This window comes from Ketobacter sp. GenoA1 (assembly GCF_003671475.1).
Taxonomy (GTDB): domain Bacteria; phylum Pseudomonadota; class Gammaproteobacteria; order Pseudomonadales; family Ketobacteraceae; genus Ketobacter.
The window spans coordinates 807,401-865,071 of the sequence record NZ_RCHM01000042.1 but is presented as its reverse complement, the minus strand read 5'-3'; the positions used below and the strand labels follow the sequence as shown (position 1 = coordinate 865,071).

At 53.4% G+C, this 57,671-nt stretch carries 13 protein-coding genes (2 of these 13 running past the window's edge); 2 read left to right on the top strand and 11 right to left on the bottom strand.

Going from position 1 to position 57,671, the window contains the following annotated elements:
* Positions 1–70 carry the end of a serine/threonine protein kinase gene (locus tag D9N13_RS17655; RefSeq protein WP_290592738.1) on the top strand. It extends 911 nt beyond the left edge of the window, so only the last 70 of its 981 coding nucleotides appear in the window; its start codon lies off the left edge, out of view; the stop codon is at positions 68–70.
* Positions 71–75: 5 nt separating this feature from the next.
* Here the strand turns inward: D9N13_RS17655 and D9N13_RS17650 are convergent, their stop codons facing one another.
* The 5 genes from D9N13_RS17650 to D9N13_RS17630 all read right to left on the bottom strand — a co-directional run bounded on the left by D9N13_RS17650 (position 76) and on the right by D9N13_RS17630 (position 8,864).
* The gene (locus D9N13_RS17650) at positions 76–1,176 is read right to left on the bottom strand and encodes a hypothetical protein (RefSeq protein WP_290592736.1); all 1,101 of its coding nucleotides are present in this window, start codon (positions 1,174–1,176) and stop codon (positions 76–78) included.
* Between the two features lie 10 nt (positions 1,177–1,186).
* Positions 1,187–4,525 (bottom strand): efflux RND transporter permease subunit, encoded by a 3,339-nt coding sequence (locus D9N13_RS17645; RefSeq protein WP_290592734.1) that lies wholly within the window; start codon positions 4,523–4,525, stop codon positions 1,187–1,189.
* Positions 4,522–6,195: an efflux RND transporter periplasmic adaptor subunit gene (locus D9N13_RS17640; RefSeq protein WP_290592733.1), complete on the bottom strand. Its 1,674-nt coding sequence runs from the start codon at positions 6,193–6,195 to the stop codon at positions 4,522–4,524. Before D9N13_RS17640 ends, D9N13_RS17645 begins: the two co-directional genes overlap by 4 nt.
* A 224-nt stretch (positions 6,196–6,419) precedes the next feature.
* On the bottom strand, positions 6,420–7,229 hold the full coding sequence (locus tag D9N13_RS17635; RefSeq protein ID WP_290592731.1) for a thioesterase II family protein: 810 nt from the start codon (positions 7,227–7,229) through the stop codon (positions 6,420–6,422).
* A gap of 333 nt (positions 7,230–7,562) precedes the next feature.
* Positions 7,563–8,864 carry an MFS transporter gene (locus D9N13_RS17630; RefSeq protein ID WP_290592729.1) on the bottom strand — a complete coding sequence of 434 codons (1,302 nt, stop codon included), beginning with the start codon at positions 8,862–8,864 and terminating at the stop codon, positions 7,563–7,565.
* 102 nt (positions 8,865–8,966) lie between these two features.
* Between D9N13_RS17630 and D9N13_RS17625 the strand changes: the two genes are divergently transcribed.
* Entirely contained in the window at positions 8,967–10,163 is a 1,197-nt protein-coding gene (locus D9N13_RS17625) for a hypothetical protein (RefSeq protein WP_290592727.1), read from the top strand.
* Between the two features lie 7 nt (positions 10,164–10,170).
* Here the strand turns inward: D9N13_RS17625 and ectB are convergent, their stop codons facing one another.
* From ectB to D9N13_RS17595, 6 genes are all read right to left on the bottom strand, one after another.
* Positions 10,171–11,427 carry a diaminobutyrate--2-oxoglutarate transaminase gene (ectB, locus tag D9N13_RS17620; RefSeq protein WP_290592725.1) on the bottom strand — a complete coding sequence of 419 codons (1,257 nt, stop codon included), beginning with the start codon at positions 11,425–11,427 and terminating at the stop codon, positions 10,171–10,173.
* 8 nt (positions 11,428–11,435) lie between these two features.
* The gene (locus tag D9N13_RS17615; protein ID WP_290592723.1) at positions 11,436–27,920 is read right to left on the bottom strand and encodes a non-ribosomal peptide synthetase; all 16,485 of its coding nucleotides are present in this window, start codon (positions 27,918–27,920) and stop codon (positions 11,436–11,438) included.
* Positions 27,921–27,968: 48 nt separating this feature from the next.
* On the bottom strand, positions 27,969–39,098 hold the full coding sequence (locus D9N13_RS17610; RefSeq protein WP_290592721.1) for a non-ribosomal peptide synthetase: 11,130 nt from the start codon (positions 39,096–39,098) through the stop codon (positions 27,969–27,971).
* Between the two features lie 124 nt (positions 39,099–39,222).
* Positions 39,223–41,016: a diguanylate cyclase gene (locus tag D9N13_RS17605; protein ID WP_290592719.1), complete on the bottom strand. Its 1,794-nt coding sequence runs from the start codon at positions 41,014–41,016 to the stop codon at positions 39,223–39,225.
* Between the two features lie 283 nt (positions 41,017–41,299).
* On the bottom strand, positions 41,300–50,461 hold the full coding sequence (locus D9N13_RS17600) for a non-ribosomal peptide synthetase (protein ID WP_290592717.1): 9,162 nt from the start codon (positions 50,459–50,461) through the stop codon (positions 41,300–41,302).
* On the bottom strand, positions 50,458–57,671 hold the 3' portion of the coding sequence (locus D9N13_RS17595; protein WP_290592716.1) for a non-ribosomal peptide synthetase. Its footprint extends 5,338 nt past the window's final position; the window shows 7,214 of its 12,552 coding nt (coding positions 5,339–12,552); the start codon falls outside the window, past its right edge; its stop codon occupies positions 50,458–50,460. The genes D9N13_RS17600 and D9N13_RS17595 overlap by 4 nt, the downstream gene beginning before the upstream one ends.

Sequence of the window (57,671 nt, the reverse complement as noted above, 5' to 3'; positions counted from 1 at the left end):
AATGTTGGACCCGGACCCTAACCAACGCTTTCAAACTGCCAAGGAAGCCCTGGCAGCAATCAAGTCATAACCGTATTATTCGATTCTTACGCCCCGATCGAAACGGCAAGGCGTATCAGCACCATCCATGGAACACACACCACGCCCATGCAGTGCGTTCTGCTGAAAACCACCCACGTATTTGCTGCCATCCGGCCAGGTAAATACGCCTCTACCCTCACGCATTCCGTCTACAAACTCACCTGAATATTTTTCACCGCTGGGCCAGGAGAGAGTGCCTTTGCCGGAACGTTTGCCGAGTTTGAACTGTCCATCGTACACACGCCCGTCCGCAAAAGTCAGCACACCCCGCCCGTCCATCACACCGGACTTGAACTCGCCCTGGTACTGATTTCCGCTGGGCCAGGATTTTTGTCCGCGCCCATGGGGCATGTCTTCAGCAAACTGCCCTTCGTAGGTTTCCCCGCTGGGCCATTCCATCCGACCTTGCCCCTGCGCCATGTCATCCTGAAACGTACCTTCATACACCACACCGTCGCTTTGGGTTCTGGTGCCCTGCCCGGATCGAGCCCCGTCCACAAATTCGCCCTCGTAGATCTCACCATCAGGGTACAGCATTTTTCCCTGCCCACTGCGTTGGTCAGCCTGGAACTGGCCCATGTACTTTCTGCCATCGGGCCAGGTGTAAGTACCATTGCCATGCTTTAAATCGTTGCTGAATTCGCCGCGGTAGGATCGGCCATCCGCCCATTCATAGGTACCTACGCCTTCCTTCTTGCCGTTAACAAATCCACCTTCATAACGACTGCCACTGGGCCAGCGATAAACACCACGGCCGTGAAACTCCCCCTTTTTCCACTGTCCGGAATAGATATGGCCTTGAGCATCTTCAAATGTGCCCTGACCGGACATCAAACCATCTTTCCATTCTCCGTCATAGCGATCCCCGTTTGGCCAGATGTATACCCCCTGCCCATTCTTTTTACCGTCGAGAATCTGCCCTTGATAGGTGCTCCCATCTTCCAGCTTATGAATCTCTGCCGATGGCGTAGATTGCTGCTCTGCGGTACCAGCATCCACTTTCGCCAAACCGTCATCGTTATCTGAGCAGGCACCCAGCAACGCCACCAGACCGAATACACATAAGATCCACACACGGTTAACAATAGTGTTCAATAGTTTTACCTCAGGTTGACGCTTTATTATTCGCCTGAAATTCTTCATGCCCATCATCCCATCCAGCTTCCCAGCTGGCGGATAACACTTCCAGTTCAAATGGGGAGACTCTTGGTACATCCCCTTTCAATCCTTCTTTGTGCCCCAGCTCATAGGCTTCATCCAGGCCCACATGCCATTGCAGCTTTTCAGAGTCATCGTCCGCGCCCGTTTCATAGGAGCGGTCTACCTCTTCCGCTACAGAAAGTTTCTTTTTGGCACCGGAGAAAAACAGGCTCAGATCGCGAACTGACTGATTTATATCATCGAGTATGTGGTAGGTCGCCGGCACCAGCACCAGGCTGACCAGGGTGGCAAACAGCACGCCGAAGGCAATGGAAATCGCCATGGGTATTAAAAACTGCGCCTGCAAGCTGGTTTCCAGCATCAATGGTACCAGGCCGCCGAAGGTGGTGAATGAGGTGAGCATTATGGGCCTGAACCGCGATGCGCCGGCCTGCCGAATCGAATCCATCAGGGCGATACCCTTCTCTTTATTCCGGTTCATGAAATCAACCAGCACAAGGTTGTCATTCACCACAATACCGCTCACTGCAATCATTCCCACCAGAGACCAGAGCGTGACTTCCATCCCCATCACCAGATGCCCAACCAAGGCACCGATGATGCCGAAAGGTATGGCAAACATCACCATCAAGGGTTGTGCGTACGACCTGAACAGGGTTGCCATCATCACATACATGCCCAGAATTGCAATCCAATAGGCTTTGGCAAGATAGGCCTTGAATTCATCTTTTTCTTTCTGCACGCCGGAGATATCCCAGCTCATGCCCGGGAAATTCTCCGGAATGGACTCAAGATACTCACCCTTCAGTGCCATCATCACTTTTGGGGTGCTGGTGACGTTGTCATCCAGCTTGGCCCGCACCCGGATAACCCGGCGCCGGTTATGGCGGTTAATCTGCGCGGCACCCTCTCCGTACTCTATATCGGCCACCGTCAACAGGGGAACCGTTGAACCATCCCGCAGGCGGATCGACATGTTTTCCAGGTACCAGAGTGAACTGCGTTCTTCTGCCGGATAGCGCACCACAACTTTGATATCCTGCTCACCGCGCTGGATGTTCTGCACGTCTGCTCCGTGATAGGCCTGCCGCACCTGCATGGCGACATCGTCCAGGCTCAATCCCAGGTTCCTGGCCAACGGTTTCAACTCGATGAGCAGCTCTTGCTTGCCCCGTTGAAACGAATCCGTAATCTGGTAGAGACCGTTGATGGATGCCATTCTTTCCTTGAGGCCATCGGCTGCCAGTTTCAAATCGCTGAGGCTGCTGGATGACAATTCAATATCGAGCATGGATCCAGGCTGGTTCAGTGTGGCCTTGAATTGCAGCTCAACCACATCCCGAATATCCCCGACGCCGTCCTCCCAGCGCCGCGTAATTTTCTGACCGGAAAGCTTGCGGTTTTCCGAGGGAGCCATTTCCAGTACAATGCGCCCCGCCGTATCACTGGTGAAAGCGGTAAATACGTTAAGTATCTGCTCGTGACCGGTTTCATTCCTGAGTTCATCTTTCAGATTCAACGCGGCCCGCTCAACCCGTTTTATACCGTCACGCACGGCTTCCGGTGTGGTGTTTTGAGCGAAGCTGATGGTTGCACTGGCGGTATCCGCCTCAATGGTGGAGAAAAACACCACCTTTAACCAACCTGATGCCATCAGCGACAGAGCAATGATTAAAACGCCAATAAACCCAAACAACGTGGTATAGCGCCAGCGCAGGCATACTTCCAGGAACGGGCTGTAAATGCGGCTCACAAACTTTTCCAGGCCCAGGGAAAATTTGCGTTGCACTGCTCCGATCACCGGAAAGCGGTCAAACTCGTCAGAAGAGATGCCCGAAACATGGGATGGCAACACCAGCAAGGATTCAATCAGTGAAAAGATCAGGGTACAGATCACCACAATGGGAATCACCTTCATCAGTTTACCCTCGGGGCCAGGCAACATGATGAGTGGTGCAAATGCAATGATGGTGGTGATAACTGAGAAAATAACCGGCTTCTGCACTTCCTGAGCACCCAGTATCGCGCCGCGCACGCCGCCAATACCTTCACGGTGCTTGGTGAAGACATTCTCGCCAACAATGATCGCATCATCCACCACGATACCGAGCACCAGAATAAAAGCGAACAGGGAGATCATGTTCAGCGAGCCGTCAAAGTGCGGCAACAACATGAATGCCCCCATGAAGGATATCGGGATACCCAGGCTGACCCAGAATGACAACTGAGCCCGCAAAAACAGCAGCAAAATGATAAACACCAGCGCCAAGCCGCTTATGGCGTTTTCACTCAGCAAATCCATGCGGCTCTTAAAGTAGACCGAAGAATCCTGCCATACATCCAGATGAATGCCTTCGGGAATGTAGGTGGTGGGATTTTTAACGTAATCGTGCAGCTCACGGGACACATCCAGTATATTCTGGTCCCCGACCCGATACACGGACAGCGCCACTGCAGGCCGACCATTAAATTCAGACAGTGAGACACCTTCCTTGAAGCCATCCAATACCGTCGCCACATCACGCACCAGAACCTGTGCCCCGTCCGGTAAAGCCCGAATCACGATATCCTCAAAATCCTCGCCCCAATAAACCTGCCCCTTGGCTTTAACAGACACATTGCCCTGGGCGGTTTTAATGACGCCGGTGGGCAAATCCACCGAGCTTTGACGTACCGCGTTGGCCACTTCAAGGAAACTCATTCCGTAACGCTGAAGCGATGCCTCGGACACTTCTATGGCGATTTCATAGGGCCGGCTTGAAGCCAGGGAAACCTGGGAAATATTGGGCTTTGTGGTTAGGTCTTCCTGAATCTGGGCCGCCAGATTCTTCAGGCTACGTTCATCCGCGTCACCGGATATCACTATGTAAGCCACCATATTACGCACCGAAATCTCGCGTACTATAGGGCGCTCCACATCCGCCGGGAAGGTGCCTATACCGTCAACCCGTGCCTTGATTTCATTAAGAAGATGCTTACTGTCATGGCCGTAGGCGATTTCCAGAGTCAGCACGCCCAGGTGCTCGGTCGCCTTGGAGGACAAGGATTTAATGCCCTCAAGATCATAAATGGCGGACTCAATCCGATTTAATACGGATTTTTCCACATCCTCCGGTGAGGCTCCCGGATAAGGGACACTGATGGTAATCAAATCCAGTGAAATGTTGGGCAGGATTTCTTTGCGGGTATCCTGCAGGCTGATGATGCCCGCCACTACCACAAACACCATCAAAAGGTTGGCGGCTACCTTGTTTTCCGCGAACCAGGCAATAATTGCATTCATTGTACGGCTTCCACCAGAGGCTCAGGGGCACTGACAATTGAAATGGTGATCTTGCCACCCCGTGCCGGTGACGCTGCATTGCTTTGCTGGGCCGGAACGGCAGGCACCGATCGTGGCTGCTCGGGAGCGCTTTCCGGTATCGGCTCTGCGGCAGGGGGGTCCTGAGATTCCATATCCGCGGCTATTTGCGCGGCCAGGGGCGACATTTCAACCTGCTTGCCCGCTTCCTGCTCAGGCTTGATCTCCGCTTTAGGCTGCGCCTTGGGCGTGATGGCTGCCTGCAGTTTTTGCGCCTGCTGCATCAGGCCCTGAGCGCTTTCCTGGATCTGATTTTTTTGCTCATCATCCAGGCCTTCAAAGGCTTCCCGCGCCTTCTCTGCCATCTGCCTGACCCGTGGATCATTCAGATCCTTGGCTTCTATAATGGTGTTCTGGCTGGCCGCCGGCGGGGTCGAGGTTTTAGCCGCTGACCCAAAAATGTTGTCGTTCTTATCGGGCTCAACCTCATATTCATAGTTATCTTCCAATTTGGTCCGAACGGTCATGCCATCGACGGCAATGTCCATCTGACTCAATACCACACGATCACCGTTCTCCAGCCCGGAGCTGATGTAGATGCTGTCTTTTCCTTTGTAGATAATTGCAACCTCACGTTCCCGTAACTGGCTGTTTTCATCCACCACCCACAGCTGGGAACTGTTTCTCAGTGCCTTCCTGGGCACCTCGAACACTCTCTCAAAGCGACGACCATCAATAGTGGCTTCAACAAAAGAGCCTGCCACCAACTCTGGCCTGCCAGGTTGATTCGGATCCGCTGAATAGGGGTCACGAACCTGGGCAACAACATACAGGAGGCGGTTGCGCTCATCGACCCCACCCTCTGCACGCACTACTTTTCCTTTCCAGGTATAGGTACGCCCGGCAAACTTTTCGGTTAACGTCACCTCAGGAAGTGGCTGGTCCAGCGCATCCTGAAATCGCATCGGCACATCCACCAGGCTCAACTGGCGATCGGATAAAGGCAAGCGCACTTCCGCTACGTCAACGGCGTAAATGGCCCCCATTTGCTGGCCGGGCCGCACATACTGACCAATATTCAATGTTGCCAACCTGACCCTGCCATCAAACGGCGCTGTGATGGTGGTACGGTCACGCTGCAGTTTCACCGCCTCAAGCTCAGCCACCGCCGCGTCATACTGAGCCTTGGCCTGCTGGTACTGAATTTCATAATTGGCCAACCGGTTGGAACTGTTGTTCTTGACCCGGCTGCGGGCCTTGCGCTCAGCTTCTGCCTGTAACATGGCCTGATATGCCTGCGCCTTGCTGGCCTCTGCTCGTTTGATGTTGACCTCATATTCAATAGGGTCAATTTTGATGAGCATTTCGCCCTTACGGAAGAACCCACCATTGGCAAAATTGGGCGACAGCTCCAGCACCTGACCGCTCACTTCAGACATCAACTGAATTTCGGTACCTGGGGTAACCGTACCGCGGGTAAATACCGGGATGCTTTTGCTTTTTGCCTGCACTTCGGTGATGGTCACCAGCGGCGATTTGATGTTAAGGGGCTTATGCTCCACTTCCGGGCGGGATACAAACAACAAGACGGACACTGCCAATCCCACAACGATTGCCGCGATGGGCAAAATGAACTTTAATGCTTTTGTCATTTTCTAATCTTCTTGTTTAGAGCTCGCCCCGCCATCTTGCTGTGCAGCAACCATTATCGGCTGAGGGAGGAAATCTACGTGGGCGTTAGACCACAAAGTACAGCATCTTATCCGAAATAACGTTGGTTTTTAAATAGATGCGATAACTATTTACGGTACCCATTACTCTAGCAACTAACCTTCGTATCAGCTAGTTGGAACAGGAAACGGAGGGTGTTGAATTCTCAGGACGTTTTCCGGCTTGCCAGCATACCATCCGACCCGCCCAACACAGATTCAATCGCCTGGTTAACGGTATTGAGGAGCGAGTCAGTCACCTGATTGATGAAAAAATGATCTCCCGAGAACAGCTCGAGACAAAAAGGGCCTTTCGTAACTTTGCGCCACTCTTCCAGATCATCCATGGATACCTGGTTGTCTTTGACACCACCCAGGGCCATAACAGGCACATCAATGGGGTCCGAGGGTTGATACACCCAGGTCTCGATCAGTTGGAAGTCCGCTCTGAGAATGGGGCTGACCAGATCCATCAATTCCGGATTGTTCAGCGCTTCTTCAGGTGTGCCGTTAAGGCGCCGGATTTCGTCGCGAAACTCTGCTTCAGGCAGAGAATAGATTGGTTTGGTCTTCTTTGCCCGTTGCGGCGCCCTTCTACCGGATACAATCAGGCACTTGGGTTGTGGGTAGCCCAAGTCCCGCAATTTCCTGGACAACTCAAATGCCAGCTGCGCACCCATACTGTGACCAAAAAACGCATAAGGTGTCTGGGTGTACGGCTCCATCTCCGGAGCCAGTGTGGACAAAAGACTGTCCAGGTCGGTAAAGGCTTTTTCTTTGAATCGACTACCACGGCCGGGCAGCTGAACAGAGCAGACTTCCACATCCGCCGGCAAGCGCTTATGCCAGTCGCGGTAGGTTGAGGCGTTCCCACCTGCATAGGAAAAGCAAAACAGCCGAAGACGGGGCTCGGACACCGGCCGCGCCACCTGGAACCAATTACTTTTCACCGGAATACTGGATTGAGTTGCCATCATGCCCTTGAACCACCGATTTATTATTGTTTGAACTTGGTTACTAAGGTTTTATCGTCACTGCACACCATTCGAGAGTAAGCTCCTGTTGCTTGTCCCCCGGTGGTAGCGCTGCCGCCTACAGCATTGCTTGAAGACTAACCAATATTATCTGAACGATCGTTCCAAGTCCATTTGAAACCGTTTTCTGTATAGTCAGGTTGAATTAAACGCCCAAGGCGGTATGGCGTCAAACGGTTGATACGGAATTTGGGAAATGTTTACACTTTAAAAACAGCGTGTTACACAATTTACATTCCGGCTATAGAAGTGAACAACGAAATATGACTGGTCGGTCTACGTTGCCGCCCGGCTGATATTCTCATCCGGCAGCGCGGTATCGGCGGTTCTTATGGCACGAATGGACCAGGCCATCAACACAATCACAATGCTCAGAATACCGAACAGACTGATTAACAAGGCAATTCCCCGACCTTCCCCGATTCCCCATATGGGGCCAAATATATTGGCCAAAAGTGCCCCTTCTTTCATTAGGGGTTCAAATACACTCTGATACAGGAAACCGGCACTCAAAAAAGCGGCCGGCTGCGCGGCTTTCATAATTGTATTTCTCAAACTGAATGCCCGCCCGTGGAAGTGCACCGGTACCTTCCTTTGCCAAAGCGTCTGGCTGCATACGGTTGCCACTGGAGCCAACGCCATGATGACAAAGGCCCAGAACCCAATCCACACCAGGCTGGAATAAACCGGCAACAGGACCAGGATGAAAGCAATGGCAAGTGCTGCCCCCAGAATACCGTACATGCGCCGCTCCGGCCCCTTCCACCCCATCATCACGGCGCCCCCCAGCAGCGCCCCGACACCGGCAACGGACATGATCAAACCGGCTTCGCTGGGCGATGCATAGGACAACACAAGCGGGGTAATGAGTGCCTGTACAGCGGACACGTTGAACCAGATCAAGGTGAACAGATATAAACCTCCCAATACCCCGGGCTTGGATTTGAGGAATCGATAGGCCTCTTTGACCTCCTCCCAGACGGAAGTCTGAGTATCTGCAGGCTTGGCGGGCGTAGACGGCAGACTGGCCAGTAACAGGGTACCCAAACCAAAGCTGAAGCTGACGATATCAATCAGCAATATGGTGGAAATACCGATGGTATCGAGCGCCTTACCGGCCAGGAAGGGGCCGGCCAGCTGCACCAAACCCAGAACCATTCCCAACGCTGCATTGGCTTTATTAAGATCTTCGGTGGGCACCATCAGGGTGACTGTTGAGGTAAACCCTACCTGCAACATGGTGGCGAAAACTGAACCAAGGGACACGATCACGGCAATATGCCAGAACCGCAGCAAATCATAGTAATATAGGAAAGCCAGCCCCATGATGATCAGGGCGCTGCCGGCCTGCGCACCCACCAGCAGGGACTTGCGATTGAGCCGATCCACCCAGGAGCCGATAAAGGGCCCCAGCACGATACCGGGCAAAGTTGAGGCAACCAGAATCAAGGTGAATTCCATGACCGATTCGCTGGTTTGATACACCCAAACACCCAACGCAAATCCGGTGAGGGAGGAACCAAGCAAAGAAATGGACTGACCAAAAAGAATAAAATAGAAAAGCTTTAAGCCTGACATCTACTTACAGGACCGCAGTTATTATTTTAGTTAGAACCGGCATAGTACCCTATAATCCCGACATGGTATAGTTAGCTCTCTCGCAACAATAATAACGATATTATGAGTTTTTATCGGATTCCCTCACCCCTAGAATTCACGTACATTGCCGCCGATTTACCCCACTATTCCCCCTTGGTGAATCAGTTTTTTGTCATCGGCAATGGCGATATTGACAGCAACAAACTAAGGTCAGCACTGGCGCAGGCCGTTACTGCCAACCCGGGTTTCAAGGTACGCCTTAAGGGCTACTGGGGATGGCGCCGCTGGGATGACCAGGGGCTTGCACCCACCGTCGAAGACATCGATGCCCCTGACTGGGACAGTGCCAGTTCGGAAGGTGCACCACTGCTTGGCAACCCAATCGATCTGCGCCATGAATCCCCCTGCCAAATCGCCAAGATCCGCACCAGGACCGGTACCCATGTGTTATTCCGTACTCACCATGCCGTTACCGATGGCCGTGGTACTGTTCATTTAATGAATGATGTATTCAGGATCTTACGTGGTGAAGACCCGTTGGGATCCTCCTCCATGCTGACCGAATGGGATATTGCCATGCGTGAGGAGCGGCCGGACAGTACGGTGTCAGAAGATGATTGCCTGCCGGTGATCAAAGGCAGCGTCGATCCTGAGCGTACCGGTTATCAATGGTATCGATTTGACTGGAAAGGTGACAAAAACAAGTTCGCCGCAAAAATTCTGTTTGCCTGTGCGCAACTGGCACGGGCGCATTTTGGTGAGGGTAAGGTTTTATTCAGGATCCCTGCTGATTTGCGGCGCTACATGGAGAAAAACGAAGGTTTTACCGTCGCCAACTGCAGTGGTGCCATTGATCTGGAGATCAATGCCGACACCAAACTCAATGAAATCCGCTCCAGCATTGTACGCTCCATGCGTAACAAAATGGATCTGGCCCCGTTCAAGGAAAAGTATCAATACGTAAAGTGGTTGCCAAAATCCTTGTTTCGGGTGCATCCCGAATCTTTAAAACGCATGCACCGGGAACAGCGCTATCGCATGTCCGGCAGTGTCAGTTATATGGGCGACGTAGCGAATGAGATGTTTTCCTGTGACGGGTTTGAACCCTTTTCCCAGTTTGGCGTACCGATTCCTTTTGAAAACCGGCCGCTATTCGTTGCCGCCTGTTCCTACAATGACCTTACCAATATCATCATTGGTTGCCCCAGGGCGGTATGTAATCCATCTGAACTAAAACAATTTTGTCAAAAACTATCGAACACACTGGATGCTTTGTAAAAGCCCTTTACAGGGCTTTCTTCATGGCGCGCTCTATGATTTCCAGACCAATGTGAAGCTCGTCGGAACTGGCGGTCAGTGGTGGCAACAGTTTCAACACCTGCCCCTTGCGGCCAGCGTTTTCAATAATCAAGCCATCCTGAAAACACAGCGATGTAATCTGATCAATTAACCGCTCGTTGCCTAACGGGGCCAGGTCCACGCCCCAAATCATGCCCAGCCCGCGTAGCTCCATTCTGGCATCCAACCTGTCGATAATGCCGGAGAGTTCCTGTTGCAGGAGCTGGGATTTTTCTGCCACTTGAGCAGGAAGATTCAGGGACTGAAAAAGCTCGATCCCCACAGTGCCGCTGACGAACGCCAGCTGATTGCCACGAAACGTGCCGTTGTGCTCACCGGGCTGCCATACGTCCAGTTCCGGTTTCAGCAACACAACCGCCAGAGGCAATCCACAACCGCTGATGGATTTCGACAGGGTCACAATATCGGGAACAATGCCGGCCCGCTCAAAACTGAAGAAGTTTCCACTGCGCCCACAGCCCACTTGAATATCGTCAACAATCATCAGGATATCGTGCTTATCACACAGCGAACGCAGCTGCTTTAACCACGGCGTGGGGGCGACCACCACCCCACCCTCTGCCTGGACGGTTTCGAGCAACACCGCGGCCGGCTTTTCAATACCGGAGCTGGAATCCGATAACACCGCATCCAGGTAGGCGATGGTATCAATTTCCTTCATGGGCCCAAATGGGAACGGCATAAACGTGACATCCGGGAGCGCCGTACCTGCCCCTTTTCGGTTATACGAATTACCGGTGCAGGCTAATGCACCCAGAGTCATACCATGATAGCCGCCCTGGAACGCAAAAATATTGCGGCGACCTTTCACTTTACGGGCGATCTTCAACGCTGCCTCAACCGCATTGGTACCCGTTGGGCCACAAAACTGTACCCGATAATCCAGGCTTTTGGGTTGCAGTATCTGTTCCTGCAAGGCTTGCAGAAACTGCCCCTTGGCATCGGTGTACATATCCAGCCCATGCAGAATGCCATCTTCCTGCAGGTACTCAATCAATCGTTGCTTCACCAGATCCGGGTTGTGACCAAAATTCAGTGCACCGGCACCGGCAAAGAAATCCAGATAGCGCTGGCCATCCTGCGCCTCGATATAGGAGCCTTTGGCTTTGGTGAAGACGGTAGGAAATGACCGGCAATAGGAACGCACTTCGGATTCGTACTGCTGAAACACATCAACTCGCATTCAATGCCTCATACTTTATTGTTGTTATGGTTTTGTAACCGGTTAAGAATCTGTTCTGCCAGGGGTTTGGCATGCTCACCCTGCATCATGGTCTCATGGCCACCCGGCACGTCGATGGATTGCAACTGCGGCATTTGTTGGCCCCAGCTGCTACCGGAGCGGATTCCGGTAATATTATCGGCTGCCGTAAAATGATGCACGTTTGCATTCAGCTTTTCCACATCATAATGTGATGCAATCGTATGATTTTGTACGGCTACCCGGTACAGCGCCATAAACTGATCCATTGCCATTTCCGCCGGCAATACGCCCGCCTGTACACCCAGTCGGTAGATAGACTCGATATAAACTTCTGAATTTCCGTTGTTTTCAGATGCCCCAGATTGCGGAGCCAGGGCTCCGGAGTTGACTCCCAGTGCTCGACTCAGTATTTCCGCTGTGGAAGCGCCTCCTGCACGCAGGTGCTGCGGGCTGAAAGTATCCAGCATAACAATATTTTCCACCCGATGACCCATGCGTTCCAGCTGAGCTGCCACTGCTTGCGCCAAAATCCCCCCCAGGGACTGCCCCAAAAGCTGGTATGGCCCCTGTGCCTGAACCTGAAGAATACTGTCTGCGTAGAGCCGGGCTATCTCGTCCATACTCTGTGCGGGTGCACAGGAGCCATCCAGGCCCTTGGCACGAATTCCATAGACAGAGAATTGATCGCTCAGAGCACGGGCCAAATCGGCGTAACAGAGCACATCACCACCCACCGGATGAATCATGAATATCGGTGGGTGCTCCGATACCGCAATGGGCACCACCAGCCCCATTGCCTGTTCCTCACTTGCATCAATCAACAACGCCAGCTTTGCGATGGTTTGTGTGCTGAGCAGCGCAGCCACCTGAAGCTGAGTTCCGAATGCTTGATTAACCTTGGACATGATGCGAACACCCAACAAAGAATGGCCGCCCAATTCAAAGAAGTTATCGGTTACGCTGACACGCTGTACCGGCATAAGCGATTCCCAAATGTCCACAAGAGTGGACTCGGTATCGGTTCTCGGGGCGACGTAGTCGCCACAGCCGGATTGAATCACTGCGGGCCTTGGTAGTGATTTGCGGTCGATCTTGCCGGCCGGGGTTAACGGCAAGGCCTCCATCACCGTAATGGCTGCCGGTACCATGAAATCCGGCAATGATTCTCTCAGTTGTCCCCGTAGTCGTTGCGGATCCAGTTCGGGATCAGTGCCTGGTTCGTGTCCGGGCACTACGTAGGCTGCCAATGCTGCGCCACCGGGCATATCATCCCGGACAATGACAACATTCTCCCTGACACCGGGCAAGGACGACAAAGCAGCCTCCACTTCCCCCAGTTCAATGCGGAACCCCCTTACCTTCACCTGATTGTCAACCCGATCCAGATATTCAACACTGCCATCCCTAAGCCAACGCCCCAAATCGCCGGTCCGATACATCAACGCGCCCGTACCGGTTGTGAAGGGATCGGCGACAAACGACTGGGCGGTTTTTTCCGGATTGCGCCAGTAACCTTCCCCTACTCCAATACCGCCAATGCATATTTCCCCCGCGACCCCTGCAGGTACCAGGCGCAGCAACTCGTCAACAATATAGACTTTAAGGTTGGCCAACGGCTTGCCGATCGGCACCGTTTTCTGAGCAGGAGGCAACGGAGCGCTGATAGCACACTGGATAACGTCATCGGCAGCTTCCGTCGGGCCGTAGGCGTTCACCACCGGGATATGGGGATACAATGCCAACCAGTCATTAACCAGCTCCGTTGATACGGCCTCGCCAGTGGCCATCATCCAGCGCAACGATGGCAAGGCACGCTCCGCTGGGGGCAACTGCCGTACAAATTCCATGAGTAGCTGCAGTGCCACTGGAACCAGTTCCACCACATCGATCTTGTTTTCCTTAACCAGGCGGAACAGTTTTTCGGAATGCGTCACGTCATCCAACACCACTACTTTTCCACCGCGGGTGACCGGCCCCACAAACTGCCAAACAGATATATCCGATGACGATGGCGCGGTTTGCAGAAAACTGAATGCACCAGCGAACGCCAGCACTTCGCATTCAGCTTCAATATGATTGAGTGCGCCATCGTGACGAATGATGGCGCCTTTGGGTAATCCCGTTGAGCCTGAAGTGTAGATCATGTAGGCGCGGTTACGGGAGCTGATATCAAGATTGGGGTTGGCAGCAGAATATCCCTGAATAACAGGCCAATCACGATCAAGACAGACCCGGTGGACGCCATTGGCCACCGCATCAGACTTGTTCAGGAGGTGCTCCTGTGTGATCAGCACACTTACTTCGGAATTGGATATCATATACTCGATACGATCATCCGGGTATTTTGGGTCCATTGGCACATAAGCGCCTCCGGCTTTCATAATACCCAGTATACCCACCAGAAAATCACAGGAGCGATCGGCACACAGCCCAACCAGGTGATTGGACTGAACACCCTGCTCAATCAAGTAGTGCGCGATCTGATTGGCACGGCGATTCAATTCACCATAGGTGTAGGCCCGCTGGTCATCAATGATGGCCATAGCATCAGGACGCGCCTGAGCGTTGACTTCAAACTTCTGATGCAGACATGAACCAAGATCATAATGACGTTCCGTCGCATTCCAGCTCTCCAGCAAGGTCACTTTCTCGGCGGGGCTTGAGACCAGCTCAAACTGCGCCAACCGAATGTCCGGGTTCCTGAGAACCTGCTCGCTGAGGTCTTGAATCCGTTGTAGCATACCGAAGTCGGCAAACAGATGTTGATGGTAAAAAAGATTTAACTTCAGGCGGCCGGCCACTTCGGTCACTACAAACTGAACGTTGTTGGCGGGATCACTGGGCGTACCCTCCGGGCTTAGCTGTTCACCCAAAAACTCAGAACTGGCCAGGAACTGATAGAAGTTGTACATAAATCCAATTCGCCCCTTGGGTGCAAGCGCCAATTGTTTGCCGATGGAGATGAGGCGCTGATCCTTGATGGACTTCTGGAATTGACGAGCGTACTCAAGCACATCGGTAAAACGCTGCTCTGCAGACAAGACCTGCTTGGAGAACACAAACGGAATTTCCTGGATATAGCATCCCATTGCCTCCTGATGACCCTTGATACGGCCTGCCATTGTTTCCTGAATGGAAAAATCACTATCGGAGCGGCAGTATTGCTGCACCAGATAACCGAACAGGCACTTAAAGTAAAGTGATGGGGTAATTCGGTGCTGACGGCAGAAACGTTTTACCCCTGCCCAATGATCATCACTCAAATAGCCTTCACGGGTGACGAAATGATCAGGGCCGGGTACCGGTGACGGCACCGTGAAATCCAGCGGTTCAACCTGTGCCAGTTTGTTCTGCCAGAACGCCAGAACCGGGGCGGTATCCATCTTCTGCCGTTCGTCATCGACGTAATCAGAAAATGGTACCGTTGCGATCCGGGGGGTCTCCCCCCTTTGCAATTGATTGTAGGCAGTGGTCCACTGTAACCAGAGTACGTTTAGTGACGCGCCATCCAGTATGGCGTGATGTACTGCGGTTATAACCACGTTATGATCAGGGGCCAGTTTAATCACGTAATAGCGGATCAATGGTTCGTGCTCGACCGCGTAGGGCTTGTAGATCAACCCGTTGATCAACGACGCCAACGCCTGCTCTGATATAGGCTCGGCACTCTTGTCAATTACCTCAACAACAGGCTCGAGCTGCGACTGGATCACAAGATAGCCCATATCCAGGTTCGCCTTTTGCGCAGCAACAAACCTTGCCCTCAACATGGGTTGCGCCTGTACGATCTCACGCAAAGCCTGTTGCCACAGCCCAAGATCCAACGCGCGATGAATATGTATATTCCAACCATGACTGCTTTGCAGGGACGACGGGTTCACCAGATTGTCCATGAACATGTCGTATTGCATTCGGGATAAGGGTTGAACACTGTCCACCGACTCGGTATCCAGCCCCAACGCATCCACCAGTTCGCCCTCTGCAAGCACCTGAACCGCGGCAACAGGTCGGTCCAGGCTGTGAACCAATTGCCAGCAAACCCTTTCAAAGCCCACCAGCATGTTGGCAGCCGTTTCCTCATAAAAGAGATCGGTGTTGTATTCCAACGAAGCTGACAGCTGATTTCCATCCAAGGTCAGACTTAATGTCAGGTCAAACTTTGCCGATGCAGTCTGACTGCCCAGCACCTCCACTTGCATATCACCAAAAGCAGCCTGCTCGGCCAACTGCGATGCGCTAAAGCCTGCGTTATCCAAAAGCTGGAAAGCCACCTGTGCCAGAGGCGAATACGATGGGTTGCGGGCAATACCCAGGTGTTCGACAATTTTGTCCACCGGCACATCGCCATTGGCAAAGCCTTCCAGTACAGTTTGTTTGGTATCTTCCAGGGCATCTGCCAGCAACGGGTTATCCGCAAACTGCGCCCTCAGCACCAGGCTTTGAATAAAGAAACCGATAATGGGCTCCAGCTCCGGGCTGTGCCGCCCCAGGGTCGGCACACCCACCAAAATGTCATCCTTACCACTGAAGCGATGCAGGAAAATCTGCCATGCCAGTAGCGTAGCCATAAATGGGGTGACACCATGACGATCACACACTGCCCTCAATCCTTCAACCAGGGATTCCGGGAACGTGGTATTTACTGTATCGCCATTACTGGTTTGAACCTTGGGCCTGGGTTTATCCAGAGGCAGATCAAGACAAGCCGGCACGTTTTTGAACTGATCCTGCCAATACCTGAGCTGGCTGGCCAGGGTCTGATCATTCAGCCACTCTCTCTGCCACCAGGCAAAGTCCGGATACTGAATTCGAAGTTCCGGTAATGGCGAAGGCTGTTCAGCTAAAAACGCCAGATAAAGCGTCATCAGTTCCCGGAACAGGATCACCTGCGATGCGCCATCCGAAATGATGTGATGCATACACAAGAGCAGGGTTTGCTGTGCCGGCTGTGATGCGGTTTTAACCACGGAGGCTCGCATTAAAGGGGCAACATCAAGACTGATTGGCAGCGTGCTGTTGTGCTCGATCAATTGCTCCAGCTCAGCCTGTTGTTGTGCGGCATCCACCGCAGTCAGGTCCACACAGTGCAAGTTGAAGGTGACTGAGTCAGCAATCCGTTGTATGGGGGTACCATCTGCATCCGCACCAAAGCTGGCACGCAAAGATTCATGGCGGCGACAAAGCTCGTAGAACGCCTTTTCCAGTACCCGAGTATTGAGGTCACCCTTGATACGCACCGCTACCGGCATATTATTAGCACGGGTACCGGGATTCATCTGTTCGTAAAACCACAGCCTCTGCTGGCCGAACGACAGCGGTACCTGCGCCTGCACGGGACGTTTAACAATGGCCGGCCGCTCAACCTGATGGGCCGCTGTATCCATGTACTTGGTGAGCGCCCTTATGGTTGGATTCTCAAAGAGATCGCGAACCGAAACCGTGCGCTGCAACTGCCGGGACATGCGACTGACCAACTGGGTCGCCAGCAAAGACTGTCCCCCCAGGGCGAAAAAGTTATCGGTCACCCCAACAAGATCCACACCGAGCACTGAAGACCACAGCTTGGCCAGCGCCACCTCCGTTTCAGTGGATGGGGCAACAAAGTCATTCACTGCCAGCGCCTGTGGTTGCGGCAGCTGCTTTCGATCCACCTTACCGTTGGGCGTTAGCGGAAAACTTGCCAACTGCAGCCAGGATTCCGGCACCATGAAGGCGGGGACCTTTTTCTGACACTCAGGCTTCAACAAGCCCTCAAGATCGTCGATGCTGTCGTGGGTGACTACCCAGGCCACCAGCCGCTGCACCCCTTGCTCGTCCTTGACCACATCCACGAGACTGTCTTTGACGCCCGTCACGTGATTTATAACTGACTGTATTTCTCCGGCCTCGATACGATAACCGCGCAGTTTGATCTGGTGATCCTTGCGGCCCAAATATTCTATATTGCCATCCGTACGATAGCGCACGCGATCCCCGGTGCGGTAAAGATTACCACTGTTGCTGTAGGGATTGGACACAAACACAGAATGGGTTTGCCGGGGGTCATTTATATAACCTGGCCCAACACCATCACCGGCAATACACAATTCGCCAACTGCACCCGTCGGCAGAAGTTCCAGCTCATCGCCCAGGATATACAGTTGCACATTATAATTGGGTCGACCGATGGGAAGCGCCGGAGCATGGTAATCCCGCTCAACATCCACTGCATACCAGGCGGCTATATCAGCGCATTCAGTAGGCCCGTAACTGTTGATCAATTGACAGTGGGATTGCTGCAACCAACCGGCGATTCGGGGAACGTTAATGGGTTCACCACCCAAAAACAGCAGCCGCAGGGTGCGCAGGTTATTCCATTCCGCCGGCTCATCCTGGAGGGCGTAGAACGCACTGGGGGCACAATTCAGCCAGGTAACTTGTTCCTTGTTGATCAACTGATTTATCTTTTGACCATCAAACTCATTGAATTCGGGGATCACCAGGCTCGCCCCTCTGAGCAATGGAGCAAAAAGATTTTTCTGGGTAAGATCGAAACCGATTGCCGACAACAGCAATAAACGATCACTGGCCACCAGATTAAACTCATTGCTGTACCATTCCAGGAGATTGATTTCAGATCGGTGAAACGCACCCGTGCCTTTGGGGTTTCCGGTGGAACCGGATGTAAAAATAATATAAAGCAGCTGTTCAGCATCAACTTCAACTGGTTTATACACCTCACTGCTGGATTCCAGGTGCTCCAACACCTGATCCAAAACCAGAGTTTCCGTTGTATCAGGCAATACTGCCTCGAGATGCGCTTGAGTGATAACCAACTTTGACTCAGAGTTCTGCAGAATGTATTGAATTCTGTGCTTGGGATAACTGGCATCCAGCGGAACATAACAGGCACCGGCTTTGATAATGCCAATCAAAATTGACATCAGGTGCAGGTTGCGATCAACACACAAAGCCACACGATCACCACATTGCACGCCTCTGTGCTGGAGTAACGCTGCAACACCGTTGGAGTATTGATCAAGCTCAGCGTAGGTTAACGCTGCCGCGCCGCACACCACTGCGGTGCGCTCCCCATTGGCGGCCAGGGAAGCCGTTAGCGCTTTGTCCAGGGTGAGCTGACGATCGTACTCCCGATCAGTCAAATTCCATTCCACCAGTTGCTGTTCACGCTCAACCGTGGAAAGATAGTTCAACGATTTAATGGGTTCGGCCGGACGCGCAACCAACTCGCCCAATAAGCCGACATAGTGGCCGGCAAGCCGCTCTACGGTTTGCTGGGAAAACAAATCAGTGTTGTATTGCAGGGAGGCACCCAACCCGCTGGCGTCATCCCACAACGTGAGAGTGAGCTCGTACTTGCTGGAATCCACACCCGGATCAAACGGTTCAAGCTGTACCTCACCCAGATTCTCTGCTCCACCCAACGCCGCCTGTTCCGTGGGCAGGTTTTGATAAGCGAGCATCACCTGGAACAACGGCGAGCGGCTCATATCCCGGGCCGGATCCACCTCTTCAACAATCTGCTCGAAGGGCATTTCCTGATGGGCGAGCCCATCCATCAATGTGGTTTTTACCTGCTCCAGTACGGATATAAAATCCTCGTTGGACGTGAGATCAGCCCGAATCGCTAGCGTATTAACAAAAAAGCCGACAATTTTTTCCAGCTCGGCGCTCTCCCTGCCAGCAACAGGTGTACCAATACAAAAATCATTCTGCCCCGAGTACTGGCGCAGCAGGACAAAGAATCCGCTGAGCAGGGTGGCAAACAGAGAGGTATTTCGTTCGATCGCCAGCTGATGCAAAGCCTCACGAACTTCCAGTGGTATTGAAAAGCGAATGGTATTTCCATTGTAGGTTTGCACTGCTGGCCGTTGATAGTCGGTGGGCAAATTCAATGGCTCTACACCCGCCAGCGATTGCTTCCAATACCCCAGCAATTCAGATTGGCGCTTGGCGTCCAGGCGTTTTCGCTGCCATGCAGCAAAATCCGCGTATTGAACGTGCAGACGATCAAAGTAAACATCATCGTGCAGATCGATTTGAATATAGGCGTTGGCCAGATCCTGAATCAGCAGATTCATCGACCAGCCATCAGTGACGATATGGTGAATCACCACCATAAAGACAAACTCGTCATCACCTAACTGAAACAGCCGGGTGCGGAACAGGGGGCCACCGGCCAGATCAAATGGTGTCATCAGCTCGATGGCCAGCAAGCGCCTTGTTTCCGCTAGCAATGCTTTCTCATCACTCGTATCAGCGCTGCGACGCACATCAACCAACGGTAAGGACCAGTCTTGTTCAGGCAATATGGATTGATACGGGCCTTCATCGTCTTGCAGAAATACGGTGCGCAACCCCTCATGACGGTTAAACACCTTGATCAGTGCCCGTTCCAGATTCACGTGATTCAGTTTGCCTTTAATTCTAAGAATGGAAGGCACGCTGTAAGCCAGTGACCCAGGCTCAATTTTATCCAGCAGCCACAAACGCTGTTGGGCAAAAGACAGGGGGATGCGGGTATCACGGGCGATGGCCTCCAACGGCGCATCCATATCTGTCTTGTTCTGACGTAATAGTTTTGGCGCCAGAGCGGCAATAGTAGGCTCAGCCATGAGATCGCGAATGGCCAGACCAATACCCAACGTCTTGCGCACTCTGGAAGCCACCTGAGTCGCCAGCAGGGAGTGTCCCCCCAACTCAAAGAAGTTGTCATGCACGCCTACCTGGTCAAGGTGTAAAACCTCCGCCCAGATCTCAGCAAGGCTTACTTCCAGAGCATTCCGGGGCGCGACATAGGCAACTTTGCGCTCAGACCAGTCCGGTAAGGGCAGCGCCTTTCGATCAATCTTGCCATTGGCAGTGAGCTGGAATGATTCGATCACCACCCAGCTGTCAGGCAACATAAACTGGGGCAGATTGGATTGTGTAATCTGTTTCAGCTCCAGCAAAAGAGCATCATCATTCTGACTGTGACGGCCACTGGCGACCCAGGCAACCAGCTGATCTAAACCCAATGGGTTCTTGATCACATCCACCAGGGATTCCTTCACCTGTGGGTGACGATTGATGACAGACTGGATCTCACCGGCTTCCACACGATAGCCACGCAACTTGATCTGATGATCCCGGCGCCCCAAATAAACGATTGTACCGTCTTCCTGGTAACGTACTCTGTCACCGGTGCGATAGATCAGGGATCCCGGTTGATGCGGATTATCCAGAAAAGCCGCGGCCGTCATCTCAGGTTGATTCAGATACCCCGGCCCCACGCCGTCTCCACCAATACAGAGCTCACCTATCGCACCCCGGGGCAAAAGTTCCTGATGTTCACCCAACACGTACAGCTGGACGTTGTAGTTGGGGCGCCCGATGGGAACGGCTGACTTGTGCTGATCCACCACAGGATCAAGCAGATGCCAGGAAGCGATGTCGGCACACTCCGTCGGGCCGTAGCTATTGACCAGCCGACACGGGCTTTGCTCCATCCAGGCGCCAAGGCGGCTCATATTGATCGGTTCACCACCCAGGAATACATAACGCAGGGACTTAAGGCGGGGCCAATCCTCTGCATTCTCCACCAGGGGATAGAACGCACTGGGTGCGCAATTGAGCCAGGTAACTTCCTCGCTTTCAATGGTGTCGATGATACGATTCGGATCGTACTCCTGGAACTCAGGGATTACCAATCTGGCACCGGTGGCCAGGGGGGCAAACAAGTTTTTCTGAGTAAGGTCGAAACCAATGGCACTTAACAACAACACACGATCACTGGCTGCCATGTGGAACTGACCGGTGTACCAGGCGAGCAAATTGGCTTCACTGCGATGATATGCGCCGGTTCCCTTGGGCTTGCCGGTGGAGCCACTGGTGTAGATCACATAGATCAAGTCATCCTGTTGAAATGAAACACTGTTAAGCGGGCTGGTGTTCTCCATCCACTGCGGCAGATTCGACAAATCGAGGCAGATAATGGGGGTGCTCTCGGTGGCTTCTGGATCGCCCGCTGCAGTGGTTGGTAAATTCTGCTTGAGGTGAGGCAAGGTGATCAGCGTGCGAATACCGGACTGCTGACAAATGTATTGAATACGATCTGCGGGATAGCTTGCATCAATGGGCACATACACTGCACCGGCCTTGAGTATTCCCAGTATGGCGGACATTAGATGCAGATTTCGGTCGAGTACAATGCCGACAAAATCCCCGTGTTCCACACCGCTTTCTATAAATGCGTTGGCGATGGCATCCGATGCCTTACCGAGTTCACGGTAATTCAGCGTCAACGGCCCTTGGGTGACCGCAATTTCCTCCGGGGTCTTTTCGATCTGGGCAGCCAGCAGATGTTCGATACGATCCGCCCGATAGTCATGCTGGGTCTGATTCCAGGCCACCAACTGTTGCTGAATCTGCTCCTCCGACAACACCTCAATTCGGTGCAGGGGTTGCTCCGGTTGTGCGAACGCCTGTTCACAAAATCGCAGGAAGTGCTCGACAAACTGTTGGGCGGTAGCTCGTTTAAACAGGTCGGTATTATAGGTAAGCGCCCCCCCTAATCGGTCGCCTTCGGGCCACACCGTGATTGTCTGCTCAAACTTGGCCGATTCCAGTTCCAGCTCGTAGGGCTCCAGGGACAGATCACCCAATTCCTGGGCTCCCACACCACCGTCACCCAGAGGGAGATTCTGATAGGCCAGCATCACCTGAAAAACAGGTGAGCGACTCATGTCCCGTACCGGGTTCAATTCCTCTACGATCTGCTCAAATGGAACATCCTGGTGTTCGAAACAGTTCAGGCTGTTTTCCTTGATCTGTTCCAGCAAGCGGGTAAACGGCTGCCCGGGCTCAGGTGCCACCGGTACCGCCACGGTATTAACGAAGAAACCAACGATGTCCTCCAGCTCGGGGCGATCACGACCTGCAACAGGGGAGCCAATGGCAAAGGCATCCTGTCCGCTATAGCGTTGCAACAAGGCAGCATAAGATGCCATTAACACCATAAACGGTGTGGCCTGGAATCGCCCAGCCAGGTTATTGAGGTTTCGGGTTGCTTCAACAGACAAACTAAATGAAATGCTGCCACCGTTGAACGTCTGACTGGCAGGACGGGGGTAATCCAGCGGCAGCTCAAGCGCAGGAATATCCTGCAGAGCCTCGCGCCAGAACTGAATCTTCACATCCATTGTTTGCTGAAGATAATCATGCTGCCAGGCAGCAAAGTCAGCGTACTGTAATCCTGCCGGCACGGTGGGCACGCTTTGCCCTGACATTAGCTGCACATAGTTTGCCGCAAGCTGACGCACCAGTATTCCATTCGACCAGCCATCGGTGATGATATGATGCAATACCACCACTAATAAGTACTCCTGTTCGGCGCGCTGTATCACCGCTGCGCGAAACAAAGGCCCCTCATCAAGAGAAAACGGCTGAACCACCAACCCAGCGACCCGTTTACGGAGCCGGGTTTCATCCCATTCCGTGCCATCGATCCGTTCCAGATGCCATTCCCCTGAGGGAAGAAACGCCTGCCTGGGACCCAAATCGTCCTCAACAAAAATTGCGCGCATGCCTTCGTGTTGATTCACCACGGCAGAAAACGCCTGCTCCACCAACGCTATGCTGAGTGAACCTTTTACCGTTACGATACTGGGGACGTGATAGGCAGCGTTGCCGGGTTCAATCTGGTCCAATAACCACATACGTTGCTGCGCGGCCGAAAGAGGCAGCCGCGTATCACGCGGCACACTGGAAAGTGCACCAAGGGCCTGGCTCTTCTGCGCCATGTAAACCCGTTCACAAAGCTCCGCCACGCTGGGGTACAGTATCAAATCGCGAATGGGCAACTCGATATCAAACTGTTTGCGTATACGCGATACGATCTGGTTTGCCAGCAATGAGTGGCCCCCCAGATCAAAAAAGCTGTCGAGCACCCCAACCCGCTCCACCTTCAGCACCTGTTCCCAAATTGATGCAACAGCGGCCTCCACCTTATTGCGGGGCGCCACATAATCCACCACGGGGCTGCCGCTATCGGGATGGGGTAGCGCCTTGCGGTCAATTTTGCCATTGGGTGTCAGGGGCCAGGCATCCAACATGATCAGGTAGGCTGGAACCATATAGTCCGGCAGCTTTGCCCTAAGCTCCCCTTGCCAACCGCTGGGTGCGTCATTGACTGTACTCAGACCGTATCCCACCAGGGTGTCATCCTGCACCAGCACCACAGCATCCGATACACCCGCCAAGCCTTTAATCGCGCTCTCCACTTCCCCCAGCTCAATGCGCAAGCCCCGCACCTTGACCTGAAAATCCTTACGGCCGATGTACTCAATGTTACCGTCGGGACAGAATCGCCCCAAATCACCGGTACGATACACCATAGTGTCCAGCGCAGAGCTTTCTACAAAAACCTCGGCAGTCAGTTCGTCCTTGCCGATATAGCCAAGCCCGAGACCGGCGCCCGCAATGCAGATTTCACCCATGGCCCCCATAGGCACTGGCGCAAGCTCGTCATTCAAGATATACAACTGGGTATTACAGATTGGTTTACCAATGGGAATCAGTTTGTTCTCGGCGGCCAGATTCGTTAACACATAGCAGGAAACCACGTCGGTACATTCTGTTGGCCCGTAACTGTTAACGACCTGGGCCCCGGTGGCCGGGTGTTGCAACCAGTGCTGCAACGCACTCAACCGGATAGGCTCGCCTCCCAAAAACACCCAACGCAACGTCGATAGCTGCTGTGCCCGTTGGGCATCGCATTCATCCACAATGGAATACAACGCACTGGGAGCACAGTTAATGTGAGTAACATGATGTGTGTGAATTTCACTGGCAATGAGCGAGGCATCAAACTCGTCCATCTCGGGCACGACCACAGCACCGCCACACAATAACGGTGCAAACAGGTTTTTCTGAGTGAGGTCAAAACCAAAGGCACTGATAATCAGGGTTCGATCCTGGTCAGTAAACTCACACAGTTGGGTATACCAACGCTGCAAATTTACTTCACCACTGTGGGTAACCAACGCACCTTTGGGTTGGCCGGTGGAGCCGGAAGTGTAGATGGCATAGATGGGATCCTGGGGTGTCAATTCCAGCTTCGGCAACGGCTTGGTGGCAGAATCAATCCCCTCATTCACCGAATCCAACGTGACCGTATCCAGCTTTATGATGGTTTCGGGAAACCTGTGAACGTTCTGCGCCAGGCAGGATTCGGTAATCAACAAACGCGCACCGGAATCAGCCAATATATAATCGACGCGCTCTTGCGGATAAGATGCTTCAATTGGAATATAAACGGCACCCAACTGAATGATGGACAGAACCGAGATAACCGACCAATGTGACCGCCCCAGGTACACACCGACTCTGTCCCCCTGCTGTACGCCACTCTCCAATAACGTATTGGCCAGAATGCGAGAGATTGATTCCAGCTCAGCGTAGGTAAACTGAGTAGTACCGTGGATTAGCGCCACATTGGCTGCATAATCCCGGAAAGACTGCTGCAGCCAAGGCACGATGCTGTGGTATTCGAGATCGGCGTGATTCTGGTTCCAAAGATTCAGAGTGCGCCGCTCATCGCCTAGGTCATAACGCAGTTTGCACAGTGGCAGCGATTCATTTGTCACCAGCTGTTGGGCGATAAACTCCATTCGCGGCAGAAAATCCAGTGGCACAAATACCGAACCATCAAACCACAACTCGAAATCAAGGGTGGTACCGTAATCCTTAACAAACACCTGCACGGTGTTATCCACATGAGAGGAGAAAGTATCCGGAAGCGAGGTTGAGCCATCGATGGTAACCGGTTCAAGAAAATTAAAATAATTATACTGGAAGCTGAGGGTACCTGCGGGAAACAGCTGGTTAAGCTGGGCCAGCGAAAGATAGGTATGATCTTTGATCTCACGTCGATAACGACGCTGCTGACCGTAGAAATCTGCCGCACAATGCTCCCCTGTCAACAGATCAATCGGGATGATATAGGGAACCTGCTGGTAGAATACACCGATGGCCCCCTTCTCATTGGCCGAGCGCCCGGACTGGATGTCCCAGAGCACGAAGTCACCTTCAGGCCGGCAATAACTTTTGATCATCAACGCTGCAATCAAACGATAGACAATACTGGGGTGGGTTTTCTGCTTACGGCAATAAGATTGAATATTCTGTAACAGTGTGGCTCCAACCGAATGCCGTAAAATCTGATACTCAGATTGCTGCGGCCACGCCGGAGGCATGGAGAAACCCAGCGGCAGAACATCTGCCGCCTTGCCGTGCCAGAATGCCACTGCGGAGGGCGCATCAACCTGCTGGTGGTGATCGGCAATATAGTGGGGAAACGCATCCGTGAAGTCGGGGCATTCGGTAGCCGCGAGCAAGGCTTCATAACATTGAATAATCTTGCGCAACATGGCCATCCCGGAGATACCATCCAGGATAATATGGTGACAGGACAACAGCAACCAGCTGTTATCACCACTGGTCAGCAATTGGAAACGAATCAGCTCCTCGGCAAAGATATCATGGGTTCGGTAGCACCATTTATCAAAATGGCGCTCAACAAACTGCTGGGCATCTGCACGCTCACCAATATCGATTTCTTCCAACTCAACTGAATAGCCGGTTCTGAATACCTGATACGCAGCATCTGCCCATGGCAAATCACAGCGCACAAAGCGGGCGCTTAGAGCCGCATGGGAACCAATAACGTGATTGATCGAGGTCTGCAGTAGCTTGTGATCTACCCGTTTATGGATGGCATAGTTAAATCCAACGGCGTACTGGCGGGTATCAGGTCGCAGCTCAATATCCTGGACGAACGCCATCTGGGTCGTGGTCAAACGGGCCAGTTGTTCGTTTTCCAACACGCCTAATTGCTGCGCCAGTTCCACCAGAGGATCCAAGGGCACATTGGCAATGCGCGCTTGCGGCTGGGCGAGCATGCTGTTCAGGGCTGCGATCAAATGGCGCATCAAGCGGGCAATCGTAGACTCATCGAATAAGTCGGTGTTGTACTCTACGTAGCCACTAAGGTCGGACTCGTTTTGAGCCATACTGACGATCATGTCAAACTTGGAATCCGCTTCCTCTAACTTCAACGGTTCCATGGTCAGTTGGGTCATCCTGGCAAACACATCCAGCATCTGTGCTTCATCACCGGCGCTGTTCACCGAACCGGAAAAGTTCTGCAACTGGAAGCCCACCTGGGCTAATGGTGGATAACTGGGATTGCGCGGCACATCAAGGTGATCAATGATCAGCTGTGCCGGTGTTTCCTGATGCGAAAGCACATCCATTAGCCGCTGTTTAACCGCATCAAGATGACTTTTCCAGGTAAGTTTTTCGTCTACACTGGCCCGCACCAGAACACCATTGACAAAGAAACCGATCAACGATTCAACTTCTTTATAGTGCCTCCCGGCAGTTGGCATACCAATGCAAAAATCCGTCTGCTTCGCATGACGTGCCAATACCATCTGCAACGCGGCCATCAGCCCCATGAACACAGTGTAATTGTTCGCCTGGGTATACTCGATGACTGCCTGCGCCGTAGCGGCCGGTATGGAGAAATGGTATTTGGCGCCCCGTGTAGTTTGGATCAATGGCCGGGGCCGGTCGGTAGGCAGTGCCAACAACGACGGCACGTCCTTAAGCTGGCCTTTCCAGAAGCGGATCTCCTGTTCCAGCTTTTCACCTACCAACTGGTTGCGCTGCCAGGCCGCAAAATCCGCATACTGAATCGTAAGCGGCGCCAGCATGGAAGGTGCACCCTGAACATAAGACGCATACAGCATGGCAATCTCCCGAACCAACAGGTTCTGGGACAGACCATCTGAAATAATATGATGCAGACAAACGATTAAGAGTTCATGGGGCTCGATTGCACCGGATACTTTGACCAGGTCAAAGCGATACAACGGACCTGAAGCAAGATCAAATGGCTGCATGGCATGACGATCAACCGCCGCTTTAACACAAGCCAGGTAGTCAGCGCCTGCTTCGATTGTCAGGTCATGGACAGGTAAGCCATAGGATGTGGGTTCCCGAAAGCACGCAATGGGGTTCCCTTCATCTGTTTCCTCTACGTACAAACGCAGTGCTTCATGGCGCTCCAGCACCATACCGATGGCTCGCTCCAGTAAAGGCACATCCAATCCGCCGAAAAATTTGAACGCCATTGGCAAATTGTAAGCAATACTGCCCGGGTTCATGCGATCCAGTGTCCACAGCGCTTCCTGAGTATAAGAAAGCGGCAATGCCTGATCACGACTGACCGTTGGAATGACAGTAGCGCCCGCAGAAGGCGTGGCAGCCTCACGCAGAAACTCAATAATATCCTGTTTCGCTTCGCTGAGCTGTTGCTTGATCTCAGGCGTGACGGCACCCTTGGGTGCCTTTATTTTCAGCTTGTCATCCACAAGAGAAATCTGGATATTGGCCTTGCGCAGGCTGGACAACAGATCAAGCACATTCATAGGGCGAAGCAATTCCTGTAAAAGGTCATTCTGAATTATTATTAGAGGTTATATTTCGAGTTCTTCAAAATCGTCACCGGTATCCTCTTCCTGAGTCTCGGCATCTCGAATCCACAGAGCATTTTCGACATAGCTGGCCATGCCTTCAATGGTTGCGATTTCAAGCAGGCGGCGCATGGAAAATTCAATCTGGTAGCGCTCCTTCACTCTGGATACGATCTGCACCGCCAGCAGTGAATGGCCCCCTACATCGAAAAAGTTATCTGCAACGCTGATCTGATCTATCTTGAGCACCGCCTGCCAGATATCAGCAATTTCCTGCTCGAATTCGTTACGCGGCGCCACGTATTCCCGGGCCACCCAGTATCCGGTAGGATCCGGCAGCCGATGACGATCCACTTTACCATTGCGATTCAGCGGCACACGCTCAATGGGGATAAAGAGTGCCGGTATCATGTACTCAGGCAACTTTTGGCGCAGGGCAACCCGCAACGGGTTGGCAGCATCCTCTGCGGACGATGCAACATAGGCTATGAGACAATCATCGCCCCGTGGATCCTTGCCACCCACAACCACCGCACCGGCACCACCGCCAAGCGCATTGACGATAGCTGACTCCACTTCTTCCGGCTCGACACGGAAGCCGCGAATTTTCAATTGAGTATCAATGCGACCCAGGAACTCCACCACACCGTCAACCCGATATCGGCCTTTATCTCCGGTGAAATAAAGACGATCCTGTTCATCGTGTGACAACCGGTTAAGGGAGAACGACTCTGATTCCGCGGGGTTGTGTCCCGCACCCAGATAACCCAGGCTCAGATAGGGGGTCCTTACTACAATTTCGCCCACCTGGCCCGGTGCACACAAACTGCCATCCCGACTCAAAACCAGCAGTTCCACACCCTCGATACCCGTGCCCACCGGTACATACTCCGGTTCTTCCTCCAGCACCACAGGCACCTCGTAAACTCCCATTATCTGGGGGGTTTCGGTAGCACCATAGCAACCCAGTAACCTGCAGTTCGGTGCCAGATCACGCAATGCGCCGGCAAGGTCGCGGCTCAAGCGGTCACCGCCGATTGCCATCAAGCGGAGCTGATCCAGCGTCTGTTCCTTGGCTACGGTGTCCAGGATCAGGCGGGCCATGGACGGTGTGATGTGGCAGATGGATACGTCATTGGTCTGGAACCAGGTCAACAGGGATTCCGGATTCAGCATCCAGTCTGCGTCCGGAATGGCGATCCGTGCCCCCACCGACAACGGCACAAAGATATCCCGTAGCAGCGGATCGTGCGCCAACCCGGACAGCATACTCACACAATCCTGCTGACCGATGTCATAGCGGGTGATGTACCAGTCAACAAAGTGCGCCAGTGGCTTAATATTGGACCTAATACCTTTGGGCACCCCGGTGGAGCCCGAGGTAAAGGCAAGGTAGGCCAGGTTGTCGGACGAATGGGACTCAGTGAATACAGCTCCGGTTTGCTGCTGGCTTATGGTGGTCAACGATACAAGTTCCACGCCAAACGCCGCTTGTAGCTGCCCACGGTTATCCTCCTGCCCGGCTGCGTCCAGGATGAACAGGGGTTGCGCCTGCTGTACCAGAGTTTGCAACCGCTCCAACGGATAACCAGAATCCAGAATATTGAACACGGCACCGCAACGCAGAATACCCAACAAGGCAACCACCAACTCTGAGCTTCGGGTGGCCAGAACCGACACCACTGTTTCTGCGCCTGCGCCTTTTTGCTGCAATGCAGCCGCCAACTGGCGTGATTGCTGTTCCAGCTCCCGGTAACTCAGCTGATTGGATTGACTCACCAGTGCCACCGCATCCGGCTGGGCTGCGGCCATCTGCAGAAAACGCTGCACCGGGCTGACATACTGTTGCTCAGGTACCAGCCGGGTAAGATCAGGCATCCATTGCGGTAGCGGCGAAGCCAACAGCTTCAAATCAGCAACGCTGGTTTCAGTCTCTACCACCATTTTGCTCAGCAGGCATTTGAAACCATCAAGGAAAGTCTGCGCGGTATCCGCCCGATACAAATCACAGTTGTACACCAGCACCAGATCCAGGCTGCCGTCCGGTTCCTCGCTGACATACAGGTTAAAATCGTATTTGGCGTGACTGTGATTATCTTCCTGCAGCAGAGGCTCGATATTCAACGGTGAATCGCCATCGGTCTGCGGCGGCAAATTCAATAAATTGAGAAACACCTGAAAGAAAGGGGTACGGGAGGAATCCCGTGGCGGCCGTAATTCCTGCACCAACTTTTCAAATGGTAACGCCTGATGGGCGTAAGCCCCCAAGGTGACTTCACGCACCTGCCGCAGCAGTTCACGCACCGATTGGGATGGTTGCAACTCGGTGGACAACACCACAGTGTTAATGAAGAAACCTACCAGCTGCTCCATTTCCACGGAATCGCGTCCGGCAATGGGTGTACCAATATTGATACGCTCCTGACCGGTATAGTTATGCAATAAAAGCTGATAGGCCGCCACCAGCACCATAAACAGGGTTGCGCCTTCTTCCTGGGCCAGATCGGTAATTTGCCCCACCACCTGGGGTGATATCCGGGCCCGCACCACAGCGCCATGGGAGGTCATGACGGCTGGCCGCGGATAATCCGTCTGCAACTGCAGCACCTGCCCATCGTTATCCAGGCGATCACGCCAGTACTGAATATGTTGATCCAGCACCTCACCGGACAACCATTTCCGCTGCCAGGCAGCGACGTCAACGTACTGAATGGCAAGCTCGGGTAAGCGGGCTTCACGCTGTTCCACAATTGCCTGATAAAGTTCCATCAACTCGGCGGTCATCACGTTCAAAGACCAGCCATCGGAGATAATGTGATGCATGGCGCCGATGAAGGCATGCTCAGGCTTTCCATCAGCCGCGGTCAGTTTGACCAGAATGCCCCGCAACAGCGGATCGGATTGCAGGTTGAAACCGGTGTCCAGTTGCTCGCGAATCAGTGACTGCAGGGCGTCATCCTGGCTCACTCTGTCCAGTGCGGACAGATCTTTCTCCTGCATCGCCCACACCCGCGCCTCGTTGATGATCGCTACCGGTTCGCCATTGATAGTGCTGAAATTGGTTCGCAATGTTTCATGGCGCTCAACAATGCGCTGGAAACTTTGCTTGAAGGCTTCCACATCCAGCTCCCCTTTCACCCGTAGGGCAACCGGCATGTTGTAAGCGGCCGTACCGGGATCAAGTTGATCCAACAACCACAGTTGCTGCTGCACATAGGAAAGCGGCAGATCACCACCTCGGGCCACCGGCTCAACCGGTGGCAGAGCATGGGCAGCCCCGGCTCTGGCAAGTTCAATCTGCACGGCAATATTGCGAATGGTGGGCGCCTCAAACAAAGCCCGCAATGGAATGTTCACCTCAAATTCCCGCCGCAATCGGGACATGACCTGGGTTGCCAGTAAGGACTGGCCCCCTACAGAGAAGAAATCATCCACCACGGAGAGATCGTTCCGTTTCAGGATAGCCTGCCAGACCGACAACACTTTGCGCTCGGTTTCAGTAGCCGGTTCAACAATGACACGATCCTCTTCCGCCCCATAAACCGGGATGGGAAGCTGATTCCTGGCGATTTTGCCATTGGGTGTCAGCGGCATCGCGTCCAGCAAAACCACTGCGGCCGGAATCATAAACTCCGGCAACCGGGGTTGCAGATAAGTGCGAAACTGACTTTGCGTGTAATCCAAGTCGGTCACCACATAGGCGACCAATACTTTCTGGCCCGGGGTGTCCTCGCGAACGATGACGCAGCTGGCGCTGACACCGTCCATTTGTCGCAACAACATTTCTATCTCACCGGGCTCAATGCGAAAGCCGCGAATTTTCACCTGGGTGTCAATGCGGCCGAGATACTCCACCTCGCCATTACTCAGATAGCGGGCCAGATCCCCGGTTCGATACAAAGTGGAACCCTCTTCCACGAACGGATTGGCGACGAACTTATCCCGGGTTTGCTCAGGCTCGTTAAAATATCCGGGGCCAACGCTTTCGCCGCCGATACAAAGCTCACCGGGGACACCCTCCGGCACCAGGCGTAACCGCTCATCAACAATATATAATTTCACATTGTCGATGGCAGCACCGATGGGAAGAGACCCTGACTTATACTTATCCTGAGGTTTGACTACATGACAGGTGGCGATATCAGCACATTCAGTGGGCCCATAACTGTTGACCAACTGCCCGCTGCCATGCTCAAGCCAGCCCGACACCCGGTCAAAATCGATCGGCTCACCACCCAGGAACACCCAACGCAGACTCTGCAGCTGAGTAAAACGCTGCCCCTCGTGCTGACACTCTTCCAACAATGGATAGAATGCGTTGGGGGCGCAATTAATCCAAGACACCTTGTGCTGTTGCACATCGGCAAGCAGTTCCTGGGGATCGTATTGATGACTGCGGGGCAGCACCAACGCAGCACCACTGACCAGGGGGGCAAACAGATTCTTTTGGGTGAGGTCAAAACCAATGGCACTGACCAACAACACTCTGTCCTGTGCCGACATCTGAAAATCACGGCAATACCAGTTCAACAAATTCACTTCTGCCTGGTGGCGGGCACCGGTCCCCTTGGGCTTACCGGTGGAGCCGGAGGTATAGATCACATAGAGCAGAGTCTGCGCACTGCCCTGTAATGGCAGACGTTCAGCACTCAGACGATCGAGCACTTCCGTACAGCTATCCAGAACAAGACGGTTGGACACGTCGACACTGGGTGCGCAACGTTGCTCTGTATCCAATACCAATACCTTGACACTGGAATCCGACAGCATGTAATCGATGCGCTCCGCCGGATAGGCCGGGTCCAGAGGCAGATAGGTAGCACCGGCCTTCAATACACCAAGTATCGCAATCATCAGCTCGGCGGAACGGGGCATCATAACGGCCACAATATCCCCCGCTACAACCCCCTGCTGCATCAACAAACGAGCCACCTGATTAGCCCGTTGCTCCAGCTGCTGGTAGGTCATGGCATCATCTCCCTGCAACAGGGCAACGGCCTGCGGAGTCCGGTCTACCTGAGCCTCAATCAACTGATGCACCGTCACGGAACGATCGTATTCCCTCTCCGTAGCGTTCCAGTGATGTAAGTGCTGAGCTTCTGCCGGCGAAATCAGCGAGATTTCTTCCAGTATGGTTTCGGGTGCATCTGCCAGCCATTCCAATACCCGCAGGTAATGATGAATAAGGCGCTGGATAAACGCTTTATCAAACAAGCCCGTTCGGTAAACCACTTCCCCATTAATTACATCGCCCTGCTCCATCAGGCTGAATTCAAGGTCAAACTTGGCAACGACCTGATGATTGCTGATGGACTCCAGATCAATACCGGGAATGGCGGATTGCCCATTGACTCCCACGTTCTGCAGCGAAAACAATACCTGGAAAAGTGGCGCATGGAGCATATCCCGCTCACTGACCAATTCATCCACCAGACGCTCAAAGGGCACGTCCTGATGGGAGTATGCATCCAGGGTTTTCTGCTGAATCTGAGCCAGGAATTCCGTAAAGGTGGACTTAAGATCCAGCTCGCCCCGCAACACCAGAGTATTGACAAAAAAACCGATCAACGGCTCGATTTCTTCGAAGTTACGGTTTGCAATGGGGCTGCCCACCGCGATATCCGTCTGGCTGGTGTATTTGGAGAGCAACACCATGTAAGCGGACAGCGTTGCCATGTACAAACTGACACCCTGCTGTTTGCAAAGACGGTTCAGTTTTTGGGTCAACAGCGAATCCAATTGGAAAGAAAGCACGTTACCGGCAAAGCCGGTGTCCACGGTGCGTGGTTGGTTGGTGGGTAACCCCAAGACTTCCACGCCCGCCAGCGCATCCCGCCAGAAGCCTACCTGGCGTTCCAATTCCTCACCGCTCAGCCATTGCCGCTGCCAGCGGGAAAAATCCGTATATTGAATCCTGAGATCCGGCAAGGGCGAACGCCTGCCGTGGGCAAAGGCATCGTACAGCATGCCTAATTCACGCATCAGTATCCCATTGGACCAACCATCGGAAACCGTGTGATGCATGTTGATCAGCAACACATACTGCTGTTCGCCCAACACCAGTATTTTCACATAAAACAGGGGCCCTGCCGCCAGGTCAAACACATGGCTGTAAAGGAGTTCAACTTCCTGATCAATGCGCACCTGCTGCTGGGCCGGGGATGCCGCAGCCAGCTCTATTACCTGCGCCGACCACTGATCCGGATCCGCAACCATCTGCACCGGCTCGTCATCGATCAGGGCAAAATGCGTTCTTAACACCCCATGGCGGGCAACGATTTCCTTGAGCGCACGCTGCAGGGCACCAATCTCGATGCGCCCTGTCAGTCGAAACGCCCCGGGCATATTGTAGGCCGTGCTGCCCGGCTCCAATTGATCGAGGAACCACAGGCGCTGCTGGGCATAGGATAACGGTGCCGGCTCATCCCCGCTGTGCGCCTGAATGGGCGGAATGTGGCGGGTCTGCCCGGCACGCCCCACCGCCACGGCCAACTCGGCAACCGTGGGTGCCGTGAATAATTCGCGCACGGAAAGCGGCACCTCAAACTGCTTTTTCACGCGGGAAACAATGCGCGTGGCCAACAGGGAGTTCCCCCCCACATCAAACAGATTATCCTGGATACCAATGTTGCTGCGTTGCAGTACTTCCTGCCAGATCGCCACCAGACGCTGCTCCGTCTCGTTACGGGGGGCTACGTATACCTGCAAATCGGAAATGGCGGCATCAGGATCCGGCAGTGCGTTTCGATCCACTTTACCATTGGGTGTCAAAGGCCACTGCTGAACGCTCAGCAGCAACGAAGGAATCATATATTCCGGAATATGATCCCTAAGGGCTTCCCGCCAGGCACTGGGCTCATCTTCGGCAACGATGTAACCCACCAGTTTTTCTTCGTGTACCACCACCAGGCAGTCGTCAACGCCGGGCAAGGCTTTCAGGGCGTGCTCAATTTCACCCAGCTCAATGCGCAGCCCCCGCAGTTTGATTTGAAAATCCTTACGCCCGATGTACTCAATGTCACCGTTGGGCAGCACCCGCCCGAGATCGCCGGTACGATACAGTTTGCCGGCACAGAGCTCCGTTTCAACGAACACCTGTTGAGTCAGTTCATCGCGATTGATATAACCCAGCCCGACACCGGCGCCGGATACGCAGATTTCACCCACCACCCCGGGCACCACCTGCTGCAGGTTATGGTTGAGAATCCACAGTTGTGTGTTGGCAATGGGTTTCCCCACGGGAATCATCTGATCGGGGCTGTCAATGACATCCAGGACATGACAGGAAACCACGTCAGTGCATTCAGTGGGGCCATAGCTATTCACCAGTTGCACTTGGGCGTTGGGGCTGGTGAGCCAGTGATAGAGTGGAGTAAGGCGAATGGGCTCACCACCCAACACCAGATAACGCATGCTGGTCAGGGCTTTGTACCCATCGGCTGCAGCCAACTCGGCAATGGGGTAGAACGCAGACGGTGCGCAGTTTACCCAGGTCACCTGGTGTTGGCGAATCAGGGACAGCAGTTCATGTTCGTCGTACAGTTCCATGCTTGGCATGACGATAGCCGCCCCCGCCAGCAACGGGGCAAACAGGTTCTTCTGGCTGAGGTCGAATCCCACCGCACTGATCATCAGGGTTCGATCCCGGGGGGTTAACCCCAGCAGCTCCAGATACCAATGCTGCAGATTGATTTCTCCACTGTGGCGCACCATGGCACCCTTGGGTCGCCCTGTGGATCCGGAGGTATAGATCACGTAGATCTGACTATCGGGATCAATCTGGATCTCAGGGTTATGTGTTGGCCGCGCCGCCAGTGCGGCAGCATCGCGATCCAGGCACAGTACACCGGCAGCCAAATCCCCCAGTGCCTGCAGATGACACTCCTGCGTGATCACCAGCGGCGCTGCAGCGTCCTCCACCATATAGGCCAGACGCTCTTTTGGGTAAGAGGGATCCAGTGGGACATAGGCGGCACCGGCTTTGAGAACACCCCAAATTGCCACCAGCAGATCCGTACTCCGATCAAGGCATACCCCTACCCGAACGTTTTCCCTGACCCCGTTATCCAACAGGTAATGAGCCACACGATTGGCACGCAGATTCAGTTCTGCATAGGTTAACGTTTCCTGCTCAGAAATAACCGCTGCATGATCGGGGCTTTGCGCTACCGATTGCTGGAAGCGGGCCACCACGTTATCGGTCTGGGCGATGGCGCTGGGCGGTGTCCCTGCCAGCCGCATCTGTTCAGCTGCCGAGAGAAATTGCAGGTGTGCCGCAGCAGGCGGAGCTTCAAACTGGATCTGTTCATTCAGATGCAACGTTCTTGATAAAAACTGCAAACCGTTGAATACCGCAGCATCGTAACGCAACTCCAGCTCAATGGCTGTTGCCGTCTCCTTGATAATAAACTGGATGCCACCCTCTACTTTCGGCGCAGACATCACCGGTTGAATGGTGTCTCCATCCACCTGGGTATGACTGACAAAATTGTAGTAGTTGAACATAAACACAGCACGGCCCACCGGCATCAATTGCTGCTGCGCCTGCAATGACAGGGTGCGAAATTCCCGCGCACTGTCACGGCTGTCTTTTAAGGCGGAGTGCCACTGGGCAATGGTTGTGTCTGGCCCCAATACATCGGCTGGAACAACTGATGGGAACTGTTGATAGAAACACCCCAGGGACTGCGCCCATGGCTGCCGGCGACAGGCAAAAAACTCAGCAAAGGCAAAACCGGAATCGGGCCGGCAGTAGTGCTGCACCATCAATGCGAACAACGTTTTGAAATAGAGGGGCAGATTAATACCCTGCTGCGCACAGTATTCCCGAATGGTGGCAACCTGCCGGTGATCCAGGGACTGGCGCTCCACGATATCACCGAACGGGGACTCTGCAGCAGCATTACGATAGTTCGCCGACGGAGAGTAGTTCAGCGGTTCAACGGCCATGGCTTTCTGTCGCCAATAATCCCGGACCTGCACGCTGTCCGCCAGCGGCTTGCTCCAATTCAAAAAGTGCGCGGCACCTTCGTCCGCTGTCAATTGGCTCTGCGCTACCGGCTGCAGGCCGCCACGCAGCTTATTGTAACGGTCCAATATCCGCTCCATCAGCAGATAGGTGGATGCGCCATCAAGCACGATGTGATGACACGCGATGACCAATCTGAATTGTTCGTTTCTATGCAAAAAATAGTATTGAACCAAGGCATCCCGCAACACATCGTAGGGTCGATGCATCAATTTCATGGCGGCATCGTGGATGGAGTAGCTGGCCCAATGTTCGGAGTTGAGATCAATCACCTGCAACGCAACGGGCAACTGCCCGGGCATCACCGCATAGGCCATATCCGCAGCGGGCAAGGCACATTCCACCAACCGTGTACGCAGGACCGCACAGGTATCCACCACCAACTGAATGGCCGATTCCAATGTATCCAAATCCGGCTTTGATGGAAAATCAGCGTAGATACCATAGGCATTCTGGATGGTGTCGGGATGCGCAAGCTGATCCAGCAACATGGATTGCTGATTGGCGTTCAAAGCCAAAATACTGTGTTGTTCGGCATCAAATCCCAGTTGCTGCAACAGGTGCTGATCGTCATACAGTACAATATCGTCCAATCGCTGGGATTTATCCGATGCCAGCGCATCCAGCAAAAACAAATATTGATCCATCATGCTGCTGATGGTGGTGTCATCAAACAAATCGGTATTGAACTCCAGGCTGGCCTCATAGGCATCCCCGGTTTTTGCAACCCCCAACACCATGTCCATACGGGCCGCCACATGACTGGCGGGAATGGCTTCTATCTGCACCGGTGCATCACCAAAAGGGTTGGCGCCCTGCGCATCCTGCATGTTGATCAACTGAAACGCCGCCTGGGCCAGCGGTGGATAACCCGGCTGACGTTCTACCTCCATAGATTCCAGTAAACGGTCTATGGGCAGGTCCTGATGGCTGAATGCACCCAGGGCCATTTCCTTTACCCGGCGGTAAAGGGTTTTCACCGATGGATTGCCGCTAAGATCCAGGCGCATCAACAACAAGTTCACGAAAAAGCCGATCAGCTCCTGCACTTCACTGCGGCTGCGCCCGGCAATGGGTGAACCAATCACCACATCCTGCGTGTCGGCATAGCGCCCCAGCAGTAACTGCCAAGCCCCCAGAAAAAACATAAACGGAGTGACATCCAGATCAGAGCAAGCCTGGTTGATTTTACCGGCCAGGGCATCCGGTAAGCAGACTACCTTCAGGGCACCGTTATTGGATGGGATATCCTGCCGCGGACGGTCGGTGGGCAACGCCAGCACCGCAGGAGCACCAGCCAGGGTCTGCTGCCAATAGGCCTGATGCTTGCCCATCTCATCACTTTCCATCTGTTGGCGTTGCCAGGCAGAATAATCAGCGTATTGAATAGAAAGCGGTGCTAAAGGCGAGCTCATACCAGCGGAAAACGCCATATAGAGAATGCTCAACTCCTTCACCAGCACCTCCATAGACCAGGCATCCGAAATGATATGATGCATGCCTGCAATCAGTACATGATGCTCTGGAGCAAGGCGCAATAATTGCGCCCGGAACAACGGCCCGGTTTTCAGATTGTAGGGGGTCAGGGATTCGGCATCGACGGCCTGCTCGATGGCTTCTTGTTGTTGGCGATCGCTGAGCTCAGACAAATCCCGCTGGGACAGGCTCCACTTATCCGCCGGCAACACAATCTGTACCGGTTCACCATCGCGATCATCAAAGCAGGTGCGCAGGGATTCGTGCCGCTTCACCAGTTCCCGCAGCACTTTATCCAGTACCGCCACCTCCAACGCCCCCTTGATACGCAGCGCGCTGGACATGTTGTAGGTGACATCATGGGGATTCAGCTGATCCAGTATCCAAAGCCGTTGCTGGCCGAAAGAAGTGACCAGCGGCTGATCCCTGGATACGGGTTCAATAGCGGTTTCATTGAGTTTTCTGGCCTGGCGCAAAAATTCGATGATGGCCGGTTTGTTGGCCACTACCTTCTCTTTGATATCCGGGGTAAAAGCACCTTCCGGTGCGCTGAAGCGCAGGTTTTCACCCTCCAGCCAAAGACGGATATCCTTTTTTGCGAGAGAAGCCAGAAACTCAACTACGTTCATATTTTTCCTGTTTTCTGCTGTTATTGTTATTAGTATACATACCGTTTACGCCTGATGCGGTGCGAGCTGATCAGGATGAGGTAAACTCTTAATTTTGGGGGATTTATCGGGAAGTTTAAAGAGGTTACAAAGTGTCTTTTGGTGTGTTTTTGAAATAATCGCCAATATTAACCACCGGGTTATCCCGCTGCTCAGTCAAAATCAGCGTATTACGCCCTTTTCGCTTCGCCTGATAGAGAGCCTGATCGGCAATCTGGATAAAATCCTCAGCCTCAATATTAGCATTTTTGGCCACAGCGGCCCCAATACTGACCGTAATCTGCTTAAACGGGCTTTCGCTGTGGGGAATGCACAGCTTCCGAATGGCGCTCATCACCCGGTCAGCGGTATAGCGGGCACCCTCCTCATCCGTGTCCGGCAGGATAACACTGAACTCTTCCCCGCCATAACGAAACAGGGTATCCGAAGGCCGTCGCAGACAATTCCGCATAATCAGGGCCGTTCGTACCAGGGTATCGTCACCCTGCTGGTGACCATAGGCATCGTTGAAATTCTTGAAATAATCAATATCGATCATCAACAGCGCAATGTTGCGCCGGTCCCGCCGCGCGCGGTCGATTTCCTGGCCCAGCCTTTCATCAAAGGCGCGGCGATTGGGAACACCGGTCAATCCGTCCACCAGTGCCAACTCATAATTATGGCGCGCCTCTTTTTCGAAATTTTCTTTTTCCCGACGTAACTGACGAATATGAGAGGCCAGGGAAAAAGACAGTAACACCACGTTGAGCACGATTCCCAGTTTGAGGGAGCCAATGGTAATCTCATTGGCGGGCAGCCAGCCCTGCTGCTGGGCGGAAAACAACACCGCACCCACCAGCCCGGCCCCCCAGGCAGCCACAAAGATCCAAGCCCCCGACTGGCGCTTGATCACCGCCACGACACCCACGGCAATCACCGTAACCACCACCAGCAAAGGCCAGATGGACGTGATACGCACCATCCAGGTGTAAGAGGCAAAGAAGCCCCCCAGAGCCATACAGGCGCTGAGCCCGCTTTCCATCAGCAGCAACCGGTCCAGCTTCGTACTGATGCCGGACACATTGAGCATGTTTCGGGTGAACAAGGTAACAAAGGTGAGGCAAATACCGATGGTGATGGGTTGAATATGCGCGTTAAACCAGCCCGGATCGTCACGCCACAGATACATCGAGGCATACCCCATCACGGCCAATTGAAACAGAGAGATGGCTGAAATAAGAATAACGTAATAAAGATAAGCCACCTCCCTTGCCATCAGGAAGACGAACAGATTGTAGAAAATCATGATAATCAGGGCGCCGAAGAACAAGCCGTGGGCAATACCCTGATCATAGAGCTGCGTTTCCAGACCGCTGTCACTGTAGACTGAAAAAGGAAACTGCAGGGAACCTATGGTTTGCAATCGAACCAAGGCGTAGGGGCTGTCCGGCGGGATGGGGAAATAAAACTCCGGGGCATGCCGGCTACGGGTTTTCCAGGGATGCTGATCGCCGGTTCGGGCCGCCAGTACCCATTTCCCCTGCTGTAGAAAATAAACCGCAATGGAATCCACCAGGGGGTACCCGTACGCAAGCCACAGTGGCTGATCGTTGCCCAGCGCCTGATAGGCACCGCGCAACGGTATCAGGACCCAATGGGGCGTATAGGAATAGCCTTTGTTGGTGCTGCTGAGCCAGTCTTCAAACCCAAACGCCTGCTTCAGGGTGGGAACATTTGCGACGTCAAGGGGGCTGCGACGTTCATCGGTTTGCTCATACACCATCAATTCCGGTTCGAACGACGGCCCGGTGCTATCACCACCGTGAGCAAGGGTCGCGGAGCATAACGCCCACAGCAGCAGCAGGCTGCGGACGGCCATCGCCTTCACGCAATTATTCACAGCATCAATCCACAGTAACAATGAGTTGTTGACTCAGCGGGTTATTGATTGAGCCTCTGCCCCGGCCAGCCAGGGGCGGATAAACTCCCCAATCATACCCTGCGGTAGTGTCCCGCACACGGAGTTCACGCCATTATAACCTTATACATGACCTTTTATGACCCATGGTTATGACGTTTGTTCAACGAACAACCAAGCCGGACAGCCCCTGACGACAGCCCCTGACGACAGCCCCCTAAACTTCTTAGGAGGCCTTTTTAAAGAAGCCTTTTATAGCAAACGTTTACAGAAAACCTTCGTCGCGACCACTTTCCTCCGCGCTGGACCCCACCTGTTGTTCTGCGGTTTGTGCTGCCCATTTCATGGTGTCAAGATACTGGGCAATATCGGCAATGGTGTGGAGCTCGAACAACGAACGCAACTGTATGTCCACTTCGAATGCCTGCCGAAACTTCGATACCGCCCGCGCCGCCAGCAATGAATGGCCACCCAGGTCAAAAAAGCTGTCATGAATGCCAATGTCACTGACTCCCAGCACCTCACTCCAGATCTGTGCCAGTTTTTCTTCCGTTTCGTTTCTGGGTGCAACATAGGGCGGTCTGCCGCTGTGATCGGGATCCGGCAACGCCTTGCGGTCCACTTTACCATTGGGGGTCAGCGGCCATTGCTCCAGGGTCACCACAGAAGCCGGCACCATGTAATCGGGCAGGGATGAGCGCAACCGGGCCTTCACGGATTCGGTGGCAAGCCCAGCCGGCGCGATAACATAGGCCACCAACTGCTCATTCTTCACCAGGATCAGACTATCCTGCACCTCAGGCAAGCCATTCAGGGCAGCCTCGATTTCACCCAGCTCAATGCGCAAGCCCCGAATCTTCACCTGAAAATCCTTACGCCCCACGTATTCAATGGTGCCATCCGGGCGTGCCCGCACCAGATCACCGGTCCGATACCATTGGCCCTCTGAGCAATAGGGATTCTGCTGGAAGACAGACTGGCTCAACTCCGGCCTGTTCAAGTATCCGTTGCCCACCCCGGCTCCGCCTATGCACAGCTCACCCACAATGCCGGGAGGAAGCAGATGGTCGGCGTTATCGACAATGTATAGCTGGGTGTTGCCAATGGCCTTGCCAATCGGAATCACCGCAGAATCCCGAGCGGGATCGAATACATGGTAGGACACCACATCGGTACATTCCGTAGGGCCATAACTGTTCACCAACTTGCAGCCCCCTGCCTTCAACCAGGGTAGCAATGCCTCCTGCCGAATCGGCTCTCCGCCAAGAATGAGATAGCGCAAGCTGGGGAACGGGTAACCCGCTTTTGAAGGGTCTTCCACCAAAGGGTAAAACGCACTGGGGGCACAATTCACTACGGTGATGTTTTCACTCTCCAGGGTGCGTGCGATCACTTCCAGGTCAAAATCCGACATGTCAGGAATCACCAGGGCGCCACCCACCAGCAGCGGTGCAAACAGATTTTTCTGGGTCAAATCGAAACCGAAAGCGCCCATTAACAAAAACCGGTCTGCTGCGGTTAGCCCCAGGTCATTAATGTACCAGGACTGCAGGTTCACCTCACCGGAATGCCGGACTTCAGCACCTTTGGGCTGCCCTGTGGAACCGGAGGTGTAGATGACGTAAATGGCATCCTCCGGTTGTGGTAAGGTCGTCGATGTATCCGCCGCCGCATCGCGCCACGCACTATCAACATCCAGCTCCAGCACCTGCGCTGCATTACCCTGCAAAACATCCTCTAACCGCTCGCGCACGCAACGCTGTGTGATCAACACCTGAGCGCCGGAATCCTCCAGAATGTACGCCAACCGTTGCGCGGGATAGTTGGAATCCATCGGCACATAGGCGGCGCCGCATTTCAGCACCGCCAACACCGCTACCAGCATATCCACACCACGATCAAGACAGATTCCCACGCGCTCGCCCCGGTCCACGCCGCGCTGGCGCAAGATCGCCGCCAAGGCGTCGGACTGCTGATGCAGTTGCGCGTAGGTCAACTGTTCCTGACCCTTTCGTACGGCAATGGCCTGCGGAGTGAGATCTTTCTGCCGCAGAAAGCCATGGACCACGGTTGCCATCTCCAATGGTTGCCCCGCGGTGGTTGGCGGCGGCACCTGCTCTTGCGGTAATCTAAGCTCAAGCTTGCCGATATTGCCGACCCCGTCAAGAATCTGCTGGCTCAACTGTTCCAGGCGCGGCAGAAAGGCCAGATCGGCGAACAGATCCGCCATGTAGATAAGATTCAACTCCAGCCAGCCATCCTGTTGATGCACAACAAACTGTACCGGGCCATCCTGCAGCTGCGGATAGGCCTTCAGTTTGATAGCGTCCCCAAACAACGTCATCGATGGGATAAAGTTGTAATAATTGAACATAAAGTTCAACCGCCCTTGCGGCAGCAACCTGCCTTGGGCCAGCAGGGAAACATTGGCGTTCGCCCGCAGGGATTTACGATACTGACGGATGTGGCTGAAGAGGTCCCCCACTTTGGCGTCACGACGGAACAGCTCCTTGGGATACACCACCGGCATCACTTGAAAGTAATTACCGAAAGCCCGTTGCTGCTGACCGACCCGGCCACCCACCACCTCAGACACAAAGAAGTCATCTTCGCCGCGACAGTAGGCGTTGATCAACAATCCGTAGAGTGCCTTGAAATACAATGAAGGGGTTATCCTGTGCTGCGTGCAGAACGCCTGCAATCGATCCCAATGCTGATCTGTAAGACGAATACTCTGCTCAACTCGCCTGGCCTGGGCTTTCTGGCTGGGTGGAATGGCAAAGTCCAACGCTTCCAGTGACGAACTCTGTTGCTTCCAGAATGCCACCACCGCTGCTGAATCCGTGCGGCGGCGGTTATCCTCAACATATTGAGCGAAGATATCCGGTGCCGGTTGACAGGGCATGCCCGAGCGCAGGGCTTGCGTGTAGGCGATGGAATGCTTGAGGTGAACTGCCATCCCGGCGCCATCCAAAATGATATGATTCATTCTGAATACAACCAGGTGACGGCCGCGATCCAGCTTGAATATAAAATACTGACTCAATGCGCCGGCAATATCATAAGGCTGCCAGATAAGGGATTGGGCCTGCTGAGCGGCGGCTTCATCGCTGGTCTGTCGATCGGTCCAGTCTTCAATCACCGGCTCCACACTGCCGTTCTTATCAATGCAGAGATAAGCCACATCGGTGTATGGCAGATCGGATACCACAATGCCGGCGCGCAGCAACGGGTGATCCTGCACCAGCTTTTTGCTGGCCGCCACCCACGCATCAACATCAAATTCACCGTCGGTAATAAAATGATAGCCCAGACTGTTTTTCAGTGTGTCCGGTTGCACCAGGGTATCGAGAACCATATCCCGTTGCATGGGCGACAAGGTACGCAGTTCGTAGCGGCCGGAGTCGATGGCCAATGCATCATAAAGGGATTCAACCGCAACCATCTGCACCTGATCCACCATCTGTGCGGGTTGGTCGATGAATCGATCAAGCACCCGCAGGAAGTGATGGGTCATGCGGGCGATGGTGGATTCTTCAAACAGGTCAGTGTTGTATTCGAACACGCCACCCAGGCCGGCTTCACCTTCCTGCAGAATCAAGGACAGTTCATACTTGGCCGTTTTGTGTTCCCGCGGCACCGTTTCAATACTGAGCCCGGCCATCTCTGCCTGTAATGACTCCTGGGCCACATTCTGCAGTGCGAAACCTACCTGGGCGCCGGGAGAAGTATCGGCCGTACGCTCCATTTTAATCGCGTCCAGCAACAGGTCTGCAGGCATATCCTGATGGGCATATGCGCCCAGGGACACTTCCTTCACCTGATTCAGATAATCCATGACGGAAGGGTTGTCTTCCAGACGGGTGCGGATCACCAGGCCGTTAATGAAGAAGCCGATCAGGCCTTCCAGTTCCGCGCGATTACGTCCGGCAATGGGAATGCCCACACAGATGTCTTGCTGCCCCGCGTAGCGGGAGAGCATAAGCTGATAGGCCCCCATGAGTACCATAAACGGGGTAAAGTCGTTCTGTTCACAGAACCGTGCCAAGCGCGCCGACAATGACTCGCCCAGCGTTACTTGGTAATGCGCCCCATTGAACGTCTGATGCTTGGGCCGGGGTTTATCCGTCGGCAAGCGCAGCACATCAGGCGCACCCCGCAGCGCATCCTGCCAATATCGACGCAGGGATTCCAATACCTCGCCCTGCAACCAGTTGCGCTGCCAGACGGCGAAATCCGAATACTGAATCGGTAACGGCGGCAGAGGCGACCCCTGCCCGGCGGCAAAGGCGGGATACAATGCCTCTATTTCCTGCACCAACACGCCCAGCGACCAACCGTCAGAAACAATATGATGCATATTCAGCAGCAGGATATGAGTATCTTCATCCAGCTTGAGAATACGGGTGGTAAACAGGGCATCGTCCTGCAGGGAATAAATCCGGGCAGCATCCTCATCCACCCAATGAGTAACCTGTTGCTGCTGTGCTGTTGGGTCCAGATGTGAGAGGTCGATCAACTCCGAGCGCCATGGCTGTGGCTCGTGCACCAACAGCCGGGGCACACCATCGCATTCCCCAAAGTTTGTTCGCAGCACCTCATGGCGGGTGGCGATTTCGCCGAACACACGATCCAGCACCGCGATATCCAACGCACCTTTTATCTTAAGTGCCGATGGCAGGTTGTATTCACTGCTGCCCTGATTAAGCTGATCAACAAACCACAGTCGATATTGTGCGAATGACAAGGTATCCCGATTGGGGGGATCCAAAGCAATCAAGGGTGGTGCATCCGCCACACTGGTGGATGCAGCGGTGCTGATGTATCGCACCAGTTTTTCAATGGTGGGTGCCTCAAACAGCGCCCGCACAGACAGCTCCACATTAAACGCTTTGCGTATCCTGGATACTACTTGAGTGGCCAACAGGGAATGGCCGCCGCTTTCAAAGAAATTGGCCTTAACACTGATATGCGGCAGTTTAAGCACCTGGCACCAGATATCGGCAATCTGTTGTTCACTTTCATTGCGGGGTGAAACCACTTCAGCGGCACCACTGAAATCGGGTTCAGGCAACGCCTTACGGTCCACTTTGCCATTTGGAGTCAGTGGCCAAACCGCAACACCCACAATGCTGGCGGGCACCATGAATTCAGGCAGCAAGCGTCTCAACTCGGCTTTGGCCGCGTCGACGTCAAGAGCGGTGTCGGTCAGCACATAGCTGACCAGGGTATCGTTACGAACCAGGGAAATAGCATCCTGTACACCGGGCAGGATTTTCAGTTTGCTGTCGATTTCCCCCAATTCGATTCTTAGGCCACGCAACTTGACCTGGAAATCCGCGCGACCGATATAGCAGTAGCGGCCGTCTTCATCAAGGCGGCAAATGTCCCCGGTTCGGTACCAACGACCTTCGCTGAACGGACACGGCCGAAAGGATTCAGCATTCAGTTCCGGGCGCTGCCAATACCCGGCTCCTACCCCTTCTCCCGCTACCCGCAGTTCTCCAGCCGCCCCTCGTGGCATGAGATTACCCTGCTTATTGACAATATACAGTGCGGTGTTGGGAGTGGGCACGCCAATGGGCAGTGATTCAGTGGCAGGTGGTATTGACTGCACACTGTAAGACGAGACCACATCGCTGCATTCGGTGGGGCCGTAACTGTTGGTCAGGGTTGCATTAGTACCGCGCTCGGCTAACCAGCGGCCCATTATATCCAGGCGAATGGGTTCACCACCCAACACCACATGACGCAAACTGCGAATGCGATGCGCCGATTCCAGCAGTGGGTAGAACGCTGAAGGCGCGCAATTCACAACGGTGACATTGTGTTTTTCGATATCGGCGACCAGTGAATCCGGATCATATTCCGCGGCAGTGGGAATAACCAAAGCACCACCACTGCACAGCGGTGCGAACAGATTCTTCTGAGTCAGATCGAAGCCAATGGCAGACATCAGTAAAAAGCGATCGTTGTGATCGCACTGCAACAGGTCCTGATACCAATCCAGCAGATTGGCCTCTCCCCGCTGGTAAACACCGGCGCCTTTAGGCTGACCGGTGGAACCAGAGGTATAAACATAGTACAACAGGGAATCCAGATTCACGGCTGCCGCCGGACCATCGGCAGGCACTTCAGCCAATGCCGCCTCCAGATTGTCCACAATCAATAGCGCGGTAGACTCCGGTATGCTGGCTTCACCAGCAGTAAAGCGATCTAAAACACAGGACTCGCTGATAAGTGCATCGGCGGCAGAATCCTGCAGGATAAACGCCAATCTTTCTGCCGGATAATGAGAATCCAGGGGCACATAAGCCGCACCGGATTTAATGACGCCCAGATACAGTGGCACTAGCGTCAGATTTCGACTGACACACACGGCAACACGACTTTGATCTGTGATCTTGTTGGCCACAAGCCAGTTGGCAACCTGATTGCTTAAGGCATCCAGTTGTTCATATGTCAGAACTTGATCATCCCAGATTACCGCCGCAGAGCCGGGGCTACGGGCAACCTGTTCAGAAAACCGTTGTAGCAAAGTGGGGCCAACCGGTCTGGAGCCGCCCCGGGCGATGGCCAGCAACTCATCACGTTCCTCTGAGAACAACCAATCGTGCTGGTTAAGCTCAGTGGTGGTATTAAGAATCTGTTCGTGCACTCGGGCCATTCGCTCCAGCAACTGAAACCCGGCGAACTCGTTCTCCCGATAACTTAACCGAATCTGCACGGAAGCATCCGATGGTGTTACCAAAAGCTTGACCGTACCCGGATTATCCGGCTGCATCGGTTGCAGAACCACCTCATTTCCCTGCAGCGTCAATGGACGGGATATCTCCGGCAGCCGATAATTAAACTGAAACTCCAGTGCGTCTGCCGACAATAGCTCGGATCGGCTCAACATGGAGAGAAACTGCGCGTCGCCAACACTTTTTTTCCATTGACGGTTCTGAATTAACAACTCATCAAACGTGCCCGCGGTAATTGCATGTTGGACATGAGGTGTGAACTGAAACAAACAACCGATCCACTGCGAATTGGCATCGCTACGGCCTGCCCCCGCATCGACCAGCACAAACTCCTCTGAATGATAAAAACACTGCTGTAGAGCCACCGTGTACAATGTGCGCAGATAGTTTGCCTGGGATACCCCGTGTCGCTGACAGAAATTCACCAGTTGCTCATAGTGTTCAGCGCCAATGGTCCAATTCTGACTGACGGCTTCACCGGGTTGTTGCCGTTTCACCGCAACGGATTCATGTTGCTTGAGCTGGTCACGCCAATAGGCCAAGGTAGCGTTCCGGTCGGACACTGCCATTCTGTTTAGAATCCAGCTCCTCACTTCCTCCAGCGGCGTACTGGCAACTGGCTCACCGTTATAGGCAGCCACAAACTGCTGAAAATGGCGCAGTTTGCTGATGCCGTCGAACACCGAATGGTGGGCCGCAACGATAAGGCAATGACGCGCTTCAGACCACCTCACCAGATGATAGCGTACCAGCGGTTGGGCTTCGATATTCCAGGCCGGCAGCGCCAGAGCACTGACCCGCTCCATGAATTGCGGTTCATCCACAGCAATATCAGACCAGTCGTGCTCCAGCAACTCAATTTCACGGTGAACACAGATCAACTGATACAGCGGATCCGCACCGGGCACGTCACAGGTGACGATACGGGATCGTAACAGTGGATTGGCATCCGCTACCTGCTGCAACGCTGCCTTGACCTGCCGCGCTTCCACCTGTGGCAAATTCACATGGTAGCCGATCGCGTTACGGTTGCTGTCCGGTTCCCGCAGGCTGTCCAGGCAAAAATCACGCTGCATGGGAGTAAGCGGCAGGGCTGCATCAAAGCTGCCCTCCGGAGCCAACAGCTGCAGCAGATCCTGCTCCTGATAAAGCTGTACGGCGTCGATATTCTGATCCAGGTTTTCACACAGGAGGGTCAGCGCTCGGCAAAAATGATCAATGAAGCGGGTGATGGTGCGTTCATTGAATAAGTCCGTATTGTACTCCAGCATGCCGTCCACACAATCGCCGTGGTCCGCCAGCATCATGGTCAGATCCAACCGCGCTGCCACCAGCTCGATGGGCATGGGTTCGATCTCGAGGCCGCCCAATACCGCTTTCCTGGCCGTGCCATCACCACTGGTCAACGATAACGCCACCTGATACAACGGAGAGAAGCTTAGGTTGCGTGGGGTATTCAGCTCTTCGACAATCGCCTCAAACGGCACATCCTGATGGCTTTGCGCGCCCAGCACTTTGTCTTTTACTTGGGCCACCAATTGTCGAAAACTGGGATTGCCTTTCAGATCGGTGCGGATCACCAGTGTATTGACAAAAAACCCGATCAACCCTTCTACTTCCGCACGGGTCCGGCCTGCTACCGGCATACCTACGCATAAGTCTTGCTGCTGGGCCCACTTTGACAAAACCAGCTTATAGGCTGCCATGAATACCACGTACAACGTGGTATCAAACTCCCGTGCAACTGCCCGCAAGCGCGCAGTAAGCTGTTCATCAATTGTAATTGTTCGAGTTGCACCATTGAGGGTTTGTAACGCTGGTCGGGGCCGATCAAATGGTAACGCCAATTGCGCCGGCGCAGCGTGCAATGCTTTGCGCCAATAGCTTAATTGCCGGTCCAGTTCATCTCCTTGCAACCAGTCACGCTGCCAGGCGGCAAAATCCGCGTATTGAATCTCCAGCTCCGGCAACGGAGCTTGCGCGCCCATCCTCTCCGCTGCATACAAAGCGGATATTTCACGAACGAAAACCCCCATGGACCAACCATCGGTCACAATATGGTGCATGGTAACTATCAAGCCATGCTTGTTATCATCCAACTTATACAGGCGGGCCCGTATCAATGGCCCCACACTGAGATCAAAGGAGGTGCGTACCTCCTGTTCCACCTTCGATTTAACCGCCTGCATCCGATCCTGCTCGGGCAGATCCATAAGCGATTCGAATGGTATTGGGAAATGATCAATGTCACGCACAACCTGAGCAGGCTCTTCGCCCTGTAGCAAAAATACCGTACGCAATGCTTCGTGTCGTTGGATCAGTTTCAGGAAGGCACGCTGCAACGCCTCCACATCGAGGATACCGCTAAGATACAGGGCGGCCGGAATATGAAAAGTACTGCTGCCCGGCGTCAGCTGTTCAATAAACCAGAGCCGCTGCTGGGCATGAGATAACGGAATAAAACCTTGCCGATCAACCTTGGGTAAAGTGGCGCCACCACCGGATTCCACCACTTTGGTTTCACTGAGAAAATCGATGACTGCCTGCTTATTGTCAATGAGATTCTGCTTTAACTCCGGCGTCAGTGCGCCTTTGGGTGCCTTGAATTTTAACTGGCCCTCTTCTACCCAAAGCTTGATTCCCACGGCCCCCATCTTGGCCATCAACTCATAAACTGTCATAGAGAACCTTCCTCATAGTCGTCTTCGTTCAACTCCGTTACCTCCGCCGGCGCAATGGTCAGGCTCTGAATGATCTCAGCCAGAGCCGCTACGGTAGGTACTTCAAACAGAGTGCGCAAAGGCAACTCAATACCTGTTTTTTGTTTTAATCTTGTGGCTACTTTGTTGATCAGCAATGAATGGCCGCCCAGATCGAAGAAATCATCGAATACACCAACCTTATCCAGTTCCAATACCTCCTGCCAGATCTGCACCAGCACGGCTTCCGTCTCGTTGCGGGCCGCAACAAACTCGTTGGCGACGAAGTCTTCTGGCGTTGGCTCAGGCAAGGCGCGGCGATCCACTTTACCGTTGGGGTTCAGTGGCAGTGCGTCCAACATAACGATGGCACTGGGCACCATATAGTCGGGCAAGCTTTGTTTTAACTTGGCTTTCAGCTCGGCAACGGATCGTGGCTCCATCGTCGGCTGTTTTTCACAATACGCCACCAGCTGCTTTGAACCATTAGCCAGCGCCCGTACCACCACTGTGGATTCGCGCACGGAATCCAGAAGATTGAGTGCAGTCTCAATTTCACCCAACTCAATGCGGTAACCCCGAATCTTAACCTGATCATCAACACGGCCTGAGATCTCCAATGCGCCATCAGCCAACAGACGCCCCAGGTCACCGGTTTTATACAGGCGCTCACCGGGTTTAAACGGGTGCTCGATAAACGCGGACGCGGTCAGATCATCACGATTAAGATAACCGTCCGCCAATCCCATGCCTCCCACATAGATCTCGCCGTTGACACCAATGGGTACGGGTTTGAGGGCATCATCCAATACGTACAGCGAGCTGTTGGCCAGGGGGCGTCCGATGGGTATGGTGGTGGAGCCGGGCAGCACATTCTTCACCTCATACCAGGTAGAGAACGTCGTGTTTTCAGTGGGGCCATAAACATGCAATAAATGCTTTGGTCCCACTCCGGAATCGATCACTGACTTGACCTGATTAGGGTCGCAGGCTTCTCCACCAAACAGGCAATAGTCCAACCCGGAAAACACACTCAGTTGCTCTTTGGTCAGCGCGTTAAACAGCGCAGTGGTAATAAAGAGAATGTTAATGCGTTCCTGAGCGATGGCCGCAGCGAATCGCCCGGCATCCAATGTGGTTTCACGATCGAAACAAACAATGGTGCCGCCATTCAGCAAGGCACCCCACAGCTCAAAGGTGGCCGCATCGAAGGACACGTTGGATGCATGCCCCATACGGAGTCCGGGTGTCAGCTCAACGTAATCCGTATTCAACACCAATCGGGACACCGCCACCTGGGGTACGCACACGCCTTTCGGCTTACCGGTGGAACCCGAGGTATAGATAACATACGCACGGGAACGACTGCCTTGCGACAGGCGTACAGCAGGGTTATCATCAGACAGATTGGCACTTTGTTCCAGTAACGCATCCAGTGACAATACAGTCGTTGACACCTGAGCAGTCATACTGCGCATGCGCTCCAGATTATCTTCGAAGGTAATCAGCAGTGGGGTGCTGGTGTCCTCTACAATGTGCTCAATGCGTTCCTGGGGGTAGTCCGGGTCTATTGGAACATAGGCCGCTCCGGCTTTCAGCACCGCCAACATGGCCTCTACCATGGCCAGAGAACGATTAAAGCTGATGGCGACATCCTGCCCGGCCCTGACCCCTTTATCGATCAACAACCGCGCCAGTTTATTAACCTTCTGGTTAAGCTGTTCATAGGTTATCTTCTGAAAGCCATACTCCCAGGCAATGGTGTTGGGCCGTTTTTCCACCTGCTGCTCAAACAACTCCACCAGGGTGGAGTCCGATGCAAACAACCGATCGGTGTCGTTCCAGCTGTGAACAAGTTGTTGTTCCTCGCGCATACTCAGCAACGGAATATCCGCAAGCCGAATACCTGGAGCGCCCTGCACTGTCAACAGCATATGTTCGATATGGGTTAACATGCGGTGGATGGTGTCTTGTTCAAACAGGAAACTGTCAAAGGAAAAGCGCAACACCAACTCTTTACCGGGAATTACAATCAGCGTGAGAGGAAAGTTCGTTTGCTGGAACGCATCAACGTTTCCGATACTGAGAGATGCCTGTGTTTCTTCCAGTGTTTCGTCGATAGGGTAATTTTCAAATACCAAAATGGATTCGAACAAGGCCTGCTTGGAACTCAACTCACTGGCCTTATGTACTTCCACCAGAGAGCTGTATTCATAGTTTTTAACTTCGGACTGGCGCGTCTGTTGTTCCTGCAACCAGTCGATAAAATTAGCACCCGGTTTAATCTCCATGCGCATGGGCAGCGTATTGATGAACAACCCAACCATCACCTCAATTCCGGGCAACTCCGGTGGCCGCCCCGATACGGTTGTGCCGAACAAAACATCCTGCTCACCACTGTACCGATTCAACAACAGCGCCCAAACACCCTGCAATATTTGATTCAGGGTAATACGGTAGCGTTTGGCCACCTCCTGCAATCCTTTTAACAGACTGCCACTGATGCTGATTTCCATTTCGCGGTAGCGCGCGGCGCTGTCTTGGGTTCGGGACTTCAGATCAACGATGGCAGCGGAATTACGCACCGGTATAGGGGTGGTGGCCGTGAACCCCGCCAGATAACTTCGCCAGAATTCGAACGCTGCATGCTGATCCTGCTTGAGCAACCAACCGATAAAATCCTGATAGCGAGGTGCCGAAGCCAGTGCCAACTCGGAACCGTCAACAATTGATTCGTAGGTGGCAAACAGCTCACCAAATACCACCGGCATTGACCATCCATCCAGCAGAATATGATGAAAACTCCATACCAACTGATGTTGATGGTCCGGCAGCGTCACCCAGCTGAGGCGCATCACGCCGTGACGCTTGAAATTAAAGCCAAGATTTCGGTCATCACACAACAGACGTTCAAATTTGGCCTGTGCCACAGTCGAGTCCAGCCCCGACCAGTCATAACGCTGAACATCAAGTTCAACACTGTCCAGAACCACCTGCAGCGGTTTGGCAAGACCTTCCCAAACGAAGCCGGTACGCAGAATCTGATGCCGTGAGACGACCTTTCGCCAGGCATCAAACATGGCCTCTTCGTTAACCGGACCGCTAATGGGCACCATAATCTGGTCGAAATAAACCCAGGACCCGGGTTCATAGAGCGCGTGAAACAGCATCCCTTCCTGCACCGGAGAAAGCGGCATGATGGTCTCAATCCCCGGCCTGTCAGCCAACTGATCCACCTCAGATTGCGAGAGGTTTGCCAAAGGAAAATCAGAAGGGGTATAGCCAAAATGACCACTGCTGCAATGCTCAACAATGGCATGCAACTGCTCCATATATTGGTCGGCTAAGCGGGCAACCGTATCCGCCCCATGGCAGTTCTTGCTATAACGCCAGGCCAACGCCAGGCGCCCATTCTGAACACGCGCGCTGACTTCAAACAGATAATGCCGTTCACCGTTTGCCGAGATCTCATCACCTGTCTTTTCACTGGCCTGAGTTAGGAACCCACCCTGCTCCACCACCTGATCCAACTGACCAAGATAATTAAAGCTGATGGCAGAAGAAGAAAAAGAGGCCGGCTGTGTATCACTGCTGCCAGAGCGGAGATAACGATACAACCCATAGGTGATTCCTTTATGGGGAACATCACGCAAAGCCTGCTTTACAGATTTTACAACAGCGCCGATATCCGTCTCAGCTACAGATTCACCGGGACCACTCAGGCGCACGGGATAAATACTGGTAAACCAACCCACCGTTCTGGAAATATCAAGCTGTTCGCTGATGAACTCGCGACCATGCCCTTCCAGATCAACCGACAAGGATGAGCGTCCGCTCCACTGGGTCAGGGCCTGGTACAACGCTGCCAACAACAAGTCATTGATTTCCGTCCGATAGGCCCTTCCGCACTGCTTCAACAATCGTTCGGTGAATGATTCCGACAACTCCCGCTCGACCATTTCAACTGAACCGACATTGTTGGCTCCCACAAAATCCTGAGGCAAGGTATGGTCTGCTCCGGCGCTGACTGCGTCCCAATAGGCATAATCATCTGCCAGCTCACTGGATTGTGCCCACTGGGCCAGGGCCTCGGACCACTGCCTGAACGAAGTGGTCTTGGCGCCTAAATCTATCTTGGCGCCGCGAACAGCAAGTGCAATGGCGGATTGCAGATCTTCCAGAAGTATTCGCCACGAAAACACATCGATCACCAGATGGTGGACAATGATGGCGAGGCGAGCCGGTTCTGAATCACCCAAATCAAAGTATATAAAACGTGCCAACGGCCCGTTCTTCAGGTTCAACGACGACTGCGCCTGATTGGTGATGTGCTCTATTTGCTCGGCACGTAAATTACCCGGCAACCCGGACAAATTGACAACTTCAAAAGATTCTGCCAACAACGTTTCAAGCTGCTCAACGTGGCTATAGTGCTGAGCCCACTGTGAATCCTGAACAACGAATCGCGCCCGCAGCATGTCATGTTGATAGAGAACAGCTTCAAGGCATGATTCCAGATGCTCCACCTGCACCCGCTTATCCACCTGCAGCAGCAGCGACTGGTTAAATTGATGCAGATCCGTTTTCTGATTCAGAAAATACCAATGCTGGATCGGGGTCAGAGGAATTTCACCGGAAACCAGCCCCTGTTCCGCCAGCACAACATCCTGCAGCTCCCGTGCTACTTCGCTCAACTCGGCGATGGTCTGATAATCGAATATCTGCTTGGCGGTAATGTGTATCCCTGCACGTTTGGCCCGACTGATAATTTGAATACTCAGAATCGAATCGCCGCCCAATTCAAAGAAATTATCATGGACGCCCACTGTATCGGCTTTTAGAACCTGTTCCCAAATTTGGGCCAGCGCCTTTTCCTTATCTGTTCTGGGAGCCACGTACTCATATTCACCGGCTTTTTCAAACACCGGCTCCGGAAGTGCCCGTTTATCCACTTTACCGTTGGCGGTTAATGGAAACTGCTCGAGGACAGTAAAGGATGCCGGCACCATATGCTTGGGCAGATATTCCAAAGCCATCTGCCGCAGTGACTGTGCGTCGCCGGTGCCATCAAGTTTCACATAGGCAACCAAACGCTTTTGGTTGTCGGCGTCCAGCTTCACCATCACTACCACATCCTGAACCACATCAATGCGGCTCAGATTGGCTTCAACTTCACTAAGCTCTATACGGAATCCACGCACTTTAACCTGATCATCAGCCCGCCCCAGGATCTCGATATCGCCCTCATCGTTATACCTGGCGATGTCTCCCGTACGATACAAATGGGCCGAGGATTTTGAAGAAAACGGATCAGGCAGGAAGGATGCCGACGTGCGTTCCGGGTCGTTAAGGTAACCCACGGCAACCCCGTCGCCACCCACGTAGAGTTCACCTTTGACACCCACAGGAACCGGTTGCAAAAATTCATCCAGAACATAGGCAGTGGATCCACTGATGGGCCGGCCCACCGGAACATTGGTTGCATTTTCCGGTATAAAGGTTATGTCCTTAAAAGTAGAGAACGTAGTGTTTTCGGTTGGGCCATAGCCGTTTAACAGGTGCTTGGGTTTACACTGCTTTATCGCAGATCGAATGACACTGGGATCCAGCGGTTCACCGCCGACAATCAGATATTTAAAGCGGGAAATAATCCGTTGTTCCGTGGCCATATACATATTGAATAACGCAGTGGTGATAAACGAGGTATTGGCCCCGGTACGGGTCATCTCCCGCAGGAATGCGTCGGGATTCAGAATCTGATCCTTGGTGAACAACACCATGGCCGCACCATTCAACAGTGGTGCCCACACATCGAAGATTGCAGCATCGAACGACACATTGGACACGTGACATACGCGATCGGTGGCATCCAACGTGAAGAAATTGCTGTCCAACACCAGCCGTATCACGCTGATCTGTTTAACCAGTACCCCTTTCGGCCGACCGGTGGAGCCCGACGTGTAGATCACATACGCATGACGGGCGGGATCTGTAGAAAATCCCAGCAGCAAATTCTCGCCGTTTTTCAACTCAATCTGCGTGGCTTCCTGATCAAGCAGCACCAACTTGGTCTGCAGTGCTCCCCCACCGAGGATAGTAGTCAGCTTGTCTGCCAAATGGGAATCAGAAATAACCACGGGTGCCTTTGTATCCTGCAGCATGTATTCCACCCGTTCCACAGGATAATCCGAGTCCAGGGGTACATAGGCGCCACCGGCCTTCAGCGTAGCCAGGATACTGACAATCATATCCACCGATCTTTCCAGAGCGATACCGACATAGCTGCCGTCAGTCACACCCTGATCCAACAAATAGCGGGCCAAGCGATTGGCGCGGGTGTTAAGTTGGCGATAGCTCAGCTCAGATGTGCCGGCTATCAGGGCAACACGGTCCGGGTGCGCTTTGACATGACGCTCAAAGATCTGGTGCAAACATAAATTGCGGGGGTAGTTGGCCGCAGGGGGATTCCACTCATGGAGCACCTGTGCCCTTTCCACTTCACTCAGCATGGGAAGACGCAAGAGAGGCACATCAGGCTGCGACAGAATACCGTGCAATAGTGTCTTAAGGTGATCGAGCACCCGCTGTATAGTGGCGGAATCAAACAATGACGCATCATAAGACAGTTTCACCCGCAGTCGGTCACTGGGCTCCACTATCACAGTCATGGGAAAGTTGGTGTGCTCGATGGTGGTGATATGTCCGAAATCAATCAACTCATCAGCACTGTGTACCGCTTCCCCCACAGGATAGTTCTCGAATACAAGAATACTGTCAAACAGGCTTTGATCACCGGGCACATCCGATACCCGGTGAATATCAACCAGTGGGGTAAATTCAAACCGACGCAGGTCCACCTGCTGGTCCTGCATGGATTTAATCAAAGGCAAAATAGTACTGGTGCTATCCAAATGGATCCTGAGTGGCAGGGTATTAATAAACAACCCCACAATATTCTCTACATTGGCCAAATCGGCAGGCCTGCCGGATACCGTGGTGCCGAACACCACATCACGATCACCACTGTAGCGCGCCAGTAACACACCCCAAGCCGCCTGCAACAGAGTGTTCAATGTCACATGCTGATCTCTGGCAAACTGCTGCAGACGGCCGGTAAAGGCCGTATCCAACAACAGCTCGTTTTCAAGAAAGGTTTTCTCGCCACCGGTATTGAGGTTACGTTTATTGGGCA

What these genes read in the sequence shown, in the direction of transcription:
- ectB (WP_290592725.1), bottom strand. Translation starts at nt 11,427, where the DNA reads ATGCGAGTTGATGTGTTTCAGCAGTACGAATCCGAAGTGCGTTCCTAT.
- D9N13_RS17615 (WP_290592723.1), bottom strand. Translation starts at nt 27,920, where the DNA reads ATGAATGTGCTTGATCTGTTGTCCAGCCTGCGCAAGGCCAATATCCAG.
- D9N13_RS17630 (WP_290592729.1), bottom strand. Translation starts at nt 8,864, where the DNA reads ATGTCAGGCTTAAAGCTTTTCTATTTTATTCTTTTTGGTCAGTCCATT.
- D9N13_RS17645 (WP_290592734.1), bottom strand. Translation starts at nt 4,525, where the DNA reads ATGAATGCAATTATTGCCTGGTTCGCGGAAAACAAGGTAGCCGCCAAC.
- D9N13_RS17610 (WP_290592721.1), bottom strand. Translation starts at nt 39,098, where the DNA reads ATGAACGTAGTTGAGTTTCTGGCTTCTCTCGCAAAAAAGGATATCCGT.
- D9N13_RS17600 (WP_290592717.1), bottom strand. Translation starts at nt 50,461, where the DNA reads ATGACAGTTTATGAGTTGATGGCCAAGATGGGGGCCGTGGGAATCAAG.
- D9N13_RS17635 (WP_290592731.1), bottom strand. Translation starts at nt 7,229, where the DNA reads ATGATGGCAACTCAATCCAGTATTCCGGTGAAAAGTAATTGGTTCCAG.
- D9N13_RS17640 (WP_290592733.1), bottom strand. Translation starts at nt 6,195, where the DNA reads ATGACAAAAGCATTAAAGTTCATTTTGCCCATCGCGGCAATCGTTGTG.
- D9N13_RS17625 (WP_290592727.1), top strand. Translation starts at nt 8,967, where the DNA reads ATGAGTTTTTATCGGATTCCCTCACCCCTAGAATTCACGTACATTGCC.